The sequence below is a fragment of the Bacillus cereus group sp. MS39 genome, assembly GCF_040448665.1.
GTDB lineage: Bacteria > Bacillota > Bacilli > Bacillales > Bacillaceae_G > Bacillus_A > Bacillus_A wiedmannii.
Map to the genome: position 1 here is coordinate 3,796,445 of NZ_CP123058.1, position 57,671 is coordinate 3,854,115.

The window sequence follows — 57,671 nt, forward strand, 5'->3', positions numbered from 1 at the left end:
ATATATTTACGACTAGCTGAATCTTATTTTTATATTATTTAGATTACTCCTGTTTTTTTTACAGCCATAAAATGAAACCTCAACCAGCGGAATTCTTTATTTACACGAAGGAATGGATCCCCTTTTAAAAAGGGGGATCCGTTTCCACACTTTATTATTAATATTTACCGTAAAATGAATTAGCTTTCATGCGCCCATCATTTGTCATAATCATTTCTTCCAAAATCTTTTGCTTATCTCGAATATGCTGCGCCGCCTTAATAATGAATGGGCTTACTTCTGCTGCAACTTGTGCGCGCGTTTCTTCATCCAATGTCATCATCCAACGATTTAACATCTCACTCTTCTCAGCAAACTCTCCATCTGACACTTGCAATTCACCGATTTCATTAAAACAGCCGACAAACGTCCGATAAATATCATTGTTCATTTTCAAGTGCTCCGCGGTAACCGTCTATTAAATCTTGTAACACTTTCACAATCGCATCCATGTCTTTTGCTTCACGCGTTACTTTCATTGTTTGAATTTGAATGCTAATCCAATCGTATAAACCATATAAACTATCATATAAATCTTTCGTAATTTCAGGATTTAATTGAAGCTTTAATTCTTCAAAAATACGTTCTAACTTTTCAAGAAGTGCATCTCCTTCTTGTAGTTTAAAAGTATGTAACAGTTCTTCTAAATTACGAAACTCTACAATACATCTTTCATAAATAAAAATTGTATTTTTAATTGGATTACTCGTCATAATATCATTTTGCATATAACGTTGCCATGCTTGCATACGATCACTTCCTCAACTATCATTAATCATCACTTTTTTGTTTTGTCATTGCTTTAATTGTTTTTAGTTGGCTATCAAGCTCAGCTAGTGTACTTTCTAGCTTTTGATACTTCTTCACAATTTCATCTTGCTTTTGCAAGTTTTGTGCTTCAATATCTTTTATCTTTTTATCTAAATCACTTACACGTGAATCAATGCTTTTTACTCGTTCTCCAACTACACCTTTATCACCAAATAATTTCTCAAGTGGTTCTTCCATCATTTTTCCTAATCCGTTAGAACTAAAGAAAAATTGCTTCGCTGCATCCGGCTTCTCTTTTAACGCTTTCGTTAATGCTTCGTCATTAACTTCCATCGTTCCATCTTGCTTTAATTGAATACCAAATGAGAATAAGTAATTACCATCTTGAGAAAATGTTACGACGTTATTCATCGCTTGGCGTACACTTTGCATAATAGCTTGACCTTGGAAAGCCCCGCCTTTCCCAGCAAATATATCTATTGTAGAAACAGCTTTATTATAATCCGCAACCATCTTTTTAATAACATTTGATGCATCCGTTACGTTTGAGTCACTTACTGTAAATTTCAGTTCTATACCTTTTGCTTTCGCCTCTGTTGCCTTTGGATCAACCTCTGTCTTTTCTCCATCGGGTTTTTCTACCGGCTTTTCTTCTACTGTTTGCTCAGTTACTTTTAATAATTCAATTTTCACACCCGGAAGGGCTTCAATTGTATTGGTAGAGCTATCGCCTTTAATACCATTAATCGTATACTCAGCATTTTGCGCTTTATTTATTATATTGCGCGCTGTACCGTCCGTATTAGCTAATCCTATATCTTGAAAGAATTTAGATGTGTTGTCCTTAAAATCAATTTCTCCTTCTGTTCCTTCTTTCTTCGAAGACATAAAAATTTTATTTCCAAGCGTATAAGCTGATACACCATAATCTCCATCATTAATTTTATTAATTAAATCTTTATATGTCATATCAGATGTTACTTTTAATTCTTTACCACCTAGTTTTAATGTTTCATCTCTATTAAGCTTTGCATCTATATTTCCAATATCATCAGAAGCTATTTGATGACGCTGCGCAAGCTGTGTAATCGTCATATTAAAAGTTCCAGCAATCGCACCGCCATCAGCTTTTACATTAATATAACCGTCTTGTGATGTTGTTACCTTTTTCTCATTTCCTTTAAAAGCCGCTAAATTTTTAAATGTTTGCGTGAAAGAACTAAATTCTGATTTTAAACTTGTATATAAAAGTTTATCTTGTGAAAGGCTATTCTTTTCATTTGTATACGGCGTTTTTCTCATATCCAGCGCATTCATTTCTAATTCAACGAAATTAGAAGTATCGATCATGTTATTTCCAAGGTTCCAAATCTGTTGTCTACCGCCAATACCCGTTAACGTTCCTGCCATATTTCTCACTCCTTATTTTTTTACATGTAGTCTAAAATACTCGTTTTGCTCATCGTGCTAACTGCTTTAAGCGTCGCTTCATACGTCGCATTAATATACGCCAAGTCAGAAATTGCTACCGCTAAATCAACATCTTCGATTTCTTTACGATTTTCTTGAAGGGCTAGATTTTGCTCGCTTAAAATTGTCTTAAACGTATCTACAGTGTTCATCGTTGCTCCTACTTCTGTTGTACGATTAATAACACTATCCAAGTTTTTCTTATTTTCCGCTAATAACGGTTGTAACGCTTTTTGATCACCGTTTTGCATCGCGTCTTTCATCTTTACTAACGTTTGAATAACAGGAGTTAGTAAGTCCTCACCTTTACGAAACGCTTTAATTTCATAACCATCATTTAGCTTCCACATTACATCTTTTTCGCCGCCTTGGTATGTCCCATCATCCGCAAATGGAGGCTTCTCTGCACTATCTCCACCAAACAGATAGCGACCTTGCTCTTTCGTATTCGCTAAATATACAACTTGTTTTAAAATTTGATCGATTTCGGCACCGATTGCCTTTAATTCTTTTTCACCATTTGGTCCATTTAATGCTTGCACCGTTAATTGATCCGTTCTCGTTAAAGATTTCACAATACCTGACAATGTATTTTCTGTCTGACTTAGTACATTTTTAGAATCCGCTATATCTTTTTGCATTTGTTCAATATTCGCCAACGAATGTTGAATCGCGAATGATTTACTTGCTGCAAGTGGGTCTTCACTCATAAGAAGATTTTTCTTGCCTGAAGTTACTTGATTTCGATGATATTGCTGTTGCACATTCAAATCCATTAACTGATTCTTTGCCCAATTTGCATTTTGAAATGTAGATACTCTCATTTCTATCTCCTCCTTACTTATTTTCAATCAATTACTATTCCCTATCGGATAATCGAAAATAGACTATCAAACACTTCATTCATCGTAGTAATAGCTTTAGAGTTTGCTACGAAGTATTTTTGGAAGGCCATTAAATTTACCATTTCCTCTTCCATATTCACGCCTTCGACACTCATCTTTTCTTGCTGAATACCTTCTAATAAATCTCCATGAATTTTTTGATAACCATTCACTTCACTTTTATCAGATGCTACCTTAACTATGAATTGGTCCAATGCTTTTTTATATGAAAGACCTTCTTTATAATTGTCATCTGTAATTCCTGCCAGTTTATTTGCAGTTTCAGCAGATATTTTCATTTTCGAAAAATCATTCGCGAATTCTGGATTTAACTTCAACTCTTTCGCATAATCTCCAACGAAGAAATCTTTTCCCATCACTGTATTTACTTGTTTTTTCACTGAACTCATTAAGTCTTCAAGATTTTTTTTATAACTAGCAATCTGCCCTTTCGTATCGACCGCTGATTTTATTGCACCACTAGTTAAAGGGATTTCCGAACCGTATATTTCAACTGACATTGGCTCTTTCGTTTTATTTAATTGGAGCGGATATGTATCTTGTCCATTTACTGTTAAAACACCATTCATTCTAACACTTGCGATATTAGGATTCATAGATTCATAAGATACTTCTATATTGGCGTACTTTGACATTTCTGTAACGATGCGGTCACGTTCGTCTAAAAGTTGATTCGGTACTTGTGTACCAGCCTGTCCAATTTTTTTATTCGCTTCTGCTAAACTAGCAGCAAGACGATTAAATTCATTAACATGTGCTTCAATATCTTCTGTCGTCTGCGCTTCTACTGAATCTAAGTTTTTCGCAAGTTTATTTACCTGACTTGTAAACTTCCCAGTTTCAGAAATTAGCGTATCGTAATAGTTTGATTGATCCGGATTTTTTGCAACTTCTCGAAAAGCATTAAAAAATCCATCCATTAAACTAGATATTGAATTTTTCCCTGTCGTTCCTACCATAGACTCTACTCGTGATAAAACAGAATTCTTATAATTATAGTAAGCGAGTTGAGATAATTGGTCGTTAAACTGTTTCGTCTTCACTTCATCTGTAATACGATCAACACCTAACGTTTGTACACCGTATCCTATTCTTTGTTCCGGCGTATGCCCATTACTTGCTCCAACAGAACCGAAATTCACCGCTTGACGTACATATCCAGGTGTATGAATGTTAGACAAGTTTTGTTTCGTCGTTTGTAATCCCATTTGTGCCGCTAGCATGCCCGATAACGGGGTATTATAATCAGATAATCTCATAATGCTTCACTTCCCCTTTACAATAGTTCGTTCATAAAGATTTGCGAATTATTGTTTCGTTCTAAGTTATATTCAGAAACGGAATCCACAATACTTTCTGTAGTTTTTAATAGTACGTTTAAGTAATATTGATTTTTCAAAAGAATCATTTTTACATTCTCTTCTAATTCAGTTAAGTTTTTTTGTAATTTTTCTATTTTTTCAATTTCTTCATGAGAAAAATACGAAAATAACGCACTTACGCGAAATGATTCCACTCCCTGTTCTTTACAAAACTGAACAACCATTTCTTCAAATGAATTTGATAACTTTTTTAAACCATCAATATACTGCAATTGCTCTATTTGCAGTTTTTGAACCGCATTTACATTTTTATGTTTTAAATTCTCATATATTTGTTCTCCAAGCGCTTGAATATTTTCATATGCTTTTTGAATAATAACAAGCTTTTCATATAATTGTATATACATATAGCTTCCTTCCCTTTTACAAGACTAAATTTACAATTAAACCGTGGATTTCTCCAATTTGATTTAACATTTCTAAATGTCCCGTTTTTGTATTAATTAAATTCATAACATCTTCTAACTCATTCAATCCCATTTCCGCCTGTTTCACAATCGTCATTTTCTGTGAATATCCATAACGTGGATGACGAGACATGACATCTTTATATTGCAATACATTGTCAACGTAAAAATTCAAAAATGATTTTACTGTATTTTTGTATTCCATTACGTTATCAAGTGTTAATTCCATTTCAATTTTCTCTTTAATTTCTCCAATGTTATCGACAAATGCTTCCATTTGTTCTAGCAATTTATCTTTTTTCGGATCTGCATGCAAATTATCCGAAAATGCAAGTCCTGTCCTGACATTTGCTTCTTTCGGCATTTGAGTAGCAGGCGGTATATGCGATAAAATTGGATTATGCGAGATAGAACGCAGCATATATATCACCTTTTTATTTTTTTATTTCTTCCTAAAGTTAATCGTAAAATCTAGTTATTTATAATTATACTCTGAACACTAATATTTTGCAGTTATTTTTTATAGAAGATATGTTACAATTTAGCATGAGGTGGCACAATTCTATGAATATTTTTCTTTGTGGTTCAAATCAATTAACAGCATTAGATCAAGAAGAAATTAAAAAATTTTTAACTGACTATGCTCACAAACATAAAATTTACATATTATGTTATAAATCTATTGAAAATGAGGTACTTCGTTTTTTCGTCGAAAACGAAAGACTCGCTCAAAATTTATGCCTTTACACGCTACAACCGTTTCAAGCAGTAACAGATGAATTTCAAGAAATCGTTGATTATTTAAAAACACACGGAGCCGAGTATGTTGCTTTTGATCATCCTTCCGACTCTATTTACCGATCAGATTATATGTTTTTTGTTAAACAAATTATTGAAGATACCGATTTAGTTCTCTGTTTTTATAACGGAGACAAGCATACATCTGTCATTCCCGTTGATATTGCAAAAGAAGCTGGGATTGATGCTGTTATTTATGATTTACCAGGTTTACATGAAAAACAGATGAAAAAAAACTTTGAACAAAAAATCCGTATGATGTAAAGGGGGAGGCACAATATCGTTATTGTGCCTATTATAAATATGATAATTGAACAAGATTATGATCATTTTATCGCGAGTTTTAAACAACAATTCAATATGGATATCGCTTCATATAAACAAGATAGAATGCGTCGTAGAATCGATGCTTTTATTTCGAGAAAGGGCTTTGAGAACTACACTAGTTTTCTAAGCAATTTACGTACCGATCAAAATTTATTTTTAAGTTTTATTGATTATATTACAATTAACGTTTCAGAATTTTTTAGAAATAAAGAACGTTGGCAAACGTTAGAGACGAAAGCACTACCAAAATTACTTGAACAAAATAACGGAAAATTAAAAGTATGGAGTGCCGCTTGCGCTGCCGGTGAAGAACCGTATACACTCTCTTTAATTTTATCAAAACATCTATCTCCATTTCGCTATGAAATAATAGCAACGGATCTTGATTTCCACATTTTAGAAACTGCAAAACGCGGTCAATATACAGAACGTTCTTTAAAAGAATTACCTATTGATTTGAAAGAACGCCATTTTACAAAAGAGAATGATATATATTCATTACATCAAAATATTAAGCAAAACGTCACGTTCAAACAACACGACCTGTTAATGCAGTCGTTCGATACAAATTACGATTTAATCATTTGTCGCAACGTAATGATATACTTTACTGAAGAAGCAAGGGTAAAACTTTATGAAAAGTTTAGTCGTTCTTTACGAAAAGGCGGCGTACTATTTGTTGGTAGTACCGAACAAATTTTAACACCTGAACGTTATAATCTTCAGAGATTTGATACATTCTTCTACGAAAAAATATAAAAGAGGTCGTCACAATGTAAAGTGACGACCTCTTTATATAACTCGAATTAAAATAATACAAACAACCCATATAAAGAGAAAAAGAAACGTCATTGACCATTTATGTTCTTGCATCGTTTGTTTCAACGCCTGTGATAATTGTGTCATATTCATTTCTGCGAGCGCTCTCCATACACTTACATCCCGCTCTTTAGCAGTGCGATCTGTAACGCTAATTAAAATAGTTTCGTTAGACAATTTCGTTATGTAAGCAGTAATAACCGTTACCATTAAATTTATATTTCCTTCTGATGAATCACTCTCCACGCTAGAAAGGAGTGCACTTACATCTAGCAACGGAATATGTACCTTTCTGCCAAATGATAGTTGTACTTCAGCGAAATCATACGTTCCATCTAACAAAGGAAGTTCTTTTATATGCGCCTGTTTTACAAGCCCTTGCAAGTTTCTCATTATTTGTTCATATACTTTTTCGGTTTGCTTTCCTTCTCCAGATAGCGTGTGTAACTTTTTAAAAAGTTGTAACACTGTATCCATCTCTTTAGAAAGCATTTCTTTCACAATCTTTCCGTCACCTAAACTAGCAAGTAAAATTCCGATTTCATTATTTTTCATAATGATTTTAGAATGTCCAGTAAACACTAGGTTACTACGTTTTCGTTCTTTCTGAATCTCATGTTCTGAAATAGCTGCAGGCTGTTTTAATGGTTGTAGCGTCTTATTTTCAATTGTCGTACGTTTAATTTCCATTTAAGCGCCTCCATTACGATGAAATAATTAGCCCCATTCTTTATTACTCTTTAAAACTAAAAACAATACGAATAAACCTGACATAATAGCAAACACATTAGAAGCTTGTACTCCTTGTTCGCTTCTGTCTTCTTTTTTCTTTTGCGGTTCTTCTATTTGTTCTTTCTTTTTCGAAACGACTCCATTGTCATTTCTACTTTTATTCTCTTTTTGAGCCTTTCCATCACTTAATTCCTTATGATTTTCCAACGGCTCTTTTATAAAGTAAGTAATTTCTTCTTTCTCTTTCAGCGGCTCTTTTATAAAATCGTTTATTTTCTCTTCTTGCTTCGGAATTTGAACAACTGGCGGTTTTTCTTCCAGAAGTGGAATCTCTACTTTCGATTCTTCCTGCTCCTCAGTTTCTTTCTTATCTTCTAATTTATCTTCATTCTCTCGTTCTTCTACCTTTTTATCCTCTTCTGTTTGTTGCTCCAAAACAGAAACGATATATTCACTTTCTTCAACCAGTTTATTGCCGGCCGCATCTACTATCTCTACAAGTATTTCGTATGTCCCGATTGGCAACGCATCCGTTATTTCAAATACTTTTTGCCAATCCATGTCGCGCTTATTGTAATCTAATAAAAATGTAATTTCTTTATTTTCTTTCCCTTTTAATGTAACACGAACCTCTTTCACAACTGATTCTCCGTCCGTCGCCTTCACTCGCACAAGTATAGAATCGCCTTGTTTCCGTTCAATTAGCTTCTCTTTCGCCTCGTCAACAGTAACTTTATGCAACTTCGGCAGTTCTTTATCTATTGTTGGCGTGTCATTATTTATACGAATAAATGGGACTTTCACTTCATTTTCTATAAGCTCTTCTTTCTCAGCTTCTTTAGAACTTTGAATGAGCTGAAGATTCCAATCACCTTGCAAATCAAAAGTTTCGACCTTGTAGTTAGCAATCCATCGCTTTGTTTCCTCTTCATACTTAAACGATAGCATTCTTTCTTGTTCATACTGATCGCCGTTTTTTGGCAAGCGCAAAATACCTTTTATACTTTGAACATTTTGCTCTTTCGGCTCTACAATAACTCGCACTTCTTCGCCAACTTTTATTTCCGACTTATTTACTGTAATAACCCCTTGATCCGTCTCTATCTTTTTTTCGACCTCTTGTTCATTTACTACTTCTTGTTGTTCCTCTTTACCTTGATTCACTTCCACTTGCTCTGGCTGCTCTTGAACTTCTTTGTTTTCTTCTTGTACATTCATTTCATTTAGTTTTTGATCTGGCTCAATTTGTTCTTCCGCCTGACTTTGCAGAGGGAAGAACAGACACACATTTATGAATAACCAGCTCATTAGAAAAAACTTTACGTTTTTCATCTACTAGCTCAAACTCCTATTTCAACGACTTATAGCGATTTCGTCACTTTTACTCCGAAAAATCCATCTACATTTACAAGTTCACCATACGCCACCAATACATCATTTACATAAATACGAATTGGCTCATCAATATCCTCATCTAGTACAACCGCTTCATTCTCTTGTAAACTTAAAATATCTTGAATTGTTTTCACTGTGCTTCCAAATACAAATTTCACATTCATTTCTACATTTTGTAAGATGGATGTGTCCATGTATACTGGTTCCATTTGTTTTACTTCTTTAAATTCAATAGGTTGCACAACAGGTTCTACAATTTTTTCTTCTTCAATTTCTTCCGTAACAATCTCTTCTTCCTCTTCCATCATTGGATATAGAAGTCTTCTTACCATTTCTTTCGCTTCTGAAATCGGTAAAATTTGATACATTTTCGATTGAAGCAGGTCGCCAATTTCAAGGTTGAACGTAATTTGAACGAGTTCGTCCACTTTCATTGACTCTCCCAAATATTCCATTTCTTCTTTTAACGTTACGAATTTAACATTTGGTGGTGTCATGTCCATTTTTTCTTGAAACATTTCTGACATCGCCGTTGCAGCATGCCCCATCATTTGGTTCATGATCTCTTTAATACCGCTCAGTTCTAATTCACTAAGTTCTTTCTCTGGATCAACTTCCCCTGTTCCCATCATCATTAAATCTACCATTGTTAAAGCGACATCTTTCGTAAATACGAATACATTCTCATTTTTTAGTCCTTCAACAAAATCAACATTTAAAATAACAAATGGGACTGGTACTCCGTCATAATGACGAACATTGATTGATTCTACATTGGGCGTACTAATTGTAACTGGCTGATTTAAAAGTGTTGACAATACTGTTGAAGCGGAACCAATTGAAATATTTGCAATTTCCCCAAGGACATCTTTCTCTTCTTGTGTTAAATGCTCTTTTTCAACTTGTTCTTCTACAATCTCAGTTTCCACTACTTCCGCTGGCTCGTCTTTTTCTTCTACTCCACCAGATAATTGCATTAATTTATTTACCATTCGTTTCGCATGTTCAACTGAAACAATTTGCACAAGTTTAGAGTTTACAAGATTATCTATCTTTAAATCAAACGATACTTTAACAATCGTTTGATTCCCATCAATCTCAGAAATTTTCTCCATTTCTTCTGATAACTTTACAACTTTAATTGTCGGCGGAGACATATCTACTGTATCTTGGAAGAATTCAGACATAGATGTAGCTGCGAATCCCATCATTTGATTCATTGCTTCTTGTACAGCACTTAGCTCTAATTCACCAAGTTCTTTTCCGTCTTCTACTTCACCTGTTCCCATCATCATTAAATCAGCAATGGATAATGCAACATCTTGCTTAAGAACAAGAAGGTTTTCCATATCTAATCCTTTTGTAAAATGAATGTTTAATACAACGTGTGGAACTTCGACGTCGCTTGAATCATATAAATTTACCAATTCTATGCGAGGAGCAGTAATGCTTACTTGCCTATTTAAGATTGTTGATAATACAGTCGAAGCTGAACCAAATGATATATTTGCAATTTCGCCAAGAATATCGCATTCTTGAGGCGTTAAATGCTCATTTTCTTTTTCTAGCACAATTGTGCTCGTATCCCCTTTTGTGTGTTGCTCAGGCATTTTCTCTGCCTCCTCATTTCTGTTTTTCTATCAAATGATATAAACTCTCATTTTATTTTAACAAACTTATTATATAAAACGTTACTATGTATTTATTCCCATTTTCAGTTTAGTAACGATTAACCAAAAAGCTCCCCAATTGTATACAAGTGGGGAGCTTTCCTTCATTCCTATTATAAACCTTCTGGGTTTAAAATGAGGACCACTCGTCCATCACCGAGAATTGTCGCACCAGAGAAATAATTAGAACTCTCTGCAAAGAAGTCACCTAATGACTTTAGGACTATTTCTCTTTGACCGATAATTGTGTTTACAATAAGTCCATAGCTGCGATGTGTATTACGAACAATTAACACAGGAACCATTTGACCATCATATGACGCAAACGCCTCATCTACTGTTTTTTCACCAAATACAGTACTTAAATGCTTCACTTCAATAATTTGATTACGGTAATTTAACACATCTTTTCCTTGTAAGGATTGGATGTCTTCTCTCTTAATCCGAATTGCTTCGACAATATTACCAAGAGGGAAAGCATAACGTTTATCATTCGTTTGAACAAGCATAGATTGAATAATGGACAACGTTAATGGCAGTTCAATTCTAAATGTACTACCTTTTCCTTCTTCAGAATCAATAATTAAATGTCCACCTAAACTATGGATCGTATGTTTCACTACATCTAATCCAACGCCACGCCCAGAAAGGTCTGATACAACTTCAGCTGTACTAAATCCTGGTTGGAAGATCAAATCAAATACTTCACGATCCGTTAATTTATTTGCCTCAGATTCTGTTACAACACCATTTTTAATCGCTTTTTCTAATACTTTCCCTTTATGAATTCCATTTCCATCATCCGTAATTTGAATTACGACATGATTTCCACTATGGAACGCTTCTAATTTAATCGTACCTGTCTCATTTTTCCCTGCATCACGACGTTGTTCAACAGTCTCAACACCGTGATCAATTGCATTACGAATTAAATGGACGAGTGGATCACCGATTTCATCAATAACAATTTTATCAACTTCTGTGTCTTCACCTGTAATTTGTAAATCGATTTTCTTCCCTAAATCTTTCGCTAACATACGTACCATACGCGGGAAACGATTGAATACCGTTTCAATTGGTACCATACGCATGTTTAGTAGTACATTTTGAATATCTTTTGAAATATCGCCTAATCGATTTAAATGCTCAATTAATTCCTTATTTTGAATTGCTTGTGCCAATTCATCTATACGACCACGCTCAATTACACTTTCTTCAAACATGTTCATTAATCTTTCAATTTTTTCCAATTGAACACGTATGGAACGATTTTCCACTTTACCATTTTTCGTTTTTGCAGCGCTTTTAGCAGGTGTAGCATTAGCTGATTGCTTCGATACTTCTTTAGTTGATTCCACATGCGTAGCCGCTTGTAAATCTTCCTGCATAGCTTCTTGTGTACCCAATTCTTTCGAGACTACTTCTTTTAATGTATGTCCTTGCTTCACTTCTACTTTCTCAATTTCAGAAACATGAAGCACTACTTGTTTTAATTCTTCTTCACTTTGATCAGTATCCATAAATACTGTGAACTCAAACCCGAAAGCATCCGCTTCAATTTCTTCAATACTTGGAACTGTTTTTTGTACATTACCTACATTTTGCAGTGCTTCAATACACATAATTGCACGTACTGCTTTTAAAATAGCATGTTGCTCAACAGTTATATGCACTTCATGCGAAACTGCATTATCATTATTTATAGGTTCTTGCTCAATATATTCCGCAGGAGTTTCTACATTGCCATTCAATAATGCTTCTAATTTCTGCTTAGTTGTAATTACATCAATATTGCCCATTCCGCCTTGTTGCACATCTGCAACCATCTTCTCTAAATTATCAATGCACTCAAAAATCACATCAATAATCTCTGCATTTACAACTATATTCCCATGACGAATTTCATCTAAAACGTTTTCCATTTTATGCGTTAAATCCGCCATTTCCGTAAATTCCATACTCGCTGACATACCTTTAAATGTATGGGCTGAGCGGAATATTTCTCCCACAACATCCATATCAGTGGGATTTTGTTCTAAAGTTAGCACATTTTCATTTAGCGATTGTAAATGTTCTTCTGATTCTTCAAAAAATATATTTAATAGATCTGTTTGCATTTTCATCCCCTACCTGTCTAACAAACATTTCATTTATGTATAACAATTTAGTGTTTTATAGCAAGAAAAAAGGGGGCCACACGCATATCCGCTATCAATGTTTAGATTCCTTGTGGCACCCCTTCTATATTAGCTGTTTGCTACTTTTGTTAAAGCTTCAATTACTCGATCCGCTTGGAACGGCTTTACAATAAAGTCTTTTGCTCCACCCTTAATTGCATCTAATACCATACCTTGTTGTCCCATTGCAGAACAAATAACAACTTTTGCACTTGAATCAATTTTAATAATTTCTTTTAACGCTTCAAGTCCGTCCATTTCTGGCATAGTAATATCTAATGTTACAATATCCGGTTGAAGTTCTTTAAACTTCTGAATTGCTTCTACTCCATTCTCTGCTTCACCAATAATTTCAAATTCAGAATTACTTTTTAATAAGTTTTTAATCATCGTTCGCATGAACATCGCATCGTCTACAACTAAAATTTTATGTGCCATTCTTTTTAATTCTCTCCTTCTATGTATAAATATATCTTAATATTTCACCTTATCATTCTCACTCATTATACAAAATAAAATGATAAAATTTAATATTTTTTTAAAAGAATTTTCGTATTTTCATTATTTTATTATTAAAATGATAATATACTATTCTTTTATGTAAATGACAACGCGACGGTTTTTCTCCCAATTTTGCGGTGAATCATTTGGTACAACTGGCTTTGTGTCTGCATATCCTACCGCAGCTAACCTTTTATCATCCACATTATACACTTCGATTAAGTGGTGAATCATATTTGCTGCTCTTGCTGAAGACAGCTCCCAGTTAGAAGGGAATTTGTCATTATGAATAGGTCTACTATCTGTATGCCCTTCAACAACAATCGGATTTGGTACTGATTGGAAAAACCCAACTAATTGACTTATTATCTCTTTCGCTTCTGGTTTAACGTTCGCGTCACCCGTATCAAATATTAAATTATCTACTATAACGACGCTTACTCCCGTATCCTCTCGATATACATTCACTTGACTAATACCGTTATTATCTACATATGCTTTTAACTTTTTATATAATTCATCCATTCTTTTTTTCGAGACCATTTTTTCATCATTTTTTTCATGTGAAATATCTGGTATTGTATTTTCCATTACTTTTGCATCTACTTGCTCCACGTCACTAAACTTTTCAAGCATCTTTGACAATTTTACTGCATCCTGCTTTGATGTAGCAACTAGTAATACAAAGAAAGTTAATAATAACATCGTTAAATCTGTAAAAGTCGTCATCCAACGAGGCGATCCCTTTTGCGGTCGTTTCATCATCACCATACCACTCCTTGAAATATTAGGCTGCTCGTTTTACTTTTTTTATCTTTGTTTCGTATACATATGTATCGAGTTTCAACTTTAATTTAGAAGGGATTTGACCGCGATATAATTCTGAAATCGCTTCAATAACAAACTTCTTCTCTGTATATAAATCTTCAATACCACGATACACCTTTTCAGCAAGAGGGATTGCAATCATATTTGCAAGTACTGACCCATACAATGTCGTTAACATCGCAACTGCCATCCCTGTACCAATCTGCGATGTGTCTTGCAAGTTTTGAAGCATAATGATAAGACCGATTAAAGTCCCTATCATGCCCCAAGCTGGAGCGAAATCGCCAATTTTATCTAATAATGCTGCCCCTTTTCTTAACTCATACACTTCCGTTTCAACATCTTTCATTAACACTTCTTTTAATTCCTCTTCATCGTAACCACTTAACATTAATCGAATTCCTTTTTGAATAAAAGGATTGTCTACTTGCTCTCCATCAACTTCTAAAGAAAGCAGGCCGTGTTTTTTAGACTTTTTCGAAAAATCGACAAACAAATCCGTTAACTGTTCTAAATCTTCTTCTTTTCTATGTAAAACAGTAAAAATACTTTTCGTATATTTTTTTATTTCTCCAAATCGATATGCCACAACAATTGTCGCAGTTGTTCCCCCTATTACAATTAAAATAGATGAAACATCTAAAAAGTTTTTAAAAGCTTTTACTCCGCCGCCGCCAATCATAATTGCTGCTATTACAATAGCAAAACCTACTATTATGCCCACTGGGCTAGAAATATCAAACTTCCTTTTTTTTCTTTCTGGTCTAGCAAACACTTGATTTTCGTCTCCCATATTCCGGCCCTTCCCTTTTCATTTTTATAAAACATTTTTTTATTTTAATAATACGTTTTCACATATAATAAGTATTATACGCTCGTCATCTATTTATCGCAATATACTCATAGAATTGACACATTTCATTTCCATATTAGAATTATAGTATGGAAATATGAGGAGGATCACGATGGAACATAACATTTTACAAGTCATTGCACTAGCAGAAAAACTAAAATATGAAATGCGACATAGCTGGCTTTCTAACGGACGTCAAGAAAGCGTTGCTGAACATACGTGGCGCATGTCTCTAATGGCCATTTTAGTCGAGCCTTATTTAGATCAAAAAGTAAATATTGAAAAATTACTTAAAATGGTTATCATTCACGACCTAGTCGAAGCTGAAGCTGGTGATATTCCTGCTTTTGATACAATGAATAGTCATGAATTACAATTACAAAAACAAAAAAATGAGCAAGAAGCCATTTTAAATATTAAACGAACATTAAAAGGTTCTCTCGGTGAGGAATTATATGATTTATGGATGGAGTTTGAAGCGAAAGAAACGTACGAAGCAAAAGTTGCCAACGCACTTGATAAGCTTGAGGTTAAAATTCAGCATAACGAAGCTGATATTGATACGTGGCTACCAATTGAGCATAAAATGACATTCCAAGTGGCAAAGCATACAAACTTTGATTCTTTCCTATCTAAATTACAAAAAATGATTGAACAAGATGGAGAAAAGAAATTACTAGCTGCCGGCATTGACGTGGAAGCTTGCAAACGATAATGAAAAGACACTCAAATTGAGTGTCTTATTTCATTATCGTTGATACAGCCTGCTTGTAAATCAGTTGTTGTTTTCCATCAACTAACATTAAAACGGTAAATTTGTCTATCGCAACAATTTCTCCTACTATTCTAACGCCACTCTTTAAAAAAACTGTAACAATACCTTTTTCTTCTTTTATTTGTTTATATAACTCTTCTTGTAAATGTTCCAAATAATTTCCTCTCCTTTTTCGCAAAATATCCTAATATAAAAAACTACAAATTATTTATGTAATTTATCTTTTACATTCATAAACTTATTAATAAGTATATCTAAATCTCGGCTAAATAACAAAACTTTATCATGATCCAATCCGTGTCTAGCGACAAGTTGGATTAGCTCTTTCTTTTTATTTTCTATTTTATTGTGTAATTTTCCCATCTCCATCTCTTTACTAAAACTCCCTTTTCCCATAATATTACTTGTAAAATTATAGTACAAATCTTCTCATAAAAAAATATAAAAATGGCTTTTTTTACAATTTTTATATTTTTTATGAACAAATTGCAAAATATATAGCGATTCATTCACATATCCCTAGCACAATATACAATCAAAATAACCATACAGGCGTTTGTCTAATTACAAAAGAGACTGGCTCCTTTTCCATACAAAAAACATACTGTATACAGTAGTCCATGAATTATATAGATTAACTTACTCAAAAGGAGGAAAACATATGAGCTATGGTGGAAGTTGCGCTGGTTTCGGCGGTGGATTTGCTTTGCTTATCGTACTATTCATCCTTCTAATCATCATCGGATGTAGCTGTTGGGGTGGCGGCGGATACGGATACTAATATCCTATCCTTAACAAATGAACGAAAAACTATACGAAAACAGCTCATATTTGAGCTGTTTTTTCATACTTTCGTATGAATTTACATCCCTCTTATTTGCGATTTCAACTAACAAAATATCGTTTAATATGGAATAAGAAACATTTTTATTAAGGAGGATTACAATGATTAAAGGTCTTTACGAAGCGCATTTACCTGTCCGTAACTTAGAAGTGTCTATACCTTTTTACGAATCGCTAGGACTAAAATTATATAAAAGAGGAGACGATATTGCTTTCTTTTGGATTAAAGAAAATGAAAGTTGGCTCGGCCTTTGGGAAGGCACAGAATACAAAGTGAATTATCACCCCTCTTTACGACACATCGCCTTTCAAGTAAGTTTACATGATTTAGAAAATGCGATTCATTGGTTACATCAAAAAGGAATTTCAGCACGAAAAGACTTTGGAATGGAGCCAATTGAACCAATTGTTTTTCCTGAATTAGCACATGCTGCCGTATACTTTAACGATCCTGATGGAAATAGTTTAGAATTGATTGCAAAATTACCTGTTGGACTTCCGACAGAAGAGAAAGTGTATGTAAGCGAATGGAAAAAACAAGTGCAAGCATCATCATTACATAAGGATTAATCTTTTATGTCAGTTTCTTATAGCACACTTCTGAAAACAAATAATAACTTCAATAAACTATTTTACGGGCAAACATTAAGTGTACTTGGAGATTGGTTTCATACGATAGCTTTATTAACATTCGTCTATAGCATAACGGAATCTCCATTTATGATCGCACTCACTTTTATAAGTAAAGGATTGCCTCAACTTCTGCTTAGTCCTTTCATAGGCGGGATTGTAGATCGTTTTTCTAAAAAGAAGATTCTGATTTTTACTGATATTTTACGAGGCATAATCGTCCTCACTTACTTATTTGCACTATATAAAATTGAGATTATTTTCATTTCTAACATATGTTTATCCGTACTTTCTTGTTTATTTGAGCCGGCTAAACAAGCAACCTTAAAAAATATCGTACACCAAAATCATTTCGTAACTGCTAACTCTCTTTCTAGTACAATGAATGGTTTTATGTCTATTATGGGGGCTTCTTTAGGTGGAATCCTTGCACAATCTTTACATATTGAGTTCGCCTTTTTAATCAACAGCCTGTCATACTTTATTTCAGCCTATTTTATCTATACTATGAGTGTCCCTTCTCATGATATTTGTAACAAGAAAAGAGCATTTTTTACTGATATAAAAGATGGTTATACATACATATTACAAACAAAAATCATTTTAACATTAATTCTTGTCGGCATTTCATGGGGCATGATTGGAGGTGCTTATCAACTACTACTAACGATCTATGCCGAAAGGATTTTCCACACGAACATTGGAATTTTATATACGGTCCAAGGGGCTGGGCTTATGATTGGGAGCCTCCTCGTTACTCTTTATATGTCTCATAGTAAAGAAAAAATGAAAAAAGCATTTGGTTGGGCCTATTTCCTACAAGGAATTTTCTTTCTCGGATTCATTTTATCCGATCAACTTATTATCGGGATCATTGCATTATTCTGTATGCGCATAGCAGGAGGAATCATCGTTCCACTTGATACGACATTACTTCAAACTTACACGCACGAAAATATGATGGGTAAAGTTTTTTCATTCCATTACTCTATTTATGGTTCGCTTATACAGTTATCTATGTTCATTACAGGATGGCTTTTAGAAACTCTTTCTCCGCGTGTTATTGGTAGCCTATTAGCTATATGCTGTATTTTTGTTAGTTTTATATGGCTTTACCTGTTTTATCGCGGGAAACTGAGTGAAGAACCTACTATCATTTAATAGCATGTTTATGCACATGCTATTTTTATTTATGTCGAAATATAAAGGAAAAAGGCGATTTATTTTCCTTACGTTCTAATTTTTTAGAATGTACAATAAATTTAGATTATAAGAAAGGAGATGTCATAATGTTTGACGATAGACTTACTATTTCAGCTGAGCAGCAGAAGCTCATTTCCAACGCAACTCGCATTCAAATTCTTCACCTTTTAAAAGACGAAGCACTCACTGCAAAACAAGTAGCTACTAAACTAAATAAATCTGCTGGTAGCGTACATTATCACGTTCAAATTTTATATGATGGAGGGTTACTTGAATTAGTAGACACGAAAGAAAAACGGGGAATTATTGAAAAATATTATAAAGCAAAAGCTGCTCATTTCTATATTGAAGAAAGCGGCACAGAAGGAACGAATACAGGTAGTCATATTGTATCTCATTTATTTTTAACTCCAGAGGAATTACAACAGCTTACTTGGGAAGTTACACAAGTTTTATTACGCTGGGAAAACAAAACCGCTCGTCAATCAAACTCCGAAGAGGAATACGCTATTTCCTGCAGGATAAAAAAACAATGAAAGAAAGGTCCAACTGCTCATGAAAAATAAATTATTATTATTGTCGGGAACAGGAATTTCTCGTTTAGGTGATTTTATGTATCTCATCGCCCTAAACGTAATGGTGTTACATAGCACAAACTCACCTGCTGCTGTAGCAGGATTATGGATTGTAGGTCCAATTGCGACCGTTGTTACAAAAATATGGTCTGGTAGTATAGTAGATCGATTAAACAAACGTTCCATTATGCTCATCACAGATATCATTCGAGCAGCTCTTATTGGCTGTATTCCGCTATTTGATTCTATTTGGGCCATTTATATTTTTATCTTTTTGACTCGTATTGCTACATCATTTTTCGATCCAGCATCATTTTCTTATAGAACAATGCTCATACGAGCTGAAGAACGCGCTCAATTCAACGCTTGGAATAACTTTTGTACAAGCGGGGCTTTTATTATCGGTCCAGCCCTTGCTGGAATACTTCTCACCACGTACTCAGCATCCTTTGTTATTTACTGCAACTCACTTTCCTTTCTACTTTCTACTATTCTCATTTATTTCTTGCCAAACATTACGTTACAAACAAAGCAAAACGAAGAAGTTGCAAATACTTTCGTACAAACATTACGAAGTGATTGGAAACAAGTTTTTTCATTTGCTCGAACTGAAACTTACATCATTCTCATATTCGTTTTATTTCAAGCCACTATGCTTGTTTCTATGGCGCTCGATTCACAAGAAGTTGTATTCACAAATCAAGTACTGTTTTTATCCGACATGGAATATAGCATGCTTGTTAGTATAACTGGTGCTGCATATATTTTCGGTTCATTTCTTGTTTCTCTCTTTGCTAAACGATTACCGATTCAACATTGTATCGGATTCGGTATGATTTTCACAGCAATAGGCTATGTAATTTTCGCCTTTTCAAATTCATTTATAGTCGCAGCAGGCGGTTTCATTTTACTTGGCATTTCTTCATCATTTGCTGGTACTGGCTTTATCACATTTTATCAAAATAACATCCCTGTACATATGATAGGACGTATCGATAGCGTGTTTGACTCAATAAAAAATTTCATCCAAATCTTTTTCGTTTTAGCAATTGGGGCATCCGCACAATTTCTTTCCGTCCAAATCACTGTAATCAGTAGCTCATTACTCATCCTTTTCCTTTCCTGTTTATTAGCAATCCGGGTAATGACCCCTTCACGAGAAAAATATTTTAGAGCTACAGGGTCATCATTGGAATATTGAATGCAACATAAAAAGCGGCTATAATGCCGCTTTTTTCCCGTTTTAAAGGACAGTAAGCCCTCACTGATTAAAGTTTCACTTTATGTTAAAATATGTATTGGATCTGATAATGTAGGAGGGCTATTTTGGAGATTATTTTCATTTTCATATGTATTATATTAGTAGCTTCTATTTTACAAACGAGTACAGGTTTTGGGTTTTCTATTATGGCAACACCTTTCTTACTCATGTTATTTCTACCACAAGAAGCTATACAAATAAATATCATTTTATCATTAATTATTTCCATATCACTCATCTGGAAAATAAGAATGGACATTGATTTTATTCTACTGAAAAGATTAATTTTCGGAAGTATAGTTGGTGTTCCTTTTGGTATTTTTATTTTCACTTCTATTAACATCAACACATTTAAATTAGCAATTAGCATCCTACTCTTACTATTAACGTTGATGCTATTATGCAACGTTAAGATTAAATCAACACAATCTAGAGATTTCATAGTTGGCGGATTATCTGGGCTATTAACGACAAGTATCGGTATGCCAGGTCCTCCCCTGTTACTTTATTTTACAGGAACTGATACGAAAAAGGAGAAGTTACGAGCAACTACATTGGCTTTTTATCTGTTTATATATTTCATTAGTCTACTAACTCAAATACTCTTTACTGGCACAAACAAAACGATTTGGGAATCAAGTTTTTATGCTATTCCAATCGTATTTCTAGGTTTGTATATAGGTCAAATTATTTTCAAATGGCTTAATCAACGGATTTTTAAAATATTTACGTACATCCTTTTGAGTTGTACAGGTATGTATCTTCTTATTGAAAGTTTGCATTTATTATAAGTACGTTTTCAAGATAAAAGATGCTTTATATTGTACAAAAACATATAGACTTAAACGATAAAAAGCGGCTATTATGCCGCTTTTTATCTTCACTTAAACTAACGTTTCATTACAAACCGCTGTTACATTTTTAAAGTATTGCAAGTTCTCCTTCGCTTCAGCTTCATTAAATAAATTGAGCTGTTTCATTATTTCAGCAGCAAATTCAACGTACGCAGATCCTACTGCTGTTATGATTTTCCCATCAACAGTTACATCTTTATTTTGTTTATATTCCCATTCATGTAAATGAACTAACTGTTTTTCATCTGGTGTTAATGATGTTGAGAATTTCTTCTTATTAAGCACTCCTGCTGCATGTAGTAAAGATGTTCCTGCACAAATACCCGCTATCCATTTGTTCTGCTTATGTAATTCGTTCACGGTAGATAACAATTGTTCATTTTCTAAATGGTCAAAAATATGTCCTCCTGGCACAATAAACACTTCATAGTCTGCTACTTCAATATGCTCGATAGAGACATGTGGTTGACATAAAAAACCACCTTCTCCTGTAACTGTTTTTCCATCTACTGTTGCTGTTATTATTTCGAATTGCTTACTGATCAAAAATAAACTCGCTATATTCACTTCAAATTCTGCAAATCCATCAAATAAAAAGATTAAAGCTTTTTTCATATTATCGCCTCCCCCTATACTTATTCGAAGACAATCCTATTTCTCCTCCAAAAAAAGGCAGCCCTGCATGCAAGTCTGCCTTTTTACTCATTTCTTATTAAATCCTTTTTCACTTAAAAACTCTTTCATATGCATTCTTTTTTCTTTAGCCATAAACGAACTCATTGATTCCGTCCATGTTACGTTTTTCTTGTTTGCTGATCTTTCTTTGTAATACGAGCTCATCGTTTCATCGTATTCGTTTAATAATTCATCATATTTCTTTTCATCATACCCATTTTCATGAAGAATTGCTGCTACTGGTAAACGCGGTTTCACTCCATGATTTTCATCTGGTACGCCAACCGTCATTCCGAATACAGGATATACTTTATCCGGTAAATGAAGCAATTCACTCACTTCTCTCGGATTATTACGAATACCACCAATATAACAAATACCATATCCTAACGACTCTGCTGCTAACGCTAAGTTTTGCGCGAAAAGTGAAGCATCTACCGTTGCAACGATAAAGTCTTCTACTCCTTCATGTTTTATCTCTGTACTATGCTGTTCACACGCTATTTCAAGTCGTTTTAAATCTGCACAACAAACAAAGAATGCTGCGCAGTCTTTCACGTGACGATTTCCGGATAACTCTGCTAGTTTAGCCTTTAGGTCTTGATCTGTTACATATATAACAGAATACGCCTGTACAAAATGTGAGGAAGCGGCATGCTGCGCAGCTTGTACCATTCTTTCTACTACATCTTTCGGAATTGATTCTTCTTTATATTTACGAACTGAAACGTGTTGCTCCATTTTATGTATGATCTCATTCATGAAAAACACTCCTTTTTTCTCTTCATAATGAAAAATTAACATATCTTTTTCAATATTCACAACTTATAAGCACAAAAAGAGCAATTCTTTTTGAATTGCTCTTTCTAAAACGTCTATCAATACGGTAAATGAAATTATATTAACGATAATTTAATTATATCAACGATTTTTCGAATATATCGACTTACCGACAAATAACGACAAACTCACACCAAATTATTTCTTATCTTATTACGCTGTTTTCAAAACTTTAATACCTTTTACGATATTCCAAATGAAGTAATAAATCCCTACAAGAATGAACACCGCATATGTGATCATCATTCCAATTCCAGCACCATCAGATTGATTGGAGCTTAAGCCATATATGCCGGATACTGCTAATCCACCAAATAAAATCGCATACGGGAAAATATGTGACCAAAATGCTTTTTTCGCGTGGTATTTCACTTCATCCTCCGCAACGAAGTACACGATAATTGGCAGTAAAAATGGTGCAAAAAAGATACTAAAGTAACATAGTGAAGATAATATATTATTTCCTTTCATCCGATTCACCTCTAAATAGTTTTTGTTATCTTCATTATGTCAGGAATCGGTTCTAGAAACTATCGCTTTACCTTTCATGAACATGACATATTTGTAAGATTTTCATCAAAAATAATCCCGACTGGACTTCCAGATGGGATTACTTTTTCTATATTCGATTCATAAACCAATATTGCGTAATAGCTAAATACTCTCGTATATTCGATGGAATGACAATTCGCTTCGGTGTTTCGGCCGGAAGACCTTCTAATTGTAAACCTTGTTTTGCTGCTATTTTTTTCGCTCTAAACATATGGAAATCGTTTGTTACGATCATTCCTTTTTTCATATTGTCTGGAATTAACGGTTTTGAGAATTTAATATTCTCATCTGTACTCGTTGACTTATCTTCCATTATTATGCGGTCTTCTGCAATTTTTAGTTTCATTAATCCATTTTTCATTGCTAATGCTTCTGAAATATCTTCCCCTTTGCCTTTCCCTCCAGATACAATCGCAATTGTTTTTTCATGTGATTGTAAATACTCAGCTGCTTTATCAATACGATATTGCAATGAATAAGATGGTTTCGTCCCATTTACTTTCGAGCCTAGTACAATGATATAATCAGCATCGTCAATTGCTTTCATATGCCCATCTTTATAAATGTTATATTGTAAAAATCCCACATAAACGGCGCAAACCATTATAATTGCTATCATATACGTAATTATTTTCTTCTTTTTCATATCCGTATACTCCTATGTTCTTTACTTCTTTCATCATAATATCCGTTTATTCGTTTGTACACAGACAAATTTCAATTCACCCTAATTTATCCTCTGGAAAGTAATATTTATATTCCTTTCGGGAACAGTAAGTACAACTTTGTACGAAGGAGTGTCCTTATTGCTTCTCTTTTTATGTAACGTATCATTCTTTTTCATCTTATTTTTACTTTCACTTAAGATGCTCGGTAAATCTGCTTTGGCACAACTAACTCCTCATGATTTTGGTGCTATTATCTTTTTATCTTATTTAGCTTTTCAGGCCATACCTGTCTCTGGTGCTTTGCAAGCTTTTCTCGGTATGGTCGTTATTACATGTTTGCATTTGCTTCTTACAAAATTAAGCTTACTAAACAAACTAAATCGTTTTATTCTCGGGCACCCTATCATTTTAATTAAACATGGTGATATTATTTTTGAAAACTTACAAAAAAGTAGATATCCAATCGCTGAACTACTGTCTAACCTTCGCGTCGCAGGATATCCAAGTGTTCACGAAATTGAATATGCTATTTTAGAAGCGAACGGAGCCATTAGCATTTTACCAAAGCGTGAACTTGTACCATTAACTCCAAAAGATTTGAACATAGATGTTACGTATGCTGGATTACCAATTGCCCTTATCGTTGATTCGCAAATTCAATACGATAACTTAAAGTTAATTCATAAGGACGAAAAGTGGTTATATAAAGAATTAAAAGAAAAGGGCATCACTAATATTAAAAGCGTTGCTTTCGCGTCTGTTCAAGAAACAGATGGATCTTTTGCGATTAGTTTAAAAGAGTAAAAAATCCCCTTACTTACTCAAGGGGATTTTCTTCATTATATCGCTTCTTTCTCTCCCGCCATATTTAATGGAACAGGATGTTTCATACGATTCATCGTAAATACAATAATCGCTGTCAATACTTCAGCTACTGGCATAACGAGCCAAATTCCATTTATCCCAAATAATTTTGGCATAATCCATAATAATGGAATAATAAATAATAACCCTCGGCTCATTATAATAAGTACTGATTTTGTCGTTTGTCGCACGGATTGGAAGTACTCTCCATACACAATGTTATAGCCTAAAAATACATATTGGATAAAGAACAAGCTAATACCCGTTAATGTTAACTCCAATAACTCTGGAGATTGGACATCAAATAGACCAATAATATATTTCCCGAAGAATAATCCGACAATTATTGCAATACCACCGAGTACTACCGCAATTTTTACAGCGAACTTTAATCCTTCGCGCAATCTCTCTGATAAATTTGCGCCGTAATGGAAACTAGCGATCGGTTGTAATGCTGCTCCAACACCGAAGAATAGTAGTAATGTCATCGCATGAATACTATTCACCATCGCATAAGAAGCGACTCCAACTTCTCCTGCATATTGAACGAATGCAATATTAAAACCAATCGTTACAATCGCTACTGTACTTTCTGCTGTAAAGCTCGGGAAACCGATTATCATAATTTGTTTAACTGTATCCCACTCAAAATGGAATTTCGTCCATTTTAAAATACTACTTTTCCTAAAGAAATGAGATAATAATACAAGGAAACCAATCGCTGCCGAAAGAATAGTCGCTGAAGCAGCACCTGTTACGCCCCATCCAAAGATGAATATAAAGATATAGTCAAACACTATATTTAATACAGCCGTTACAACTAGACCTGCCATTGCTAAATTAGGATTTCCATCATTTCGTATAAATGTACTTAAAATATTTTCTAACACGTATATCATTCCAAACATTAATAATACGTGTAAATAGTCTAACGCATACGGTAAAATCACTTCGTTTGCACCGAATAAGTATGCTAAATCTTCTATTCTCCATAAACAAATCGCAGCTAAAACACCTACGATAATTACTGCTACCGTCATGGATTGCGTAAAAATAGACCTTGCTCTTTCTACTTTATTTTCACCTAGTGCAATGGAGTATAACGTTGCCCCGCCCATTCCAATCCATAATGAAATAGAGAAGAAAATTGAAAAGGCTGGAATAGCCACGTTTACTCCCGCTAATCCATTTGCTCCAACTCCCCGACTAATCATAACCGCATCAATCACAATATTAACTGACATTAATACCATTCCAAGAACAGCTGGTATTAAATATGAAATAAATAAACTTTTTATCGGTTTTTCTCTTAACTTTTCTGTTGTTTCCATCATATAAATGCTCCTTTTTCAATGCTCTGTTCATAGTTTAAACCTTTAAGTTACTTGAAGGTCAATAGAGAATTAAAAAATAGGTAACTGAATTATTGTGTTTGATGCCAATTTGTAATGATACGGGTCCTATATCTTATTGCTTTATTTTTTCATTATAGGAATTTGAATTTCTGTTACTTGTTCCTCTGGATTGTCTGTGACAGACCAATCAATTAATGCAATCTCAATCGCATCTCCACTTACTTCGTACCCTTCTTGATCAATATATTTCATTAACTTCTTATATGTTTCATCCGTTTCTTCATATGGGCCATGGTGATATACACAGGCAAATATGCCTTCTTTAATTTCATCTGAACTATGTATTTGAAAAGGCATGTAATCCAAAAGAATAAAAACACTGCTATATGCTTGAAACTCATTTTGCATTAATCCTTTTTTTGCCACCGTTACACCGATATCTCCAGAAAATAAGCTATCATCCATTTGCTTCATATTTTTTTGCAACGAATGAATATAGTACTCAAACATATCATCCGTCGTATTCGGGGCAACCGCAATTGCTGTAATGTTTCGCTGCGGGATCTCTTTAATTACCATTTGTTCAGCTTTTGCTTTTGTTGCTTCCTTAATTAAATGAATTCTATGTTCCATTTTCGCCAAAGCATACTCAATTTCTCTTTGTTTTTTCAACATCATTTCTTGTTGTTTTTCCAGTAAATTGAGTGCGTATGCTGGATTTCTTTCATCAATATATTTCTTAATTTCCTTTAATGGAATATTTAATTGGCGTAAAAATTTAATCGTATCTAATAGTGAAAATTGATCGATTGTATAATAGCGATAATTTGTTTTCGGGTCCACAATGGACGGATGAAAAATCCCCTTTTCATCATAATAGCGTAAAGTAGATTCCGCTATATTTTGCATTTTTGCCATTTCTCCAATTGTAAAACGTTTATTTAATAACATATACCCTTCTCCAATTCATAAAAAATGTATCCTTATTTCTTCTTATTATATAGTGATTCCCTCCATACCTAAATCGAATCCTATCATGAAAATCTGCTATTTTTTCATTGATTTTTCATACATTTTATTATATATTAATTACAGGTTCAAATTACGAGTTCAAAAGAACTTGTAATCAGACCCTTTGTTTAATGGTTTTTACATATTTTCATTAGGCAAATTCCGAGAAATCGTATGATAAAAATAAAAATGATGAGGAGAGGATCCGATGGATTTCGAATTTTTCTTTCAAATTGCACTTATTTTATTAAGTACAAAGCTTGCTGGTGATCTTAGTGTTAGACTAGGTCAACCTTCTGTACTAGGTAAATTAATTGTCGGTATCGTTATCGGTCCAGCTATATTAGGTTGGATTGAAAATTCAGAGCTTCTAACACAATTAAGTAATGTCGGTGTTATTCTTTTAATGTTTATGGCTGGTCTTGAAACAGACTTAGAGGAATTAAACGCAAATCGTAATTCTTCTTTAGCAGTTGCACTTGGAGGTATCCTTCTTCCATTCGTAGGTGGTTACGTTTCTGGTCTTGTTATGGGAATGGAACAAGGAAATGCTGTATTTTTAGGATTACTTCTATGTGCGACAAGTGTTAGTATTTCCGTACAAACGCTTCGTGATTTAGGAAAGATGAAAACACGTGAAAGTACAACTATGCTGGGCGCGGCTGTATTTGATGACATTCTTGTTGTTATTTTATTAGCATTTGCAATGAGCTTCTTAGGTACAGACGATGTTAACTTAACAATGGTTATCTTGAAGAAAGTTGTATTCTTCGCTTCTATTATTTTAATCGGATGGAAAGGTGTTCCTGCAATCATGCGCTGGTTATCACCACTGCGCGTATCTGAGTCTATCGTCAGTGCGGCTCTTATCATCTGTTTCTCATTCGCATATTTCGGCGAATTATTAGGAATTGCTGGTATTATCGGTGCTTTCGCAGCTGGTATCGCTATTTCTCAAACGAACTACAAGCATGAAGTAGAAAAGAAAGTAGAACCAATCGCTTACGCTATGTTCGTTCCAGTGTTCTTCGTAAGTATCGGTATGAATATTACATTTGACGGTATTGGTAATCAAATTTGGTTCATCCTAGCATTAACAGTAATCGCTGTATTAACGAAATTAATCGGTTGTGGATTGGGTGCACGTATGACTGGATTTGACGCTAAGTCTTCTGCCATTATCGGTGCTGGAATGGTTTCTCGTGGTGAAGTTGCACTTATCATCGCAGGAACAGGACTTTCTTCAGGTCTATTAGCACAAGATTACTTTACAGCTATCGTTATTGTCGTTATTTTAACTACAATGATTACACCACCAATGTTAAAATACACTTTTGGTGCAAAAGATAAAGCAGTGAAAGCAAGTAAATAAGCTTTCTACAATAAAAAGAGATTACTATCTTATAAGATAGTAATCTCTTTTTTCATTTTATCTTTAAACAATTCCATTCTTTTTTAACCAGTTTTCAAAAATAATTCGCGCTTCGTCATCATCAATATCATTACTAAATGAATACACCATAATGCCGTATTCATCTATATATTCACCTAGTTTCATTTCCTCCACTTTTTTATAAAAGTCGTCTGCCTCATAGTGCGGAATATAAGCATCCCAAACTGGCTCATTTATTCTTTTGTACGCCGTCACTTCTAAATCGTATCCATCTTCATAATACCCGATGTGATAATGTTGACTAGGCTCATATTTCTTCATAAAAAAAACCTCCTACTAAACAAAAGCGAGCTGTAATATACAGCTCGCTTCATTCATTAAATGCGTTCCATCGCTGTCTTCAACGTTCCAACAACAAAAGCAATTTCTTCACTTGAAATAACAAGCGGTGGTGCTAATGTTAAGACGTTATTATATCCTGCTGTTGTCATGCCGTTTCGTCCAATAATTAAACCTTTTTCTTTACAAGCATTTACAACACTTGCAATTTTGTCGTTATCAATTGGCTCTTTCGTCTCTTTATCATTTACTAGTTCGATTCCAACTAGTAAACCTTTCCCTCTAATATTCCCAACAAGTGGATGTTCTCCAATTTCTTCTTTTAATTGCTCTAATAAAAACGAACCCATTTGTGCAGATCGCTCAATTAAATTTTCATTTTCCATAATCTCTAAGTTTTTAAGTGCTAATGCACAAGCCGCTGGATTTCCACCAAATGTATTAATATGACGGAAGAATTCATATTCTCCCTTCCCTTTAAATGCTTCATATATTTCTTTTTTCACAGCTGTCGCTGATAACGGTAAATATGCACTCGTAATCCCTTTTGCCATCGTAATAATATCTGGCTGAACGTCATAATTCATAAATCCAAATGCTTTTCCTGTACGTCCGAAACCGCAAATCACTTCATCGCTAATGAGAAGTGCACCGTGTTTTTGACACGTTTCATGAATAGCTTTCATATAGTCTTGTGGCGGCATTAAAATGCCTCCGCCCGTAATAATTGGTTCCATAATAAAAGCTGCAATCGTTTCACTTAATTCCCATGTCATAACGCGATCTACTTCTTTTACACATTCTACATCATAAATGTTCTCTCTTTCTATTCCAGGCATACGATAACAATCTGGCGGCGTTACATGTAAAAATCCTGAAGCAAATGGCTCATATTGATATCTACGCTGTGCTTGTCCCGTCGCTGCCATCGTTGCCATTGTATTTCCATGATACCCGCGGTAACGCGACATAAATTTATAACGATGCGGTTCACCTTTTTGAGCATAGTATTGCCTTGCTATTTTAAAAGCCGTTTCGTTCGCTTCCGAACCACTATTAGAGAAGAAAATAACATACTCTCCTCCAAGCCACTCATTTAATTTTTCAGCAAGCTTTATAGCCGGTTCATGCGATTGTGACATCGGAAAGTATGATAATGTTTGTAATTGCTTATAAGCCGCCTCTGCGAGCTCTTTTCTGCCATATCCACTATTCACACACCAAAGACCACTCATACCATCTAAATATCGTTTTCCTTGTATATCTTCAACCCAGCACCCTTCTGCTTTTGCCCCTACCATTGTACTATTTGGACTAAAGGGACGCATTCCGTGCCAAACATATTGCTCATCTTTTGCTAATAATTCATCAGTCTGTTTCGTTTTCATCATTTCTTCCACCTTCCATAACAACTTATTTTTCACAAAAGCTGTGCTGGTGCCATGATGATTTAATTTTCTCCCTGCTTATTTTCATTCCACAAAATTAAGACAAAATCCTACTTACAATACCGTAATATTTACAAGAAAAAAAGAGCTTTTCTTATATATCGAAAAGCCCTTCTCTTTTTAATGTGACGACGCATCACTAACACCATGACCTGTATTAGATTTTACAAGAATCTCATCAAATTTCGCAGCATCTTCTTTCTTACTCGATAACACGGTTCCTAAATATGCTGCAAGGAATCCAAGCGGAATTGAAATAATTCCAGGTGTCGTATATGGGAAAATCGCTTCCCCAACAAATATAGCTTTTCCAGCTACAGGGTTCCAAACATTTGGACTTAATGCTACGAGAACAATTGCTGATACAAGACCAACGACCATACCCGAAATAGCACCTGTTGTATTGAAGCGCTTCCAATATATTGTGAATAATATAACTGGTAGATTTGCACTCGCTGCAACTGCAAATGCTAATGAAACTAAAAATGCTACGTTCAATGTTTGAGCAAATAACGCTAGTATAATGGATAATACCGCTACCCCAATAGACGCATAGCGAGCCATTGACACTTGCTCTTTTTCCGTTGATTTCCCCTTGCGAATAATTTCATTATAAAAATCATGTGCAAATGCTGATGCTGCTGTTAATACAAGGCCTGCCACTACAGCTAAAATAGTTGCAAAGGCAATTGCTGATACGAAAGCAAATAAGAAATCTCCACCTAACGCTTTAGCTAATAAAGGCGCTGCCATATTACCAGCAGGGTTTGCTTTCATAATTGCCTCATTTCCTACAAATGCTGCTGCCCCAAATCCTAAGAAGATTGTCATAATATAAAATGCGCCAATTAACCACGTAGCGTACACAACAGATTGCCGTGCCGTTTTTGCATCACGTACTGTAAAAAAGCGAACAAGAATATGTGGTAATCCGGCAGTACCAAGAACTAGTCCTAAATTTAAAGACAGTGTATCAAGACCATCCTTATACTTTACCCCTGGATTTAAAAATGAATCTTTTAATGGCGTAGCTGTTTTCATTTGAGCGAACATTTCAGTCACACTAAAATTAAATTTTGAGAAAACGATAACAGAAATAATAAATGTACCTGCCATAAGTAATACAGCCTTAACAATTTGTACCCAGCTCGTCGCAGTCATTCCGCCAAAAATAACGTACACTGTCATTAATGTACCAACGATTAAAACGGATGTCGTATATTCGATCCCTAATAATAATTTAATAAGTGCACCAGCCCCAACTAATTGTGCAATCATATAAAAAATTGAAATCGTCATCGTATTAAGCGCTGCAACGCCGCGAACTTTTTTCGCATCAAAACGTGCCGCAATCATATCCGCTAACGTGTACTTCCCTAAATTTCTAAGCGGTTCTGCAACAAGGTATAGAACAACTAAATAAGCAACTAAAAAGCCGATACTATAAAAGAATCCATCAAATCCAGTTAATGCGATCGCTCCGGCTATACCAAGAAATGACGCAGCAGACATGTAATCTCCCGCAATGGCTAGACCATTTTGCCAACCAGTTAATCCTCCTCCAGCTGTATAAAACTCACTCGCATTTTTCGTTTTCTTCGACGCAAAATAAGTTATGACGAGTGTACCAAGAACGATGATTAAAAATAATGCAAAAGCGGTTATATTCAAAGTCAGCCCCTCCCTTTTTGCATATCTTGTAGAATTTTTTGCGAGATTTCATCAAAGGATTCTGCTTTTTTGCTATAAATCATACATAATGACCACGTCATTATAAATTGCGCAAATGCAAACACCCATGCCCACGTAACATCCCCAAATGCTGGTGTATTGAGCACCTTTGAATACGATGTTAAAATAGGTAATGCAATAAAGAAGCTTAAAAAGAAAATACTCATCGGAACGATAAACTTCTTTTTCGTATTTAATAGCAATTGAAATTCTTCTGACTGAACAACCTCTGTATAATTCACTTCATTTTGTAACTTACGTGCTGACGTATCATCTCTTTTCATTCCCATTCCCCTCTCTTACTGAAAATACAATTCCCCCTTGTATACCTAAAGACTAAATTTTATAAATATTCAGAAACTTATTTCCATTTTAGACAATCCATACATTCCTGCAAAGATTTTTCGATAGACATTTTTCGGCAATTTCTCCTAAGTTTTTAATATACTTTTTCAACATAAAATTTACGTACTTCAATCTCATACCAGTCAAGATTTGATGCCTATTAAAACAGAATAAAAAAGTAGTGCTTATCGCACTACTTCTGTCTTTTTCTCTTTTTCTAAATTACGAGCTGTTTCGCTTAATTCAACGTCTTTCCCATCTTTAAGCGTTCCAAATATGAAATCGAATACTGGATTTGAAACACCAAACCAAAACTTTTCATTTTTATAATGGTGTAATATGTGCTGTTTTTTTAGCCATCTTCCAAACTTAGTGAACGGACGAATCGGCTTATGTGCAATATAATGTTTCCATTCATAAACGAGAAGCATGATAATCATTCCAATTCCGAATGAAAGTGTAATAGTAGCACTTTTTGTTATACCATATGCTATAAATAAATATATAGTAAAGCTAGGTATACTAAACCATACAGGCAAAAACAATAGTTTTAAATCATCTGGATATACATGATGATCATAATGTAATCTTCTTAACATTTTTAATAAAAATACGTTTTTAGGTGGCTTTAAATGGAATAAAAACCGATGTGTCATATATTCGTTAAGCGTATAAAAACAATCCCAAACAAACACGCGAACATACCGATCCATGTGAAAAATTGCATTTTTAAAATAATGATGAAAATAAATAAAATACTATACATAATAACGATATCATGTTGTAAAAAGAACTCTTTCCCCACTCTCTTCATCTTCCTTCCCCCTTTTCCAAAAAAACAGCCGCAACATATCGTTACGACTATTTCTTTTATTTTTTATTTTATTCTATTCACTTTACAAATTTGCCTGCTGCTCTATTGTCGAGAAAAAATTGTTCGATCCAAATATATTTTGCTTTGGAATAATATGTTCCACCGCAAACACTGTTACTTCTCCTCTTTGTACCTCTCCAATAATGAGCCCAAATATTTCATGATTCACTGCAAACGTTGGTTGCTTTGTTTGCAGTAATCTTGCTGCATTATGAAATACCGCTTCATATAGTGGATTCCTATCAGTAATTTCTTTTCGGATTTTGGGTGCTAACGTAATAATAATTTCTTTTCCGTCAATAGTGGTTCGATACATAAAAATCTCCCCTTCAATCTTATGTGAACAACTGTAAAGCTTTGTATGCAAAATGGATAGAATATCCTACTAAAATAATACCGGCTCCGGCTGTTATATAGCCAAGTGCTTTTTGCTTTAATAAAGTTCTGCCAAAATGGACAGAAAAAGCAATATTTAAATTCCATAAAATAATGCCAACAATAATACAAAGACTGTATAAAAAGGCTTCTTGTTTCGTTACCTTCGTAAGCAATGAGCTAAGTGTACTTCCGTATATACCAAACCAAAAAACAAGATTTAATGGATTGGATATCGCAATTAAAAAACCTGCCATAAACGATTGTTTAAGGCCACCTACCTCTTCCTTTTTATATTCCATATTCGAGTGGGAAATTCCTTGTTTTACACTTTGAAATCCTAAATAAAATAATAAGAAAAACCCTGTGCAATACATAAAAGCTTGTACATATGTATACATAAACACAGAAGATAAACCGAAATAAATGAGAAGCATAAACAAAATATCTGCAGTCATTCCACCAATTCCAACAACCCATGCATGCCAAAAACCTCGTTCAATTCCTCGTTTTAACATTTCAATATTAATCGGACCTACTGGCGCAGCTAATGAAATACCTAATACAATTTGTTGTATAATCGCTCCAAACATCGCTCTATCCTTTCTACTTCCTTTACTATTAAGTAATGATGTAATGATTAAAAATAGACTAGCTTTCATCAAAATATTTACTACTAAAATACCCTTTTTTATCCAAAATATGCAAAAGAGCCATCTGGATGATGGCTCTTACTTTTCTAACTTATGAAGAAAAGGACATTTTCCTTTTATCGGCTCTACATCGTCTCCTATGAAGTATTGTTTCCATTCGCGATGATCTGGATCACCATAATGACTAATGTTAGGGTGTTTCGGCAGCTGATCCCACTTTTCAACTCGATCTCGGACCGTTTGTCTTGAATATGCTCCTTTAGGGCGATCCCCTTCTAATCCATCAAAGATGGTACGCGGTTGAAATCCAATAACGAGAGAATTTCCTAAATGCCTAGTTTTTCGTTGTTTATAAGCTGACGCATTTCCAAATGCGAATATCGGTTCACCACCAAATGAAAATTCCCATAAGTAATGGTCTGGGTCTTCAGGAATTTGCTTCGGCCATGTTTGGTCATCGTTTTCATGTAAATATTGTAGTACTTTCCAAAAGTAATCACGATAATATTCCAGTGATTGTTCCTCACATTCCGGTTCCACAAAAAGAAAGAATCCTCTTCTTACAATTGGGCGCTCTTTCATTAACTCTAAAAAAGATAACATTGTATGTGGCAAATGACTCCAATCATTATGAGAGAGAAACGAATAACGAAGTTCATTCTTTTTCAAAGCTGTTAAGCCGAAATAACATGGGAAAGTTGGTTCTAGCACGACACTCGAAAAATTTTGAAATTCTTTTGCAACCCAATTTGGTATGTCAGTTCTCGTTCTCATTCCTTCATTATCTAATAAATAAGACTCATTCATTCTTTCACCTCATTATGTATAGCATTCAATTAAGAATATTACATACTCGGCCTGTCCTATACCTATTTAAAAATTCGGCTGAAAAATTATTTAAAAATACAAAAAAATAAAATCGCTTACTTGACTAATTTCTACCAATTCGTGTATATTTAAATTAATCATTTAGCAGAATATTCAAGATTATAGCATTTTTAGTTTATATTATCTTTCAAATGAATTTCACTAAATGAAAAAAGCAAATGTTTTTAGGAGGAATTGTAACATGCAAGGAAAAGTAAAATGGTTTAACAACGAAAAAGGTTTTGGATTTATCGAAATGGAAGGCGCTGACGATGTATTCGTACATTTCTCTGCTATTCAAGGTGACGGCTACAAAGCTTTAGAAGAAGGTCAAGAAGTATCTTTCGATATCACTGAAGGAAACCGCGGACCTCAAGCTGCTAACGTAGTAAAACTTTAATCCAACATATAACAGGAGGTTACCTTACTTGGTAACCTCCTTTGTTATTCCTTTGTATATTTCCGTTTTACAGAGCAAAAACTATGTGAAATGCGCAATATACAAAGGAGGAAGTAATAATGGGATCAGAAGTAAATGATTTTGAAGAAGTGAAATTCCGTGTAGAAACAGCACAAAAAATGGTAGGGTCAGCGACAATTTCAATGGATCCAGATACATTAGAGCATGCGACTACTGCTGTAGAAGCCGCTCGCTCTCAGCTTGAAATTATGAAATCTGTTGCGACAGATTTAGATGAACCATTTTTAATGAATGAGGAAAAGAAATTAAGTAAATGCGAGCATCAATTAAATGAAGCAAGACACTAAAAAACATCCAGAGAATTTTCTCTGGATGTTTTTTATGATAACTGTTCCCCATACTTTTTCAATGTTTCTCCAACTGTACATTGTCGTATACAAAATGAATGAGCGTAATACTTACTATTTGTCTTTCGATTATGTTCTCGCAAGAAACATCCTTCACAATACGTTTCTAATAAGTCATTTACCTCTGTAATGAGTTGCTTTTTATCCACCTTTGCACCTCTCTATTCGGTTATTTCTTTATGACTATCAATGACTGTTCCTTCTAATGCTTGCGTAGCTAATTGATGCGCTTCTTTATTTTGTTTTCTAGATATCGGCTCACATACAAGTTTTAATTTCATTTGCTTCGCTTTTTGTTCAATTTGATCTAAGTAATGATTTAAATGCTCATCATAACAAGGCCATTCTCCAGCCAATTGCTGCAGTACAACTTGAGAATCGCCGCGAAGTGTAACTGCTTCATACTTAATTCCAAATTCCTCGAGTATATTCATGCCATATAGTAATGATGCATATTCCGCTTCATTATTATCATATATACCTTCTATATATGCATTACGGCGAATTCGGTATTTTGTATTTCCTTTTTTATAGTATACACATATACCTACTCCAGCTTCTTTCGTCTGTACATCATAACCGCCATCAAAATAAACGAGTATTTCTTGGAGCTCTTCCTCCACTTGTTTACTCAGCTTTTTCATTTCCTTTAATGACCATTCTGCATCCATTTCATCATAAAATGATAGTTCTTTCACTCTTCCTGTTTTCTCGAAATCCTCTGCAAATTGCAATACATCTTCTATGTTCATATAATCTGTCGTTAATTCCGTCTGCAATCCGCTCTTTGTTTTATACAACCAATGAATTTTATATTTCATACTAGATTCCCCTTATATAAGACTTCTTATATGTAGTCAGCTAATGAAAGCCTCACTTTATTTTATTATATTGTATCAAGAGTCACAGCATTATATTCAATATGATTACATACAAAAAGAGCTATCCCTATAGGAATAGCTCTTTCATCTATTGCATAAATCTTTCAAATTGTACTCGTTTATTAATCCAGTACATTACAGGCATACCAATTGCCATGACAACAAATTCACCGATGGCACATGTTAACCAAGTCAACATAAATGGTAAATCAAATGCAAGATGAAGCTCAATTGCAATCATAAACATTGTAATTGTAAAAATAACTGTATTAAAAATCATACGAGCCCAAACACCTTTAATAAATCGCATAGAAATAATCGTTGCAACTAATGCAAGTATAGATTGCCCTACTCCAAATACTAAATCGTAAGCGATCATAGGTGAGAAAAAGAGATTTGTTAAAAATACACCTAATACAATTCCGTAAATTGCTTTTTTATTAAATACAACAAGATGATTAAACATCTCTGAAATACGAAACTGTACACTCGTAAAGCCAAATGGCTGAATAAGCATAGAAACAGCAATATATAATGCCGCTAAAATACCATTACCGACTAATGTTCTTATATTCATGACAAAATCTCCTTAGTTTTTTTACGTGGGATGGTTTCGAACCACGTTATTCGTTTTTTAAGCAACAAGAATATATTCTACGCAATACACACTCTCTCGTCAATAGATTCCTATCCTTAACTACCTTTTTTCTTTTAGACAACGTATAATAAAACATATGAAAGTTTTAGGAGGTTTCACTTCATGACAGCAACAATTCAAAATGAAAAAGTGGTCGTTTCCATTTCTGACAAAGGTGCAGAATTACAAAGCGTTCGCTTAAAAGAAGATAACACTGAATACTTATGGCAAGGCGATTCTTCTTATTGGGGGCGCCGCGCACCAATTTTATTCCCAATTGTCGGCCGATTAGTAGATAATACATACTACGTAGATGGTAAACCATATTCTTTAACACAACACGGCTTTGCTCGTGATCTTACATTCTCTGTACAAGAACAAAGTGAAACGAAAATCACTTATATTGTAACTAGTAATGAAGAAACATTAAAAAAATACCCATACGAATTCGAATTACTCGTTTCTTATGAGCTAGACGGACAAATCGTTCATGTAACATATGAAGTAAATAACCCTACTTCAAAAGAGATGTTCTTCTCAATCGGAGCACATCCTGGTTTCAACTTCCCCTTATTAGAGGGCGAATCATTTACAGATTATCATTTATCATTTAATGGTTCTGAACGCTTAGAAACAAGCGTATTAGAAGGACCTTACCTTTCAAGTAAAAAACAATTAATCGCTGAAAATACGAATGAATTACCACTTACATACGATTTATTCAAAAATGATGCGCTTATTTTTGAAAATATGAATACGGATGAAATCTCTATTCGTTCTCATAAACATAATAAATTTGTAAAAGTAGAATTTGATGGCTTCCCATTTGTTGGCGTATGGACACCAGGCGAAAACGCACCTTTCTTATGTATTGAACCTTGGTACGGTATTGCTGATGAAGTAAATCCGGCAAAAGATTTCAAGGAAAAAAAAGGAATTCAATCTTTACAAGCGAATGAAACATTTACATGTCGTTATAGTATTACAATCGGCTAAAGTACTCTATCCCCTACTTCAAAGAAACATATAAGTAGGGGATCATCTTATAATTTGGAGGTTTCTCATTTTGATTGAAGTATATATTGATGGTGCATCAAAAGGAAATCCTGGTCCTTCTGGCGCTGGAGTGTTTATTAAAGGGGTGCAACCAGCTGTACAATTATCATTGCCCCTTGGGACAATGTCCAATCATGAAGCAGAATACCACGCCTTACTTGCGGCATTAAAATATTGCACGGAGCATAATTATAACATTGTCTCTTTTCGTACAGATTCGCAACTTGTCGAGCGAGCTGTCGAAAAAGAATACGCAAAAAATAAAATGTTTGCACCACTATTAGAAGAAGCATTACAGTACATAAAAAGTTTCGATCTCTTTTTTATTAAGTGGATTCCAAGTAGTCAAAATAAAGTTGCTGATGAATTAGCTAGAAAAGCTATCTTACAAAATTAACGGGGGTATGAGTGTGAAAAAAGATTGGGTTGCTCCTCTTGCTTTATTATTTGTCTCTTTTATTTGGGGAGCTACATTTGTTGTCGTTCAAAATGCTATGTCTTTCGTTGGTCCATTTACTTTTAATGGTATTCGCTTTTTATTCGCTGGAATTATTTTATTATTCGTTCAAATGATTTTCTCAAAAAAATCTTCAAAACAAGATATACAACAGAGTAGTCTCGCTGGATTAATCGTTGGATTTTTTTTATGCGTTGGCTATGTATTACAAACATTCGGCTTACTTTATACAACTTCTTCAAAAGCTGGTTTCTTAACAGGGCTTAGTATCGTTATGGTACCCATTTTGTCTTTTATCTTTTTAAAACAAAGAGCTACCATTTTTATCGTAATGGGCATTGCTGTAGCAACGGCTGGTTTATACTTATTAACGGCCGGTGATTCTTTTCAATTGAACATTGGAGATATACTCGTTCTCGGTTGTGCAGTTGCTTTCGCCGCTCATATTCTTGTTAACGGCTTCTTCTCTAAGAAAATATCACCATTATTGTTAAGCACGTCGCAAGTATTAGCTGTCGGTATGTTTTCTTCTATTTGCGCCTTTTTGTTTGAAGATTGGGAAAAATTATTTTCAGTAGCACTATGGACGAATTCTTCCTTTTTATTTGCTCTATTTCTAACTTCCCTATTCGCGACATCCATTGCTTTTTTCATTCAAACATCGGCACAAAAACATACGTCTCCAACGAGAGTAGCAATTATTTTCGCAATGGAGCCCGTTTTTGCTGCATTAACAGGCGTTCTCGTTGCAAACGAACAACTTTCTATTTCTGCTATTATCGGATGCCTATGTATTTTCCTAGGCATGGTTTTTGTTGAATTACCTTCCAAAACAAAAAAAGAAGCGCAGGCTGCGTGAAGTTACGCTTGTAACTTCCGCATAAAAGCCTTAGCGCTTTTTTTATCTGTAATTTCTTCTTCTTTCAAACGTTCTAATAACGCAACAAAATAACTCCCATCAAACTGTAATTGATGTTTAATTGTCGCTTCTATTGCTGCGTTCACAATTCCATCAGATGCACCAGTATATCCTTGTCCGAACATAATAAACCCTTGTGCTTCCTCTGATAGTTTAAATCCTTTCGTATGTAAGAATGAAAGATAATCTTCTACTGTTTGCATGATATTCCCACCTACTCAAAAATTCTCCATCTCCTATCATACATGTTTTTACACGCTATGAGAATGAAATTTCTTTGACAACTTTGTAAATCTATCGTCTACTGCATAGACAATAGAGGATTTCCTTGCAATATGAATGAATATGTATAGTGGAACTTATTTCATATTAAAGGGGAGACACGATGAAACAAGCACTATTAATTATCGATGCGCAGCAAGAATTAATGGATGGAAATGAAAAAGAAAATGAAGTTTTTCGTAAAAAAGATCTATTATCTACACTAAATACAGCCGTACAGAAAGCACTAGATGCAAATGCCCTTGTTGTTTTCGTAAGAGATATCGATGTTGCTTCTGGTAGCGGAGAAGGATTTGAAGTACATAATGAAATTCAAGTACCTCAGTCTGCAATCCTTATTAATAAAGCAGCAACAAACGCATTCTATGGCACTTCTCTACTTGAACTTTTAAAAGAAGAAAAAATTAATCATATCGTTATCGGTGGATGTAAAACAGAACATTGCATCGACACCGCAGTTAGAACAGCTACTGTACAAGGATTTGATGTTACATTAATTAAAAACGGTCATTCCACAACTGATTCTAACGTGTTATCTGCAGAACAAATTATCGAGCACCATAATAAAGTTCTACACGGTCATTATAATGTGGATCATTTTTCTATGGTGAGAGATATCGAGGAAGACCTCTTCCAACCAACTCACGACCAATATCGTGATTAATAAAAAAGAATCCTTCATTTAGAAGGATTCTTTTTTATCCAAAAATTTGCGCTGCAATACTGTATAGTTCCCCATTTCTTTTCAAAAATTGATCACTATTTCTCATCATAATTGGCGGTGTATTAACCTTTTGAAAACCAGTAATCTCTAATTCTTTCATGAAACCTTTCTTTCCTTCTGGTACATCCATTCTTAATCTCCCATCATGCCCTCTTGCTAAAGCATGTACTATTCTCATTGCCATTGCATCATTTTTAGCAACGATCGGTCCTATTATTTTATTTTCTGGCGTTTGTACACTTATACCGTATCCTACTACATTTTCTTTTGTATCCTTTATAACGACACACTGATCACTTTGCATAATTCTTTGTTTTAAAAACTCGTTTCGACTTGTTCCAAATGCGCCTTCATCTATTTTTATTATTTCTTCTAAATCCCCCTCTTTATAATTCATCACATATTCTTCATTTCCTTGACAGTTATAATTCGTATTGTACGAGTTACATATGTATTTAGAAATATAGCTCACTGCCCTAAATCCTAACTTTTCGTATAAAGGCTTCCCCTCATCTGTAGCAATCAGCATAATTGAAGTTCGAGCTGATACGCTATTCATGCAAGAACTCGTTATCGCCTTTCCAATCCCTCTTCCCTTATAATCCGGATGGACAATTACCATTCCTATTGACGCTAACGCCTCTCCGTATAATATAATTGCAGCGCTTGCAATCAGTTCTTTTCTCTCATTCCATACGCCATATACAATACCTGAATTAAAAATCGTTTCAAATTCTTCTCTGTTATAATCCCAACCAATATAAGAAGATAATGCAACAATATCATTTATATTATCTTTTCTAAGACGCTCCACTCTTATTTTCAATCCAATCATTCTCCAACCCCTTATTTAGACATTTAAATCATTATTACTAAATCAACTTGTACATGTTTCCCTTTATTTGTCACACACATATCCTATTTTGACCAAGACTATATTGTAAATGAGGTGACAACATGCCCATTACGAATCGATTTTCTACCACCACAAACGGCGCACTCGCTATTACAGGAAATACTTTAGGCTTAAGTAAAATTAATAATCAAAACCGTGCTGGTACAATCGGGGCAATTGGTGCATTCGCAACTACGAATACCGCTTTACAAGTACCTACTTTTCCTGCTGGTACAACGTTAAACTATACACAAAATAGTTCTACCGCTATTTTAAATATCCCTGCTGGTAGTACGATTCTTTACGCAGAACTTGTTTGGGGTGGCAACTATTTATCTCGTGATCAAAACATTACGAATGTTTTAGGAAACCCTGTTTCTTTTACAACACCTGTTTCAACATACTCAATTACGCCTTCTGCTGTTACAGCTTCTAATCAAACATTCGTTTCCGGATCCGTCACATTTGGATTCTATACACGTTCTGCAGATGTAACATCTCTCGTTCAAGCTGGAGGATCTGGCTCTTATACAACCGGCTCTGTCCCTGGACTTGTGGACCCTATAGATGCTTCTAACGGAACAATTAATTCGGCTGGATGGACACTTATCGTCGCTTATCAAAACGGAACATTGCCTGCAAGAAACTTGACGATTTATGTAGCAGGTAACCGTGTTTCCGCAGAAACTGGTAGTGCCGATGTATCTGTCTCAGGATTTTTAACACCTTCAGGGGGACCTGTAAGCGGGAGGTTATTTTTAAGTTCTACGGAAGGGGATGCTGATTTAACTGGGGATCAAGCATTATTCGGACCAAATTTCAGTTCATTAAACGCTTTATCTGGGCCAAATAATGCGATAAATAATTTCTTCGGTTCTCAAGTGAATAATGCTGCTGGAAATTTAGATACAACTGGAACATTTGGCACACGAAACCAAAGCGCTTCTACAAGTACAAATATATCTGCAGGAAGACAAGGCTGGGACATTACTTCCATTGATATTTCTCCTTATTTAACAAACTCCCAAGTGTCCGCCGCAATCCGTTTAACAACTAACGGAGATGCATATATGTTAAATACAGTCGGCTTACAAATTAATATAAACTCACCAAATATACAAGCAACGAAAAGCGTAAATAAAAGTGTTGCAGCAATTGGAGATATTCTAACTTATACAGTTACTATCCCTAACACCGGGCTCCTTCCCGCCAATAATGCTATTTTTATAGATAGTCTCCCTAGCGGGACTTCTTTTATACCCGGCAGTGTAACAGTAGATAACGTACCACAAACAAATGCAAATCCTACCGCCGGTATATCTCTTGGAACGATTAATAATAGTGCTTCTCGTACAGTAACTTTCCAAGCAACTGTCGTTTCTCTCCCAAATCAAAATCCCATCTCTAACACTGCTAATATTACATTTCAATATACACCGATCGCCGGAGGAACAACTTTTAATGGTCTTGCAACAAGTAACTCTGCAGGAACACAAATTAACCTCGCAGATATTAATGGCACAAAATCAGTTAACAAAATATTTACCGATATTGGCGAAACGTTAACTTACAGTATTGCCTTAGCTAATATAGGAAATATCGCTGCAACGAACGTTATATATACGGATCCGATTCCTAGCGGGACTACTTTCATTCCGGGAAGTGTAACTGTTAACGGAGTTACTCAAGCTGGAGCAAATCCCGCTAATGGTATATCCATTGGATCCATTGCTGCTAATTCTACGACTACTGTTTCATTTCAAGTATTCGTTCCTTCTATTCCCCAAACAAATCCAATATTAAATAGTGGCACAACAACATATCAATACATTCCTGTACCAAATCAACCAGCAGTAAGTGGGACTGATACGACCAATATCGTATCTACTCAAGTGAATAATGCTACTGTAACTATGACGAAAGCAGTAGATAAAAATTTTGCAGATATTGGTGATACATTAACTTACATCGTTTCCTTTACAGGTACAGGTAATACGAATGCGAATAACGTTATTTTTACAGATGTCATTCCCACTGGCACAACTTTTGTTCTAAACAGTTTAACAATAGATGGCACGACACAAGTGGGCGCAAATCCCACTAACGGTGTGAACATTGGATTGATCACAACTGGCTCAACAAAAAATGTTTCGTTTCAAGTAGTAGTAAACACAATACCCGCGTCAAATGTCGTATCTAATGGATCGAGCGCTTCTTATCAATATACCGTCAATCCAAGCCAATCACCCGTTACAAAAAACATTTCTTCTAATCTCGTTTCCACTCAAATTAACAATGCGAATGTAACATTAACAAAATCAACAAACAAACAATTTGCTACAATTGGCGAAACGATAAGTTATACAATCCTCATTACAAACAGTGGAAATACAGCCGCAACTAACGTGCAACTAACAGATCCACTTCCAAATGGAACGATATTGACTCCTGGTACTGTAACACTAAATGGAGTTTTGCAAAATGTAAATTCTCTCGTCGCTTTACCTATCGGAACAATTCCTGGCGGTGCTACTTTTACTCTTTCTTTCCAAGTAACAGTCATTAATATTACCGCCCAAAATCCTATCATTAATAATGCTTTCGCTTCTTATCTATATACTGTTAATCCAAGTCTGCCACCAACTTCAAAAACAGCAAATTCTAATTCTGTTACATCGACAATTAGACTAGCAAACCTTCAAGCTACGAAGTCTGTAGATAAAACATTTGCGGAAGTTGGAGATGTATTAACTTATACCTTTGCTCTTACAAACGATGGAAATGTTGCGGCGAACAATGTAGTACTATCCGATTCAATTGCGAATGGTACTGCCTTTGTACCAAACAGTGTTACAATTAACAATGTTGCTCAGCCAGGTGTTACACCAGCTAGCATCAATATTGGTAGCATCAATGCAAATACTACAATTACAGCTTCATTCCAAGTATTAATAACTAGCATCCCAAATCCAAATCCTATTTCAAATAGCGCTTCTATTTCCTATAACTTTATCGTGGATCCAAACGCTTCACCTGTAAGTAAGAACACTACTTCAACCACTACATTTACTCAAGTAAACGATGCAAATGTCATTTCAGCAAAAACAGTGGATCGGGCGTTTGCTACTGTTGGGGATGTATTAACTTATACTATTCTTTTAACGAATGCAGGAAGTGTTACTGCTGATAGCCCTACTTTTGTAGATACAAATCCAGACGGTACTACCTTTATTCCAAACACTTTCCTTATTAATGGTGTACTCCAAAATAACGCTGATCCAAACGTCGGTGTTCCGTTACCTTCCATTCCTGCTAACAGTGAAATTACTGTTTCTTATCAAGTAACCGTCACTGCTTTACCTACACAAAATCCAACAACAAATTCATCTAGTACACAGTATAGCTTTATTCTAAATCCAGGCGATCCACCAACTATAGAAACCTCTTTAAGTAACACTGTAAGCACACAAATTAATTTAGCAAATGTAGTTATTGTCAAACAGGTAGATTTAACTATTGCTGATGTTGGGCAACCAATCACATATACAATTGCTTTAGCTAACCCTGGGAATACTCCAGCGAATAATGTAGTCGTTACCGACATACTCCCTCCTGGTACGACTCTTGTACCAAATAGTATTTTTATAGGCGGTGCTTTACAGCTAGGTGCTGATCCAAGTGCTGGTCTTCAAGTTGGGACAATTCCCGCAGGTGGAATTACAACCATTGTTTTTCAAATTAGTACAAATAGTTTACCTTCACCAAATCCAGTTCAAAATAGTGCTGCACTACAATATAGCTTTATCGCAGATCCAAATTTACCTGCTGTTGTTAGAAATGCCACTAGCAATATCGTAACGACACAAATTAACACCGCAAATCTTGTTGCTACAAAACTAACAAGTACAAATTTCGCTGATGTTGGCGATGTCATAATTTATGCAACAATTTTAACGAATAACGGCAATATCCCTGCCACTAATGTAACGTTTACAGATATCATTCCAGATGGTACCATCTTCCTTCCTAATACTGTAACGATTAACGGTGTCCCTATAGCAAATGCAAATCCTGCTAACGGCATTTTGATCGGTACGATTGGGGCAAATTCATCACGTACCGTTTCATTCCAAGTTTTTGTACCAACTATTCCTGCTGTAAATCCAATTACGAATCAATCAGGCACTACATTCCAATACACGTACGATCCATCCAAACCAGCCATCATGCAGATGGTGGCCTCTAACACTGTACAGACAACTATTAATAACGCTACGATTACCTCTGCAAAATCTGCTGATAAACAGTTTGCGAACGTAAATGATATTATTACGTATACGACTACTTTAACGAATATTGGGAACACACTTGCATCAAGTATAGTATTTACAGATGCCATTCCAAGCGGGACATCTTTTATTCCAAATAGTGTAACAGTAAATGGTACTACGCTCTCTAATGCAAATCCAGCAAATGGCATAGCAATTGATCCGATAAATCCTAATGCAAATACGACCATCTCGTTCCAAGTGCAAGTAAATTCCATTCCGAATCCGAACCCTATCCCGAACCAAAGTAACACAACGTACCAATATTTCTTAAATCCTAACTTACCTCCAACATCCTCCAATGCGTTAAGTAACGTAATAACAACTCAAATTAATAACGCTACAATCATCGCTACGAAATCAGTGAACACACCGACTGCTGCAATTGGAGATATCGTTACCTATACGATTGCAGTTACGAACACAGGAAATATTCCCGCTAGTGCAACTGTTTTAACGGATGGACTTGGCGCAGGGGCTTCATTTATCCAGAATTCTGTAACTATTAATAATGTTCCACAGCCAGGATTAGATCCATCACTTGGTATTCACTTAGCAGATATTCCTCCCGGAGATACTATATTCATTACTTTTCAAGCACAAATTTTAGCGATACCACCTAGTGGCACATTAACAAATAATGCTCTTGTAAATTATGAATATAACGTGAATCCAAACCAATCACCAGCTGTTGGTAGTACCATTACGAATACGACGGTTACTCCAATTATTGATGCTACTCTATCTATAAATAAAACTGTCAATTCAACATTCGCTACTATTGGAGATACACTCACTTTCACTTCTACCATTATTAATTCCGGGAACACTACCGCAAACAATGTTATTTTTACAGATTTACTGCCAGATGGTACGACGTTTACCCCAAATAGTTTTACAGTAAATGGAACGACTATTCCTAATGCTAATCCACAAAACGGTACCAATATCGGTAACATAAATTCAAATGCATCAGTTATACTCAGCTTTCAAGTAAACATTACAACGATCCCAAATCCGAATCCAATTCCTAACAGATCATCGCTTCAATATAGCTTTATTGTTGATATAAATGAACCGCCTGTTTCACGAACAGTTCAATCCAATAAAACTTTTACACAAGTAAATACAGCCTCCGTAATCGCAACAAAAACTGCAAGCAGTGCATTTGCTGCTGTTGGAGATACAATTACGTATACAACTACCCTCACTAATAGCGGAAATACTACCGCAAACACACCTGTTTTTATCGATATATTACCACCTGAACTTTCATTCGTTCCTGATAGCTTACAAATTAATACCATCCCACAACTTGGATTTAGACCAGATAGTGGGGTTTCTTTAGACCCCATTCCAGTTGGAGGAACATCAACAATTAGCTTTCAAGCTACCATTGGCTCAATACCAGCTACAAATCCTACGTTGAATCAATCCAGTACGACGTATTCTATCATTGTGGATCCTACCCAGCCGCCAGTGACAGAAACAGCTACAAGTAATCCAACTTTAGTGCAAATTAACGAAGCAATTATTCAAGCAACAAAAAGTGTCGATCGTCTATTTTCTGACATCGCACCCGGAAATTCATTTTTAACTTATACAGTTTTATTAGAAAATATAGGAAACACAACTGCTACTAATATCACTTTTACAGATCCGATTCCAAATAATACAGTATTTATAGAAGATAGCGTTCGAGTAGGTGGGGTTTTATTACCTGGAGTAAATCCGGCGAATGGGATACCAATTGGGGATATTATTGCAGGAGATTTTATAAACGTCACCTTCCGTGTGCAAGTAGTTAGCATCCCAAATCCTATTTTTACAATCGGACCTGGGGGACCAAACTCACCCGTTGTAAACGGAGCTTCTATTAATTATCAATTTATGACAGGACCTAATTTACCACTCGTTTCACGAAGTACAACATCTAATCCGGTTTCAACACAAATAAATTCCGGAGAAATTTTGGCAATTAAATCTGTAGATAAAACTTTTGCAAAGATCGGGGATACACTTTCCTATACAATTTCATTAAGCAACCCTGGAAATGTCACTTCACAAAATATACTTTTCACGGATATTTTGCCTGATGGAACGACATTTATATCTGGTACTCTTGTAAATGATTCTGGTGCTCAGCAAATTGGAAACCCCGCTAACGGAATTCAAGTTGGAAATATAAATCCTGGCAGTACGATTGCTATTACGATAAACGTACTTGTAACAAACATTCCAAGTATAAATCCAATTTCAAATTTTAGTTCTGTACAGTATTCACATGTGGTCGATCCTAGCCAACCTGCCGTATCACAAACGAATATATCTAATACTGTTTCGACAACTATTAATAGTGCTATATTAACTACTACAAAAAGTGCTGATAAATCCATTCTTTCTGTCGGAGATACGATTACGTATACAACTACTATTACAAATACAGGAAATGCTGCAGCAACGAATATTACTTTCACAAGTGCTATTCCAGCCAACACTACATTTATACCAAATTCGGTCACCATCAATGGTATGCAGCAACTTGGTGCACGGCCAGCACTTGGAGTCAATATACCCAATATCGCTCCTAGTGAAACAGTAACCGTTACTTTCCAAGTAACTGTTATTTCTATTCCCCCTTCAAGTTCAATTATGGATAACGATACAATTTTATACTCTTATACCGTTGATCCAAGCGCAGCTCCTGTTACTACTTCTACTTCAACGAACAGCGTTACAAACCCTGTACTAGATGCTATGATAACGATGATTAAATCAGTTGATCAAACACTTGTAACACTAGGTGATACTATTACCTATACGACACTTTTAACGAATAGTGGGAATACAAATGCTACGAATATTACGTTCACTGACCTTATTCCAGACGGTACAACGTTCGTTTCGGATAGTGTCACAATAAATGGCATCACACAAATTGGTCTTAATCCTAATACAGGTATTACAATTGGATCAATTGCTCCTAACAGCTCAATAGCAATAGCATTTCAAGTTACCGCTACTTCTACTCCTGTTCAAAATCCTATTGCCAATTCGGCTAGTGCTTCTTACACCTTTATCACTGACCCTAATGCCCCTATTGTTTCAAGGAATGTTACTTCAAACACAGTGTTCACTACAATTAACACAGCTATCATTCTTTCATTAAAACAAGTCGATAAATCCTTTAGTCGTATTGGAGACACACTCACCTATACTGTTACTTTAACAAACAATGGAAACTCATCTGCACAAAATGTTATTTTCTCAGATACAATGCCGAGCGGAACTACATTTATTGCAAACACATTTTCCATTAATGGAATTCCTCAAAGTGGTGCGAATCCAACAAACGGTGTAAATATTGGGCCTATAACAGCGGGGGCTACAGTAAATGTTTCCTTCCAAGTAAACGTGACCTCATTACCAGCCGAAAACCCAATTGTAAATTTCTCATCGACATCGTATCAATTAGTCTCACCGCCTGATGCAGAAACTTCAATTAGCAATCCTGTTTCAACGCAAATTAAAGAAGCCATATTATCTATGACGAAGAATGAAAGTGCATCCTTTGCAGATATCGGGCAAACTGCTTTTTACACTACTTCTATTTCCAATATAGGAAATACGGATGCAGCTAATATAGTATTCACAGATGTATTACCAAGTGGACTCACATTTGTTCCTAACACATTAACTGTCGATGGCGTTTTACAACCGAATGCGAATCCAAATACAGGTGTATTACTTGCAACACTTCCACCAAATGAAATATACAGTATCGTCTTTCAAGTTACGGTTAACAGCATTCCACCTATTAATCCAGCACCGAATACAGCATCAACGACATATGAGTTTATTGTTGATCCTGTTAATCCTCCAGTATCGAGTTCAGCTACTTCCAACACTACGCTTCTTCAAATAAACAACGCAAATATTATAAGTACAAAAACAGCAGATCTTACTTTTGCGGATGTTGGTAATACAATAACATTTACACTTAACCTCCCTAATACCGGGAATGTGACCGCAACTGATGTTACCGTTATCGATATACTTGATAGCAATTTAACTTTTGTTCCAAACAGTTTCACAGTTAATGGGCAAACCATTCCAAACGCTGATTTATCTACTGGTGTAAATATAGGTTCCATTAATGGTGGTACTACGGCAATCGTCACATTCCAAGCAACTGTTACTACACTTCCAACACTGAATCCAATATCTAATTCTACTTCAACCACATATCATTACGTCGTTGATCCTAGCCAGCCACCTATTACAACTTCCAATCAATCTAATACAACGACCACACAAATTAATAGTGCTATCCTTACTGCACAAAAAAATTCAAATGTATCAACGGTAGATATCGGGCAGGATATCATCTACACCGTTACAATTACAAATAGCGGAAATGTTAGTGCAACGAATGTTATTTTTACCGACCTTATTCCAGACGGAACTTCCTTTGAACCGAATAGTTTTACACTTAACGGAATTAGCATCCCAAATGCAAATATAATTACAGGTGTTCCAATTGGTGATATCGCGCCAAACCAATCTGTCATCGTAGCATTTCATATTAATGCCAATGAAATTCCGCCTATAAATCCAATTTCCAACCAAGCTAGCGTTAGCTTCCAACATATCGTTAATCCAGCAAATCCTCCAGTTTCAAAAAATATTACTTCTAACAACGTCACAACAAAAATTGAAAGTGCTATTTTAAACACGATTAAAATCGGAGATAAAGCTTTTGCAACGATCGGTGATACAATTACGTATACAACTACGATTACGAACACAGGAAATATTCCAGCTAACAATGTTGTTTTCTCAGACCCTTTACCGACATGGACACAATTTGTTGCAGGATCAGTTGTTGTTGATGGCACTTCATTATCATCCGCTTCTATTATTGACGGTGTTGGTATAAATACAATCAATCCAAATCAAACTGTAACAATCATATTCCAAGTTCAAATTGTAAGCAATCCAACAACATTCACTCCTGAACTCCAAAACTTAGGATTTGTTAACTTCCAATATAACGTAGGCAATGCATTACAGGCTCAACCTGGCAATGTGGAAACGAACGTCTTCGTTACTTCTATTAACTCAGCAATACTTTCAGCTGTAAAAACTGCTAATACAGCTTTTGCAAATATCGGTGACACGATCACTTATACCGTTTTAATTCAAAATAGTGGAAATACAAACGCTACGAATCTAAACTTCTCAGACCTGATTCCAGCAGGAACGACCTTTGTTGAAAATAGTTTTGCTGTAAATGGAAGTACCATTCCAGGTGCAAATCCAAATAACGGAGTTAATATCGGAACCGTTAGCGCGGGTAGTTCCTTAACTGTTACTTTCCAAGTCGTAGTTACATCTACTCCACCTTCAAATCCAATTACAAACGTTGCATCTATTCAATACGCATTTATTGTTGATCCGACTGCTCCACCTGTTACAGGCACAATAAATTCTAATAGCGCTTCAACACAAATTAATAACGCTACTGTTACAACTGTTTTAGAAGCAAATCGAACAATCGTATCTACCTTAGATATAATTACGTATACAGCAACATTAACGAATACTGGAAACTTCCCTGCAAACTCTGTATTACTCATTAACGGAGTTCCTGAAGGAGCATTATTTGTTCCAAATAGTGTCACGCTTAATGGGGTTTCACTGCCAGATGCAAGTCCAACTCTCGGTATTCCAGTTGGTATTATCGCACCAGGTGATTCTGCTACTATAACGTTCCAATTTCTTGCAAACTCTATTCCACCGCAAGGAGCAATTATAAATCAAGCACTTACAAGTTACACGTATATTGTCGATCCGAGTCAACCTCCAGTTACAGCAACATCTTCATCTAATACGGTTACTACAGCTGTCGTTGATGCATCATTATCTGTAATTAAAAATACAGATTCTCTCGTACAATCTACTGACGATACAATCACTTACACTGTAGTCGTTCAAAATAACGGGAATACTACGGCAAATACAGTTACTTTAACAGATTTAGTCCCAGAAGGAACGGCATTCATTCCGAATAGTGTGACCATTAATACTATTTCAGTTCCAGGTGCTGATCCAAACGTAGGGATACCATTAAACTCTATCGCACCGTTAGAAATTGTCACCGTCACATTCCAAGTTATCGTTCAATCCATTCCAAGCGTGAATCCAATTTCTAATATAGCCCGTATTGACTATACTTTTATCGCCGATCCAACTGCTCCTATCATCTCTCGAACAATTACGTCTAATCCAGCTTTCACACAAATTTCGGATGCGAATGTTCTTTCTTTAAAAGCTGTCAATGCACAACAAGCAACAACCGGTGACATTTTGACCTATACGATAACGCTAGAGAATATCGGAAATATTCCAGCTACTAATCTCATATTTTCAGATACGCTCCCAGAAGGAACTACATTCGTAGAAAATAGTTTTACACTTAACGGAACAGCTATACTTGGTGCAAATCCAAATGCAGGTGTTACTTTGCCTAACCTAGTAGCAAACGCTACTCACCTTATTTCATTTCAAATTCTTATTAACGATTCATTCCCGCAACAATCGATTACAAATCAATCTAATACAACATATACAATTCAACCAGACCCAGGACAACCGCCTATTACTGAAACATCTACAAGTAATATTGTCATTACAAATTTCGTGCAAGCACAATTGACAGTTACAAAAACGTCCAATCCAATAACTGTAGATATTGGCGGAACTATACTTTATATTTCTGAAGTGAAAAATACCGGAAATGTTGACGCAATAAATATTACTTTTACAGATTCTATTCCAGCTGGGACTACATTCGTTCCAGACAGTGTCACAATTAACGGTGTACTTCAGCCTGATGCAAATCCTGAAAACGGAATACCAATTGGAACGATTCCACCAAATAGTTCCAAAACGATACTATTTCAAGTACAAACAAATAATCCACCAACTGAAACCGAAATTGTAAATCAATCATCTGTAAATTACCAATATGTAAGTATTCCTACAGCTCCACCAGTGAATCGCTCTGCAAATTCTAATATTGTTACAACATCACTTCAAAATGCAAATATTATTTCTGTTAAACAGGCGGATGTTACTTTCGTATCCATCGGGCAATCTATCACCTACACAAATACACTACAAAATATAGGAACTGTTCCAGCTAACAATACGTTGTTCATTGACAACATTCCAGAAGGTACTATATTCATTGAAGATAGCTTATCAATAAATAATGTGATTCAGCCTGGTGCGAACCCTGAAAATGGAGTAACTCTCGGCACGATACAACCAGATGAAACAGTCACTATTTCATTCCAAGTACAACTTACAAGTATACCAGAGGGCAACACAGTCACTAACATTTCAGACACTTCGTATGAATACCAAATTGACCCTAGTTCCCCTATTATTCAGCGTAGATCGTTATCAAATGCAGTAAATACTGAAGTGCGGACGGCAAATGTTAGTGCAATTAAATCCGCTAACAGATCTATTACACGAATCGGTCAAATTATCACATATACAGTCGCAGTTACAAACGCTGGTACAGTACCTATTACAAATACTCTCCTAATTGACGCAATTGCTGCTGGCACCACATTCGTTCCAAATAGCATTCTTGTAGATGGCATACCGAGACCTAACGAAAATCCAATTACCGGAATCACCCTTGATATTATCCTTCCAAACAATACAATTATCGTTACATTCCAAGTAAATGTAGTCTCTATACCTTCTCAAAATAACATTAATAATATCGCCGTCATCCACTATGAGTATCAGCCAGACCCAAGCTTACCACCAATTTCAGAAACGACATCTTCCAATACTACAAATATACAATTTATTGATGCCATTCTTATCGCTACAAAATCCACTAATACAGTATTAGCTAATATTGATGAAACCATTGAATATACAGTACTCATTCAAAATAACGGATCCACTACAACTAACTCCATCTTTTTTACAGATACTATAGAGGATGGAACAGTATTTATTCCGGGAAGTGTAACAGTTAACAACACTGTACTCCCTGCAGCAGATCCAAATATTGGATTTTCTATTCCTAATATCGCATCAGGTCAATCAACAACAATAATATTCCAAGCTTCCGTTACGAATTTACCTGCTGTAAACCCAACACCTAATACTGCAAACATCGTCTACGATTTTATTTTCAACCCTGACTTTGCACCTATTCAAAAATCTACTACTTCCAATACTACTTTCGTTCAAATTAATGACGCTGATATCGTTTCACTGAAAACTGTTGATTTGACCTCTGTAGCAATTGGTGACATTTTAACTTATACAACAACTTTAACGAATACAGGAAATACGAATGCTACTTCTGTTGTATTTACAGACAATATCCCTGATGGAACAACCTTTATAGACGGTAGTGTTTTAGTAAATAATATCCCTCAGCTTAACGCGGATCCAAGTACTGGTATACTTGTAGGAACGATTGCTCCTAACTCTTCTATCCCAGTCACGTTTTCCGTTACCGTGGTATCTCTTCCAGCTAGCAGCCGTATCCAAAACCAATCCACTTCTCGTTATACAATTAATGGTGAAGAACAAATATCGACTAGTAATATTACCTTCACTGAAGTTATTTCTGCTAATGTAATCGCAACAAAAACAACACCTATCCAATATGCTGACCTACAAACGATTATCCCTTACACCATTTCCATCACAAACAATGGGAATATACAAGTAGAAAACATTATCGTTACAGATATCATCCCAGCAAATACGAGCTTTATAGAGAATAGTGTTATTGTGAATGGCACCGCTCGTCCAAATGACAATCCACTTAACGGGATACAACTTGATAACATTCCGCCTAATACGACAGCAACTATTCTATTCCAAGTACGGGTTACTTCCATTCCACAAACAAATCCAATCTCTAACACGAGTACAATTGAATACCAATACACGTTACCAGATCGACCACCTATTACCGAAACTATTCTTTCATCAGCTTCCGTAACAACAATTAATCATGCGACTTTGAATAGTAATAAAACTGTTGACCTTGCATTTGCAACAGTCGGTGACACGTTAACGTATACGATTACACTCAATCAAACTGGTAATGTTGCAGCAAATGATGTAGTCATTCAAGATATGATTCCTCAAGGTACTACGTTTGTTGAAAATAGCATCATTGTAAACGGGGAAACTCTTCCGGGAGTGAATCCAGTAAGCGGGATACCAATTGGCACTATAATTGTAGGTGGAAATGCTATCGCTTCCTTCCAAGTAACTGTAACTTCTATCCCGACACCAAATGAACTCAACAACAAAGCAATTACTACCTTTAACTATATAGTCAATCCAAATAACGTACCCGTTACGAATACCACTACAACAAATACCGTCACAACAACTGTCCAAAATGATAATGTCTTTGCTATTAAGTCTGTTGATGTAACGAATGCATTACCTGGTCAAACTGTAACGTATACAATCACAATTACGAATAGCGGTAATGTAACGATTGAAGATCTTTTTGTCATAGACACCGTACCAGTAGATACAGCCTTCGTTACGGGCAGCGTTACAATTAACGGAATCAATCAGCCTAATGCAAATCCTGAAATTGGTATTTCATTAGGAAACCTTGTTCCTAATGAATCTGCTATCATTACTTTCCAAGTAACAATATCTTCTTCAACTCTTCAATCTGCAATCAATAACGATGCTTCTGTTTCCTATACTGTTACCATTGATCCGAATGAACCGCCTATTACAATTACAAAGCAAACAAATACCGTTACAACAACAGTAGTTGATCCGATGGTTCGCATTGAAAAGACAGCTGATAAATCTATCGTAACAACAGGAGAGACCATAACTTTCACATTAGAAGTAATAAATCATTCACCAATTCCTACAATCAGTACTTCTATCCTAGATATCATTCCAGTTGGTACAACATTTATAGAAAACAGCGTAACAATTAACGGTACTCCGGTTCCAAATGTTCGTCCAGACACTGGTATGAATATCGGCGCTTTACCTGCAGATGGAGTATCAACGATAACATTTAAAGTTCTCGTCACTTCTATTCCTTCAAACAATACAATTGTCAATTCCGCAACAGTTACAGCAGCTTTCCAATTGACACCACAAGACCCAATTATTACTTTTATTGTTAATTCAAATACCGTTCGTATACCAGTTCAATTTATAACTGCGGTAGTAGTGAAAAACGCTTCCGTCAGCTCAGCTTATTTAAACCAATACTTTGATTATACGGTGCGTATTACGAATACTTCTGATATTTCACTTTCAAATGTTTCATTACAAGATACCATTCCAGCAGGTTTACAATTTATGAACGGCACGGTCTTTATTAATGGGGAACGCTCTCCACTAGCGAATCCAAATATCGGTTTCCTAGTCGCTACTAATTTGGAACCAAATGAAACAATTATCGTCTTATTCACAGTACAAGTGATAAGTCCGCCTGTTAATAATGAATTTAAAAATACGGCCAATATTTCATTACAACTTCAAGTCTCGCCTACCGATCCACCAATTACAGTAACCGTTACAAGCAACGAAAATATCGTCACCTTTATTCCAAAAAATCCTGATGAAACACTTCCAAATTTAAATTGCTTCTTTAACGGTGAACGTTTTATACGCGTTACTCCTCGAAATATACGAAATTACTTTTGGGCTTGGATTTGGTGGAAGTAATAAAAAAGAAAAAGCTTGTAGTTTGGATAGTATCCAAACTACAAGCTTTTTTCATAAGCAAAATTATCAATTGCTAGCACCACTATATGCTACATGTCGTTTCTCAATTCTCTCTTCAATTTCTTTCATATTTTCTTTATTATTTAATAGTGATTGTTTATTTTCAATTAATAATTGTTTAAAAGATTTTCTCACTTTTTTTCTCATTTTCATTGTCCTCCTTGGGGGATGGTTTATATAAAAGATAAGGAATTATCTGTGTGCTCTTATAATAATTGATTGTTGTGAATTCCATTTGAACTTCATATGAAAATTTCATTTATTTTCTGACAACTTTGTGAACATACAAAAATGTGATCATCCTAAAACCATTTTGAAATTGCTTCATTTCATTATCAAAGTTGCTATTGTCATCAACTTCTATCAATATATTTTGTCGAAACATTTATATATTTAAAATTGAGTTCGATATAATGTTATTTACTACGATACTGTTCGTAAAAACAAAAAGAGGGGTGTTATATAAGTCAAAGTTTGACTTATATAACACCCCTCTTTCAAAACTATTTATAGCATATTGATTAATATTTCAGGTCTTCCCCAATTCATTTCTTCACAAACGAATCTAAGTTTTTCTTCATCCATTGTGTGTAATCCTTCTTCTAGTAAACATGAAATTGGAACTTCACAAT

General features: G+C 35.1%; 54 protein-coding genes, 1 pseudogene and 1 riboswitch (1 of these 56 cut by a window edge). Of the genes and pseudogenes, 18 read left to right on the top strand and 37 right to left on the bottom strand.

The window, feature by feature from the left end; genetic code table 11:
* Positions 1–157: 157 nt before the first annotated feature.
* The 7 genes from QEP67_RS19655 to QEP67_RS19685 are packed head-to-tail and all read right to left on the bottom strand — an operon-like array spanning position 158 to position 5,395.
* Positions 158–430 (bottom strand): hypothetical protein, encoded by a 273-nt coding sequence (locus QEP67_RS19655; protein ID WP_001058081.1) that lies wholly within the window; start codon positions 428–430, stop codon positions 158–160.
* Positions 420–788, bottom strand: a complete 369-nt coding sequence (locus QEP67_RS19660; RefSeq protein WP_001149518.1) for a flagellar protein FliS — start codon at positions 786–788, stop codon at positions 420–422. The genes QEP67_RS19655 and QEP67_RS19660 overlap by 11 nt, the downstream gene beginning before the upstream one ends.
* A 22-nt stretch (positions 789–810) precedes the next feature.
* Positions 811–2,220 carry a flagellar hook-associated protein 2 gene (locus QEP67_RS19665; protein WP_000929240.1) on the bottom strand — a complete coding sequence of 470 codons (1,410 nt, stop codon included), beginning with the start codon at positions 2,218–2,220 and terminating at the stop codon, positions 811–813.
* A gap of 20 nt (positions 2,221–2,240) precedes the next feature.
* Positions 2,241–3,104, bottom strand: a complete 864-nt coding sequence (locus QEP67_RS19670; RefSeq protein ID WP_001266398.1) for a flagellar hook-associated protein 3 — start codon at positions 3,102–3,104, stop codon at positions 2,241–2,243.
* 41 nt (positions 3,105–3,145) lie between these two features.
* Positions 3,146–4,444, bottom strand: a complete 1,299-nt coding sequence (flgK, locus tag QEP67_RS19675) for a flagellar hook-associated protein FlgK (protein WP_001239688.1) — start codon at positions 4,442–4,444, stop codon at positions 3,146–3,148.
* A 17-nt stretch (positions 4,445–4,461) separates the two neighbouring features.
* Positions 4,462–4,914: a hypothetical protein gene (locus tag QEP67_RS19680; RefSeq protein WP_000275870.1), complete on the bottom strand. Its 453-nt coding sequence runs from the start codon at positions 4,912–4,914 to the stop codon at positions 4,462–4,464.
* A gap of 16 nt (positions 4,915–4,930) precedes the next feature.
* Positions 4,931–5,395: a YaaR family protein gene (locus QEP67_RS19685; protein ID WP_000946323.1), complete on the bottom strand. Its 465-nt coding sequence runs from the start codon at positions 5,393–5,395 to the stop codon at positions 4,931–4,933.
* A gap of 143 nt (positions 5,396–5,538) precedes the next feature.
* Here QEP67_RS19685 and QEP67_RS19690 point away from each other — a divergent pair, with 143 nt between their 5' ends.
* Entirely contained in the window at positions 5,539–6,036 is a 498-nt protein-coding gene (locus QEP67_RS19690; RefSeq protein ID WP_001020104.1) for a hypothetical protein, read from the top strand.
* Between the two features lie 39 nt (positions 6,037–6,075).
* Positions 6,076–6,858 (top strand): protein-glutamate O-methyltransferase CheR, encoded by a 783-nt coding sequence (cheR, locus tag QEP67_RS19695; protein WP_000582891.1) that lies wholly within the window; start codon positions 6,076–6,078, stop codon positions 6,856–6,858.
* Positions 6,859–6,891: 33 nt separating this feature from the next.
* On the opposite strand, the gene QEP67_RS19700 is transcribed toward cheR, so the two are convergent.
* The 7 genes from QEP67_RS19700 to QEP67_RS19730 all read right to left on the bottom strand — a co-directional run bounded on the left by QEP67_RS19700 (position 6,892) and on the right by QEP67_RS19730 (position 15,014).
* Positions 6,892–7,608, bottom strand: a complete 717-nt coding sequence (locus QEP67_RS19700) for a hypothetical protein (protein WP_000403987.1) — start codon at positions 7,606–7,608, stop codon at positions 6,892–6,894.
* Positions 7,609–7,635: 27 nt separating this feature from the next.
* The gene (locus tag QEP67_RS19705; RefSeq protein ID WP_353706383.1) at positions 7,636–8,982 is read right to left on the bottom strand and encodes a transglycosylase; all 1,347 of its coding nucleotides are present in this window, start codon (positions 8,980–8,982) and stop codon (positions 7,636–7,638) included.
* A 29-nt stretch (positions 8,983–9,011) separates the two neighbouring features.
* A complete protein-coding gene (locus QEP67_RS19710) occupies positions 9,012–10,655 on the bottom strand; it encodes a flagellar motor switch protein (protein WP_001115030.1) in 1,644 nt (547 codons plus the stop codon).
* Between the two features lie 173 nt (positions 10,656–10,828).
* Complete coding sequence (locus QEP67_RS19715) at positions 10,829–12,832, bottom strand: chemotaxis protein CheA (RefSeq protein WP_001192600.1); 2,004 nt, start codon at positions 12,830–12,832, stop codon at positions 10,829–10,831.
* Between the two features lie 129 nt (positions 12,833–12,961).
* Positions 12,962–13,330, bottom strand: a complete 369-nt coding sequence (locus QEP67_RS19720; RefSeq protein ID WP_000940570.1) for a response regulator — start codon at positions 13,328–13,330, stop codon at positions 12,962–12,964.
* Between the two features lie 150 nt (positions 13,331–13,480).
* The gene (locus tag QEP67_RS19725) at positions 13,481–14,158 is read right to left on the bottom strand and encodes an OmpA family protein (protein WP_000977943.1); all 678 of its coding nucleotides are present in this window, start codon (positions 14,156–14,158) and stop codon (positions 13,481–13,483) included.
* Positions 14,159–14,180: 22 nt separating this feature from the next.
* On the bottom strand, positions 14,181–15,014 hold the full coding sequence (locus tag QEP67_RS19730) for a flagellar motor protein MotP (RefSeq protein WP_199712763.1): 834 nt from the start codon (positions 15,012–15,014) through the stop codon (positions 14,181–14,183).
* A 172-nt stretch (positions 15,015–15,186) separates the two neighbouring features.
* On the opposite strand from QEP67_RS19730, the gene QEP67_RS19735 reads away from it, so the two are divergent.
* Positions 15,187–15,789 (top strand): HD domain-containing protein, encoded by a 603-nt coding sequence (locus QEP67_RS19735; protein WP_000400774.1) that lies wholly within the window; start codon positions 15,187–15,189, stop codon positions 15,787–15,789.
* Positions 15,790–15,814: 25 nt separating this feature from the next.
* Here the strand turns inward: QEP67_RS19735 and hfq are convergent, their stop codons facing one another.
* Together hfq and QEP67_RS19745 are read right to left on the bottom strand one after the other, a co-directional pair.
* Positions 15,815–16,003, bottom strand: a complete 189-nt coding sequence (gene hfq, locus QEP67_RS19740) for an RNA chaperone Hfq (RefSeq protein ID WP_000400662.1) — start codon at positions 16,001–16,003, stop codon at positions 15,815–15,817.
* Positions 16,004–16,053: 50 nt separating this feature from the next.
* Positions 16,054–16,272, bottom strand: a complete 219-nt coding sequence (locus QEP67_RS19745) for an aspartyl-phosphate phosphatase Spo0E family protein (protein WP_002108625.1) — start codon at positions 16,270–16,272, stop codon at positions 16,054–16,056.
* 238 nt (positions 16,273–16,510) lie between these two features.
* Between QEP67_RS19745 and QEP67_RS19750 the strand changes: the two genes are divergently transcribed.
* The 6 genes from QEP67_RS19750 (at position 16,511) to QEP67_RS19775 (ending at position 21,152) form a co-directional block, all read left to right on the top strand.
* Positions 16,511–16,630: a YjcZ family sporulation protein gene (locus tag QEP67_RS19750; protein ID WP_000120179.1), complete on the top strand. Its 120-nt coding sequence runs from the start codon at positions 16,511–16,513 to the stop codon at positions 16,628–16,630.
* Between the two features lie 164 nt (positions 16,631–16,794).
* On the top strand, positions 16,795–17,262 hold the full coding sequence (locus QEP67_RS19755; RefSeq protein ID WP_000589700.1) for a VOC family protein: 468 nt from the start codon (positions 16,795–16,797) through the stop codon (positions 17,260–17,262).
* Positions 17,263–17,268: 6 nt separating this feature from the next.
* Entirely contained in the window at positions 17,269–18,483 is a 1,215-nt protein-coding gene (locus tag QEP67_RS19760; protein WP_151035360.1) for an MFS transporter, read from the top strand.
* A 128-nt stretch (positions 18,484–18,611) separates the two neighbouring features.
* Complete coding sequence (locus QEP67_RS19765) at positions 18,612–19,061, top strand: winged helix-turn-helix domain-containing protein (RefSeq protein WP_000459086.1); 450 nt, start codon at positions 18,612–18,614, stop codon at positions 19,059–19,061.
* A gap of 19 nt (positions 19,062–19,080) precedes the next feature.
* Positions 19,081–20,301, top strand: a complete 1,221-nt coding sequence (locus QEP67_RS19770; RefSeq protein WP_000791687.1) for an MFS transporter — start codon at positions 19,081–19,083, stop codon at positions 20,299–20,301.
* Between the two features lie 125 nt (positions 20,302–20,426).
* Positions 20,427–21,152: a sulfite exporter TauE/SafE family protein gene (locus tag QEP67_RS19775; protein WP_048566815.1), complete on the top strand. Its 726-nt coding sequence runs from the start codon at positions 20,427–20,429 to the stop codon at positions 21,150–21,152.
* Between the two features lie 93 nt (positions 21,153–21,245).
* Here QEP67_RS19775 and QEP67_RS19780 read toward each other — a convergent pair whose 3' ends face one another.
* The 4 genes from QEP67_RS19780 to QEP67_RS19795 form a co-directional block, all read right to left on the bottom strand.
* Entirely contained in the window at positions 21,246–21,830 is a 585-nt protein-coding gene (locus QEP67_RS19780; RefSeq protein ID WP_000709443.1) for a type 1 glutamine amidotransferase family protein, read from the bottom strand.
* Positions 21,831–21,917: 87 nt separating this feature from the next.
* Positions 21,918–22,652 carry an oxygen-insensitive NADPH nitroreductase gene (nfsA, locus tag QEP67_RS19785; RefSeq protein ID WP_001002400.1) on the bottom strand — a complete coding sequence of 245 codons (735 nt, stop codon included), beginning with the start codon at positions 22,650–22,652 and terminating at the stop codon, positions 21,918–21,920.
* Between the two features lie 231 nt (positions 22,653–22,883).
* Entirely contained in the window at positions 22,884–23,201 is a 318-nt protein-coding gene (locus tag QEP67_RS19790) for a DUF4870 domain-containing protein (RefSeq protein WP_000678045.1), read from the bottom strand.
* Between the two features lie 148 nt (positions 23,202–23,349).
* Positions 23,350–23,901 (bottom strand): YdcF family protein, encoded by a 552-nt coding sequence (locus QEP67_RS19795; RefSeq protein WP_306339637.1) that lies wholly within the window; start codon positions 23,899–23,901, stop codon positions 23,350–23,352.
* A 187-nt stretch (positions 23,902–24,088) separates the two neighbouring features.
* Between QEP67_RS19795 and QEP67_RS19800 the strand changes: the two genes are divergently transcribed.
* Positions 24,089–24,754, top strand: a complete 666-nt coding sequence (locus QEP67_RS19800; RefSeq protein ID WP_000923941.1) for a DUF421 domain-containing protein — start codon at positions 24,089–24,091, stop codon at positions 24,752–24,754.
* A 35-nt stretch (positions 24,755–24,789) separates the two neighbouring features.
* Here the strand turns inward: QEP67_RS19800 and QEP67_RS19805 are convergent, their stop codons facing one another.
* Both QEP67_RS19805 and QEP67_RS19810 read right to left on the bottom strand, forming a co-directional pair.
* Positions 24,790–26,145, bottom strand: a complete 1,356-nt coding sequence (locus QEP67_RS19805) for an MATE family efflux transporter (protein WP_048566923.1) — start codon at positions 26,143–26,145, stop codon at positions 24,790–24,792.
* A gap of 144 nt (positions 26,146–26,289) precedes the next feature.
* Positions 26,290–27,120: a MerR family transcriptional regulator gene (locus QEP67_RS19810; RefSeq protein ID WP_048566812.1), complete on the bottom strand. Its 831-nt coding sequence runs from the start codon at positions 27,118–27,120 to the stop codon at positions 26,290–26,292.
* A gap of 268 nt (positions 27,121–27,388) precedes the next feature.
* Here QEP67_RS19810 and QEP67_RS19815 point away from each other — a divergent pair, with 268 nt between their 5' ends.
* Positions 27,389–28,552, top strand: a complete 1,164-nt coding sequence (locus QEP67_RS19815) for a cation:proton antiporter (protein WP_000344996.1) — start codon at positions 27,389–27,391, stop codon at positions 28,550–28,552.
* 63 nt (positions 28,553–28,615) lie between these two features.
* On the opposite strand, the gene QEP67_RS19820 is transcribed toward QEP67_RS19815, so the two are convergent.
* The 8 genes and pseudogenes from QEP67_RS19820 to QEP67_RS19855 all read right to left on the bottom strand — a co-directional run bounded on the left by QEP67_RS19820 (position 28,616) and on the right by QEP67_RS19855 (position 35,145).
* Entirely contained in the window at positions 28,616–28,894 is a 279-nt protein-coding gene (locus tag QEP67_RS19820; protein ID WP_048566811.1) for a DUF3986 family protein, read from the bottom strand.
* Between the two features lie 56 nt (positions 28,895–28,950).
* The gene (locus tag QEP67_RS19825; RefSeq protein ID WP_074651093.1) at positions 28,951–30,300 is read right to left on the bottom strand and encodes an aspartate aminotransferase family protein; all 1,350 of its coding nucleotides are present in this window, start codon (positions 30,298–30,300) and stop codon (positions 28,951–28,953) included.
* A 180-nt stretch (positions 30,301–30,480) separates the two neighbouring features.
* Positions 30,481–32,031 carry a sodium/solute symporter gene (locus QEP67_RS19830; RefSeq protein ID WP_001027730.1) on the bottom strand — a complete coding sequence of 517 codons (1,551 nt, stop codon included), beginning with the start codon at positions 32,029–32,031 and terminating at the stop codon, positions 30,481–30,483.
* A 2-nt stretch (positions 32,032–32,033) separates the two neighbouring features.
* Complete coding sequence (locus QEP67_RS19835) at positions 32,034–32,375, bottom strand: DUF485 domain-containing protein (protein ID WP_000817375.1); 342 nt, start codon at positions 32,373–32,375, stop codon at positions 32,034–32,036.
* 246 nt (positions 32,376–32,621) lie between these two features.
* Positions 32,622–33,250: pseudogene (locus QEP67_RS19840) on the bottom strand (sterol desaturase family protein).
* An 82-nt stretch (positions 33,251–33,332) separates the two neighbouring features.
* Positions 33,333–33,626: a hypothetical protein gene (locus QEP67_RS19845; protein ID WP_000286363.1), complete on the bottom strand. Its 294-nt coding sequence runs from the start codon at positions 33,624–33,626 to the stop codon at positions 33,333–33,335.
* Positions 33,627–33,645: 19 nt separating this feature from the next.
* Positions 33,646–34,278 carry a LysE family transporter gene (locus QEP67_RS19850; RefSeq protein ID WP_000466560.1) on the bottom strand — a complete coding sequence of 211 codons (633 nt, stop codon included), beginning with the start codon at positions 34,276–34,278 and terminating at the stop codon, positions 33,646–33,648.
* Positions 34,279–34,416: 138 nt separating this feature from the next.
* On the bottom strand, positions 34,417–35,145 hold the full coding sequence (locus QEP67_RS19855) for a YqcI/YcgG family protein (RefSeq protein ID WP_353706384.1): 729 nt from the start codon (positions 35,143–35,145) through the stop codon (positions 34,417–34,419).
* A gap of 262 nt (positions 35,146–35,407) precedes the next feature.
* On the opposite strand from QEP67_RS19855, the gene cspB reads away from it, so the two are divergent.
* Together cspB and QEP67_RS19865 are read left to right on the top strand one after the other, a co-directional pair.
* Positions 35,408–35,605 carry a cold shock-like protein CspB gene (gene cspB, locus QEP67_RS19860; protein WP_001161731.1) on the top strand — a complete coding sequence of 66 codons (198 nt, stop codon included), beginning with the start codon at positions 35,408–35,410 and terminating at the stop codon, positions 35,603–35,605.
* A 119-nt stretch (positions 35,606–35,724) separates the two neighbouring features.
* Entirely contained in the window at positions 35,725–35,973 is a 249-nt protein-coding gene (locus QEP67_RS19865; protein WP_000534395.1) for a DUF2564 family protein, read from the top strand.
* 32 nt (positions 35,974–36,005) lie between these two features.
* Here QEP67_RS19865 and QEP67_RS19870 read toward each other — a convergent pair whose 3' ends face one another.
* The 3 genes from QEP67_RS19870 to QEP67_RS19880 all read right to left on the bottom strand — a co-directional run bounded on the left by QEP67_RS19870 (position 36,006) and on the right by QEP67_RS19880 (position 37,491).
* Complete coding sequence (locus tag QEP67_RS19870) at positions 36,006–36,182, bottom strand: zinc-finger domain-containing protein (protein WP_000358801.1); 177 nt, start codon at positions 36,180–36,182, stop codon at positions 36,006–36,008.
* A gap of 12 nt (positions 36,183–36,194) precedes the next feature.
* The gene (locus tag QEP67_RS19875) at positions 36,195–36,854 is read right to left on the bottom strand and encodes a ribonuclease H family protein (protein WP_048566807.1); all 660 of its coding nucleotides are present in this window, start codon (positions 36,852–36,854) and stop codon (positions 36,195–36,197) included.
* 148 nt (positions 36,855–37,002) lie between these two features.
* Positions 37,003–37,491 carry a QueT transporter family protein gene (locus tag QEP67_RS19880; protein ID WP_001026482.1) on the bottom strand — a complete coding sequence of 163 codons (489 nt, stop codon included), beginning with the start codon at positions 37,489–37,491 and terminating at the stop codon, positions 37,003–37,005.
* A gap of 6 nt (positions 37,492–37,497) precedes the next feature.
* Positions 37,498–37,542, bottom strand: a riboswitch (PreQ1 riboswitch).
* A gap of 132 nt (positions 37,543–37,674) precedes the next feature.
* On the opposite strand from QEP67_RS19880, the gene QEP67_RS19885 reads away from it, so the two are divergent.
* The 3 genes from QEP67_RS19885 (at position 37,675) to QEP67_RS19895 (ending at position 39,923) form a co-directional block, all read left to right on the top strand.
* Entirely contained in the window at positions 37,675–38,547 is an 873-nt protein-coding gene (locus QEP67_RS19885) for an aldose 1-epimerase family protein (RefSeq protein WP_000127433.1), read from the top strand.
* 70 nt (positions 38,548–38,617) lie between these two features.
* Entirely contained in the window at positions 38,618–39,004 is a 387-nt protein-coding gene (locus QEP67_RS19890) for a reverse transcriptase-like protein (RefSeq protein WP_000573873.1), read from the top strand.
* A gap of 13 nt (positions 39,005–39,017) precedes the next feature.
* Entirely contained in the window at positions 39,018–39,923 is a 906-nt protein-coding gene (locus QEP67_RS19895) for a DMT family transporter (RefSeq protein WP_000711192.1), read from the top strand.
* Between the two features lie 2 nt (positions 39,924–39,925).
* Here the strand turns inward: QEP67_RS19895 and QEP67_RS19900 are convergent, their stop codons facing one another.
* Positions 39,926–40,186 (bottom strand): DUF6123 family protein, encoded by a 261-nt coding sequence (locus tag QEP67_RS19900; protein WP_001195212.1) that lies wholly within the window; start codon positions 40,184–40,186, stop codon positions 39,926–39,928.
* 182 nt (positions 40,187–40,368) lie between these two features.
* Between QEP67_RS19900 and QEP67_RS19905 the strand changes: the two genes are divergently transcribed.
* Positions 40,369–40,929, top strand: coding sequence for a cysteine hydrolase family protein (locus tag QEP67_RS19905; protein WP_000806333.1), 561 nt, complete (start codon positions 40,369–40,371; stop codon positions 40,927–40,929).
* Positions 40,930–40,963: 34 nt separating this feature from the next.
* Here the strand turns inward: QEP67_RS19905 and QEP67_RS19910 are convergent, their stop codons facing one another.
* Entirely contained in the window at positions 40,964–41,824 is an 861-nt protein-coding gene (locus tag QEP67_RS19910; RefSeq protein WP_353706385.1) for a GNAT family N-acetyltransferase, read from the bottom strand.
* Positions 41,825–41,946: 122 nt separating this feature from the next.
* Between QEP67_RS19910 and QEP67_RS19915 the strand changes: the two genes are divergently transcribed.
* Positions 41,947–56,979, top strand: a complete 15,033-nt coding sequence (locus QEP67_RS19915; RefSeq protein WP_353706386.1) for a cell surface protein — start codon at positions 41,947–41,949, stop codon at positions 56,977–56,979.
* 66 nt (positions 56,980–57,045) lie between these two features.
* Here QEP67_RS19915 and QEP67_RS19920 read toward each other — a convergent pair whose 3' ends face one another.
* Both QEP67_RS19920 and QEP67_RS19925 read right to left on the bottom strand, forming a co-directional pair.
* Positions 57,046–57,186: an FbpB family small basic protein gene (locus tag QEP67_RS19920; protein ID WP_001228048.1), complete on the bottom strand. Its 141-nt coding sequence runs from the start codon at positions 57,184–57,186 to the stop codon at positions 57,046–57,048.
* 360 nt (positions 57,187–57,546) lie between these two features.
* A protein-coding gene (locus tag QEP67_RS19925) for a 5'-3' exonuclease H3TH domain-containing protein (protein WP_000757060.1) crosses the window boundary here: on the bottom strand, positions 57,547–57,671 show its end. 742 nt of this gene lie beyond the right edge of the window; the window shows 125 of its 867 coding nt (coding positions 743–867); the start codon falls outside the window, past its right edge; the stop codon is at positions 57,547–57,549.

Bases quoted from the DNA above. Each gene is read 5' to 3' on its own strand.
- QEP67_RS19655 (WP_001058081.1), bottom strand. From the start codon at position 430: ATGAACAATGATATTTATCGGACGTTTGTCGGCTGTTTTAATGAAATC.
- QEP67_RS19855 (WP_353706384.1), bottom strand. From the start codon at position 35,145: ATGAATGAGTCTTATTTATTAGATAATGAAGGAATGAGAACGAGAACT.
- QEP67_RS19810 (WP_048566812.1), bottom strand. From the start codon at position 27,120: ATGTTATTAAATAAACGTTTTACAATTGGAGAAATGGCAAAAATGCAA.
- QEP67_RS19880 (WP_001026482.1), bottom strand. From the start codon at position 37,491: ATGAATATAAGAACATTAGTCGGTAATGGTATTTTAGCGGCATTATAT.
- QEP67_RS19720 (WP_000940570.1), bottom strand. From the start codon at position 13,330: ATGGCACATAAAATTTTAGTTGTAGACGATGCGATGTTCATGCGAACG.
- QEP67_RS19660 (WP_001149518.1), bottom strand. From the start codon at position 788: ATGCAAGCATGGCAACGTTATATGCAAAATGATATTATGACGAGTAAT.
- QEP67_RS19685 (WP_000946323.1), bottom strand. From the start codon at position 5,395: ATGCTGCGTTCTATCTCGCATAATCCAATTTTATCGCATATACCGCCT.
- QEP67_RS19905 (WP_000806333.1), top strand. From the start codon at position 40,369: ATGAAACAAGCACTATTAATTATCGATGCGCAGCAAGAATTAATGGAT.
- QEP67_RS19835 (WP_000817375.1), bottom strand. From the start codon at position 32,375: ATGAAAAGAGATGATACGTCAGCACGTAAGTTACAAAATGAAGTGAAT.
- QEP67_RS19805 (WP_048566923.1), bottom strand. From the start codon at position 26,145: ATGGAAACAACAGAAAAGTTAAGAGAAAAACCGATAAAAAGTTTATTT.
- QEP67_RS19710 (WP_001115030.1), bottom strand. From the start codon at position 10,655: ATGCCTGAGCAACACACAAAAGGGGATACGAGCACAATTGTGCTAGAA.
- QEP67_RS19665 (WP_000929240.1), bottom strand. From the start codon at position 2,220: ATGGCAGGAACGTTAACGGGTATTGGCGGTAGACAACAGATTTGGAAC.
- QEP67_RS19825 (WP_074651093.1), bottom strand. From the start codon at position 30,300: ATGAAAACGAAACAGACTGATGAATTATTAGCAAAAGATGAGCAATAT.
- QEP67_RS19755 (WP_000589700.1), top strand. From the start codon at position 16,795: ATGATTAAAGGTCTTTACGAAGCGCATTTACCTGTCCGTAACTTAGAA.
- QEP67_RS19680 (WP_000275870.1), bottom strand. From the start codon at position 4,914: ATGTATATACAATTATATGAAAAGCTTGTTATTATTCAAAAAGCATAT.
- QEP67_RS19795 (WP_306339637.1), bottom strand. From the start codon at position 23,901: ATGATAGCAATTATAATGGTTTGCGCCGTTTATGTGGGATTTTTACAA.
- QEP67_RS19780 (WP_000709443.1), bottom strand. From the start codon at position 21,830: ATGAAAAAAGCTTTAATCTTTTTATTTGATGGATTTGCAGAATTTGAA.
- cspB (WP_001161731.1), top strand. From the start codon at position 35,408: ATGCAAGGAAAAGTAAAATGGTTTAACAACGAAAAAGGTTTTGGATTT.
- QEP67_RS19735 (WP_000400774.1), top strand. From the start codon at position 15,187: ATGGAACATAACATTTTACAAGTCATTGCACTAGCAGAAAAACTAAAA.
- QEP67_RS19670 (WP_001266398.1), bottom strand. From the start codon at position 3,104: ATGAGAGTATCTACATTTCAAAATGCAAATTGGGCAAAGAATCAGTTA.
- QEP67_RS19730 (WP_199712763.1), bottom strand. From the start codon at position 15,014: ATGGGAGACGAAAATCAAGTGTTTGCTAGACCAGAAAGAAAAAAAAGG.
- QEP67_RS19725 (WP_000977943.1), bottom strand. From the start codon at position 14,158: ATGATGAAACGACCGCAAAAGGGATCGCCTCGTTGGATGACGACTTTT.
- QEP67_RS19850 (WP_000466560.1), bottom strand. From the start codon at position 34,278: ATGTTTGGAGCGATTATACAACAAATTGTATTAGGTATTTCATTAGCT.
- QEP67_RS19765 (WP_000459086.1), top strand. From the start codon at position 18,612: ATGTTTGACGATAGACTTACTATTTCAGCTGAGCAGCAGAAGCTCATT.
- QEP67_RS19815 (WP_000344996.1), top strand. From the start codon at position 27,389: ATGGATTTCGAATTTTTCTTTCAAATTGCACTTATTTTATTAAGTACA.
- QEP67_RS19885 (WP_000127433.1), top strand. From the start codon at position 37,675: ATGACAGCAACAATTCAAAATGAAAAAGTGGTCGTTTCCATTTCTGAC.
- QEP67_RS19715 (WP_001192600.1), bottom strand. From the start codon at position 12,832: ATGCAAACAGATCTATTAAATATATTTTTTGAAGAATCAGAAGAACAT.
- QEP67_RS19845 (WP_000286363.1), bottom strand. From the start codon at position 33,626: ATGTATCGAACCACTATTGACGGAAAAGAAATTATTATTACGTTAGCA.
- QEP67_RS19820 (WP_048566811.1), bottom strand. From the start codon at position 28,894: ATGAAGAAATATGAGCCTAGTCAACATTATCACATCGGGTATTATGAA.
- QEP67_RS19790 (WP_000678045.1), bottom strand. From the start codon at position 23,201: ATGAAAGGAAATAATATATTATCTTCACTATGTTACTTTAGTATCTTT.
- QEP67_RS19920 (WP_001228048.1), bottom strand. From the start codon at position 57,186: ATGAGAAAAAAAGTGAGAAAATCTTTTAAACAATTATTAATTGAAAAT.
- QEP67_RS19865 (WP_000534395.1), top strand. From the start codon at position 35,725: ATGGGATCAGAAGTAAATGATTTTGAAGAAGTGAAATTCCGTGTAGAA.
- QEP67_RS19900 (WP_001195212.1), bottom strand. From the start codon at position 40,186: ATGCAAACAGTAGAAGATTATCTTTCATTCTTACATACGAAAGGATTT.
- QEP67_RS19915 (WP_353706386.1), top strand. From the start codon at position 41,947: ATGCCCATTACGAATCGATTTTCTACCACCACAAACGGCGCACTCGCT.
- QEP67_RS19910 (WP_353706385.1), bottom strand. From the start codon at position 41,824: ATGATTGGATTGAAAATAAGAGTGGAGCGTCTTAGAAAAGATAATATA.
- QEP67_RS19875 (WP_048566807.1), bottom strand. From the start codon at position 36,854: ATGAAATATAAAATTCATTGGTTGTATAAAACAAAGAGCGGATTGCAG.
- QEP67_RS19700 (WP_000403987.1), bottom strand. From the start codon at position 7,608: ATGGAAATTAAACGTACGACAATTGAAAATAAGACGCTACAACCATTA.
- nfsA (WP_001002400.1), bottom strand. From the start codon at position 22,652: ATGAATGAGATCATACATAAAATGGAGCAACACGTTTCAGTTCGTAAA.
- QEP67_RS19760 (WP_151035360.1), top strand. From the start codon at position 17,269: ATGTCAGTTTCTTATAGCACACTTCTGAAAACAAATAATAACTTCAAT.
- flgK (WP_001239688.1), bottom strand. From the start codon at position 4,444: ATGAGATTATCTGATTATAATACCCCGTTATCGGGCATGCTAGCGGCA.
- QEP67_RS19750 (WP_000120179.1), top strand. From the start codon at position 16,511: ATGAGCTATGGTGGAAGTTGCGCTGGTTTCGGCGGTGGATTTGCTTTG.
- cheR (WP_000582891.1), top strand. From the start codon at position 6,076: ATGATAATTGAACAAGATTATGATCATTTTATCGCGAGTTTTAAACAA.
- QEP67_RS19770 (WP_000791687.1), top strand. From the start codon at position 19,081: ATGAAAAATAAATTATTATTATTGTCGGGAACAGGAATTTCTCGTTTA.
- QEP67_RS19705 (WP_353706383.1), bottom strand. From the start codon at position 8,982: ATGAAAAACGTAAAGTTTTTTCTAATGAGCTGGTTATTCATAAATGTG.
- QEP67_RS19690 (WP_001020104.1), top strand. From the start codon at position 5,539: ATGAATATTTTTCTTTGTGGTTCAAATCAATTAACAGCATTAGATCAA.